Origin of the sequence: uncultured Comamonas sp., assembly GCF_964277875.1 — a bacterium.
Classification (GTDB): Bacteria; Pseudomonadota; Gammaproteobacteria; order Burkholderiales; family Burkholderiaceae_C; genus Comamonas; species Comamonas sediminis.
Genome location: NZ_CAXYJV010000038.1, coordinates 1 through 57,671 on the forward strand (window position 1 = coordinate 1; position 57,671 = coordinate 57,671).

The window sequence follows — 57,671 nt, forward strand, 5'->3', positions numbered from 1 at the left end:
ACGCAGCGGATCGCCCGAGACCGCGTTCAGACCACGGCAGGGAGTTTTGCAGAGGGTCCCTTCCGCTTTGCGATAGCAGCTTTTTTATTTAGAAGTTTCCCATGCAAGCCCTTTGGATGGTGGCCGCGGCGTTCATGTTTGCACTCATGGGCGTGTGCATCAAGTTCGCCTCTGTGTATTTCAACGCGGCCGAGATCGTGTTCTACCGGGGGCTCATCAGCATGGCGCTGATCTGGTGGCTCACCCGGCGCCAGAATATCTCCCTGACCACCCGCTACCCCCGGATGCATGCCTGGCGCAGCTGCATCGGCGTCACGTCGATGGGCATGTGGTTCTATGCGATCGGCAAGCTGCCGCTGGCCACCGCGATGACCCTGAACTATATGAGCAGCCTCTGGGTAGCGGCCTTTGTTGTGGGCAGCGCCCTGCTCACCTGGCGCCCCAAGGGCGAGGGCGACCAGCCCGCGCTGAATATTCCACTGGTGCTGACGGTGATCAGTGGCTTTTGCGGCGTCATCCTGATGCTGCGCCCCAATATCGAGGCCGACCAGATGTTCGCTGGCCTGGTGGGGCTGATGTCCGGGCTGATCTCGGCCTTTGCCTACATGCAGGTGGTGGCCTTGTCGCGCATGGGCGAGCCCGAGCAGCGCGTGGTGTTCTACTTTGCCGTGGGTTCGGCCATCGCTGGCGGCCTGGCCACCTTGTTTGTCGGTACCTCCAGCTTCCCCGGCTGGCCCGCGCTGTGGCTGATCCCCGTCGGCATTCTGGCCGCCGGTGCGCAACTGGCGATGACGCGCGCCTACGGATCGGCCACGACGCGCCGCGCCACCCTGGTCGTCGCCAACCTGCAGTATTCAGGCATCGTGTTTGCGGGCCTGTTCAGCATCGTCGTCTTTGGCGACCAGATTCCGGCCATCGGCTGGATGGGCATGGCCTTGATCGTCGGCAGCGGCATCGTCGCGACGGTACTGCGCAAGCGCTGATCCAGGCAGACGGCCTGTGGCATGGTGATGCCACCCGGGTTGGCTGCAGCGGGCGCGGCACTGCCACATAATGTTTGCAAGATTCTTCCTGGAGCTCTGCCATGGCCACCACCCCCCTTACCGCTGCCTACACCACCCTGATCACGGTCACCCAGTTGCAGGCGCTGCAGCAGTCCAGCCCGCAGCAGGTGATGGTGTTTGACTGCAGCTTTGACCTGACCAAGCCAACCGCTGGCGCCGAGCAGTTTGCCCAGGCCCATATCGCGGGCGCCGTCTACGCCAATCTCGACAAGGACCTGAGCGCCCCGCATGGCGCCCTGAGCCACGGCCAAAGCATTGCGGCCACCGACCTGGGCCCGCCAGCCTCCGGCGGCCGCCATCCGCTACCCAGCCGGGAGCGTTTTGCGGTGTGGCTGTCGCAGGTCGGCTTTCGCAACGACATGCAGGCGGTCGTCTACGACCGCAATGGCGTGAACTATGCTGGCCGCCTGTGGTGGATGCTCAAATGGGCCGGCCACGATGCCGTGGCCGTGCTCGACGGCGGCCTGCAGGCCTGGCAGGCGGCGGGTGGTGCGGTGGAGGCGGGCGAGCCTGCCAGCCATTTTCAAAGCAATTTTGAACTGCGCCCGGCGCTGCGCACGCTCAAGACTGCCAGCGAGGTGCAGCAGGCGCTGGGCGCACAGCAGACCGTGATCGATGCGCGTGCGCCGGCGCGTTACCGCGGGGAAGTCGAACCGCTGGACCCGGTGGCCGGCCACATTCCTGGCGCGCTCAACCGCCCGTTCACAACGAATATCGGACCTGACGGCCGCTTCAAACCTGCTGCCGAACTGCGCGCCGAGTTCGAGGCACTGCTGGCCGGGCACGATCCGCAGACGGTGGTGCACCAATGCGGCAGCGGCGTGAGCGCCCTGCCCAATTTGATCGCGATGGAGATTGCCGGCTACGCACCGACGGCGCTGTTCGCCGGCAGCTGGAGCGAATGGTGCAGCGACCCATCGCGCCCCGTCGAGCGAGGCTGATGAATCGCTGCTGATTCCCAGGCCTGACCACCCTCCAGCCGGCGGTCAGGCGCGGTCGGTGCAGCCGCCTTACTGGCTGCCCCAGACGTAGTAGGCCACGCCCTCGAACCTGAACTGAGGATAGGTCCGCTCCACAAAATCACGCTCTGCGCTATTGGTGGTGTAGAAGTGCGCACCGGTGAGGGTATTGTTGAAACGGTACATGGGCACCGAGCCCTCTCCCGCTGCCTGGCGCGCATACCAGGCCTCTCCTTCTGCATTGAACTGCGGATAGTTCGCGATCACAAACGCCCGCTCGTCGGCGTTGATGGTATAGAAGTGCGAGCCCGAGAGGGTGTTGTAGAAGCGGTAGACCGCCTGTGGCGCTGCAGCCGTCTGCGTGGACGCATAGAAGCCGATATTTTCATACTGGAAGCTCGGGGCACCTTGGATCAAGGCGTCACGCTCCTGCGCGTTGGCAGTGAAGAAGTGCGTGCCATTTTGCGTGTTGTAGAAGCGGTAAACCGGAATGCGGCCCGATGCGGGAGGGGTGGTCGCGCCACCACCGGCATCCACCAGCCACTTGCGCAAGGCGGGCATCACGCTGTTCAGACTGGGGTAGAAGCTGTAGGCACCGGCACCATTGGCGCGGCAGCTCGCCTCCGATGCGCCGGTCAACACACCGGTCACGGCGCCGTTGTTGAACAGCGGCGAGCCGCTGCTGCCCTGCTGGGTCAGGCCCATGGACCAGGGCACATAGTAGTAGTTGCCGGAATTGGGCGCAGAGGTGCAGAACACACTCTTGCCATCGAGGTGGCAGTCATAGCGCGAGGACATGACCCCCATGCTGATTTTCTGCAAGCCGCCATCGGGGTGGTGCACACCGACCACAGGCGTGTTGTTCGGCACGATGCTGCTGTCCCAGCCCAGGAACACGGCGCCAGCCGGCGGCGTGTCATGGAGTTTGAGCAAGGTGACATCCGGGCTGGCGCTGCTGTAGAGCAGCTGGGCCCCATTGCGCAGGTTCACGCTGCTCGGGGAGAGGCTGTTGCTGGAGCAGCGGGTGGAGGTATAGAACCAGTCAGTCTCCAGCGCCGATGCCAGCGTCTGGGTCGACATGCAGTGCGCCGCCGTCAGGAAATACGGCGTCCTCGAGCCCTGGGCGTCATTGAGCAGGCTGCCGGTGCACAGCCCATAGTAGTAGCTGCCATCGGCCATGCGTTCGGTCACATAGGCCATGCGGGCCACGCCTTTGCGCTCCAGCTGCAGCTGGGGATAGCAGTTGACATCCAGATGGCAATCCACCGGATTGCCCAGCGGCAGGGACTTGGCGTCCTCCTGCGCAGCATCCACCTCATCCGTGCCTAGCGGCAGCGACAGGTTCTCGTAGATGTGCATGACCTGGGGCAGCGACACCTTGAGCTGCGCTGGCGAGGTGCCTGGAGGCAACTCGATCTCCAGGGTGACCTGCTCGCCGGAGCTGCTGGGTGTCCACCAGGTGCGGCCCGCTTCGCTGTGGTCACCCGCATCCAGGTTGGCCTGCAGGATTTGCATGACGCGCTGGCCCGCGATCTCGAAAACCGCCGAAGGCTGGTGGTCGGTATAGAGGCGCAGCATCGTGCTGCCAGGCAACTGCTCCACCACCAGGCCCAGGCGCATGCCCTGGGCACCGCCGGAGCGCACGCTCAAGGCCGCCACGGCGCCGCCGTTGGCCGATGTGCGCCATTGCAGCAGCTGCGCCGTCTGCGTGGCCGACTGGGCTTGCGGCACGGTGCGCGAGGCACCCATGATCCGCACAGGTAACTCAGGGGTGGATTTCAGGCCTGCCCACTCACCCAGGTCAATCGCGACGGGCTGGATGGCCAGACCGGCCTCCATGCTCTTGGTACGCACGAACTCCTGCGGCACACCCGCTGGCTGCTCCAGCGCCGGCACCTTGAAGACCTGATCGGTCTGGCCCGGCGAACCCGCCGCAGCAGCCAATCCCGCCATCGCGCCGCAGCTGACCAGACTGGCCACGCTTATTTTTGCCATCCACCCCATGCCGGTACCCCTTCAGTGCTATCGATACAAAACCAAGCATTCTAAGATTTATTTTAGAAATCGCTAATGAAGTTTGCGAGTCAATAGCTGCGGCCAGCGTATCCATGGACACCAAGCATCAATGCCCTGCCGACTTCGAGAACAGGTTGATCACCAGCACCCCGGCAATGATCAAGCCCATGCCCGCCATCGCTCCGGCATCGAGCTTTTGCCCATGCAAGGCCCAGGCGATCAGCGAGATCGCCACAATCCCCACGCCCGACCAGATCGCATAGGCAATGCCGGTGGGCACCGTCTTCAAGGTCTGCGCCAGCAGGTAGAACGACAGCACATAGCCAATGCCGCAGATCAGGCTGGGCACCAGGCGGGTAAAGCCCTCGGAGGACTTCATCGCGGTGGTGGCCATCACTTCCAGCGCAATGGCCCCACCCAGGTAGACATAGGCATTCATCACGATTCCTTTTTCGTTTCTCTTTCTGGTGGGCAGCTGCGCTGCAAAGGCAGACAAGCCAGCCGCCCCGTCAAAATAACAAAGGCCCCGGCGTGGCGCCAGGGCCTCGTCAAGCTGGGGCAGAAGACGCTTGCCAATGGCAAGGTGCCCCGCCCGGATCACCTCAACCGGTATTGCGCAGCGCAGCCGCGATTCCATTGATGGAGATATGGATACCGGTCTTCACCCGCTCATTGTCCTCGCCATTGCGCCAGCGGCGGATCAGCTCGACCTGCAGGTGGTGCAGAGGATCGATGTAGGGAAAGCGGTGGCGGATCGAGCGCTCGAGCGCCGGGTTGTTGGCCAGGCGGTTGGCCTCCCCGGTGATCAGCGCCAGCGCTTCGGCGGTGCTCTTCCATTCGGCCTCGATGGCCTGGAACACGCGCTTGCGCAAACGCGTATCTGCCACCAGTTCGCTGTAGCGCAGCGCTAGCGCCATATCGCTCTTGGCCAGCACCATGTCCATGTTGGACAGCAGGGTGCGGAAGAAGGGCCACTGCCGGTACATCTTCTGCAGCAAGGCCCATTGCAGCTTGGCGGTCTTGCCCTCCTGGCTGACAAAGGCCTGCACGGCCGAGCCAAAGCCATACCAGCCCGGCAAGGTCAGGCGGCACTGGCCCCAGCTGAAGCCCCAGGGAATGGCGCGCAAATCCTCGATGCGCTGGCTGGCCTTGCGCGATGCAGGGCGCGAGCCGATATTGAGCTCGGCAATCTCGCGGATCGGCGTGGAGCTGAAGAAATAGCTCTCGAAGCCCTTGGTGCCGTACACCAGATCGCGGTAGGCAGCCATGCTGGCGGCCGACAGATCAGCGGCCGCATCCAGAAATGCCTGGCTGGCAGGCTTGGTGGGCTGCAGCAACGTGGCCTCCAACGTGGCGGCCACGAGCGTCTCCAGATTGCGCCGGCCGATCTCGGGGTTGGCGTACTTGGAGGCAATCACCTCGCCCTGCTCGGTCAGGCGGATCTGGCCGCGCACGGTGCCTGGCGGCTGGGCCAAGATCGCCTGGTAGCTGGGGCCGCCGCCACGCCCGACGGTACCGCCCCGGCCATGGAACAGGCGCAGCTGCACCGGGTTGGGCTGGCTCAGCTCGTCAAACAGCGCCACCAGCGCCAGCTCGGCCTGGTACAGCTCCCAGTTGCTGGTGAAGATGCCGCCGTCCTTGTTGCTGTCGCTGTAGCCCAGCATGATGTCCTGCTCGGCACCACTGCGCTGGATCAGCGCGGCGATATGGGGCAGCGCATAGTACTCGCGCATGATGGTAGCCGCATGGCGCAGGTCGTCGATGGTCTCGAACAGCGGACTCACGATCAAGGTCGCGCGCGACTGGCCATCGTTGATGCGGCCACTCAGCAAGCCCACCTCCTTTTGCAGCAGCAGCACCTCAAGCAGGTCGCTGACCGACTCGGTGTGGCTGATGATGTAGTGCCGGATGGCGTCCTGGCCATAGAGCTGCACCGACAGGCGTGCACGCTCGAAGATCGCCATTTCGCTGAGGCAGCGCTCGCTGTAGCTGGCACCCACCACGCGCAGCGGGCGGGCATCGCTGAGCAACTGCAGCAGCAGCTCGCGCTTGGCTGTCTCGTTCAGCTGGCTGTAATCGGCCTGCAGCCCGGCCGTAGCCAGCAGCTCGCTGATCACGGCCTCGTGCTGGTCCGAGCTTTGGCGCAGATCGACCGTCGCCAGGTGGAAGCCGAACACCTGCACCGCACGGATCAGCGGTGACAGCCGCTGCTCGGCCAGTGCGCGGCCATGGTTGTCGCGCAGCGAGTCTTCGATGACGCGCAGATCGGCCAGGAACTCCTCGCTCGCCAGATAGGGGTTTTGCGGCGCCACCGCATGGCGTGCGGCCTCTCCGCCGCTGAGGTTCTTCAAGGTCGCGGCCAGGCGCGCATAGACGCCGATCAGCGCGCGGCGGTAGGGCTCGTCCTCGCGGTGCTGGCTGGTATCGGGGGAGCGTGACGCCAGCGCCTGCAACGCGGCGGTGGTGCCAGCCAGGCGCTGGGACATCGACAGCTCACCGCCCAGGTAGTGCACCTCGGTCAGGTAGTGGCGCAGCACCAGGTCGGACTGGCGGCGCAGCGCCTCCTGCAGGCTCTTGGCGGTGACATTGGGGTTGCCATCGCGGTCGCCACCAATCCACTGGCCCATGCGCAAGAAAGTGGCCAGGTCGCGCTCGCCCAGCTCGCGCTCCAGCGCGGCGTAGAGCTTGGGGATCTCAGTGAGGAACGTGGCCTGGTAGTAGCTCAGCGCGTTGTCGATCTCGTCCTCGACCGTCAGCTTGGAGTAGCGCAGCAGCCGCGTCTGCCACAGCTGGGTGACCTGCGCGCTCAGTTGCAGCTCGTTGTCGGCCAGCTGGCGCGGCGTCAACGTATCCTTGCTGCTGTTGAAGAGCTGGGCGCGCTGGGCAATATCGTCGCGCTCCACCAGCAACGCGGCAATCGCACGCTCGGCATCCAGAATGCTCTTGCGCTGCACCTCGGTCGGGTGGGCGGTGAGTACGGGCGAGATCAGGCTGTGCGCCAGTGTCTGTGATACCGCCTTGACGGGAATGCCCGCCCAGCGCAGGCGCGCCAGCGCCACCTCGATGCTGCCTTCTTGCGTGTTACCGGCGCGCTCATGGATCTCGCGCCGGCGGATGTGGTGGCGGTCTTCGGCCAGGTTGGCCAAGTGCGAAAAATAGGTGAACGCGCGGATCACGCTGACCGTCTGGTCGCCTGACAGGCCTTTGAGCAGCGATTTGAGCGATTTCTCCGCATCCTGGTCGTCATTGCGGCGGTAGGCCACCGACAGCTGGCGCACCTGCTCGATCAGATCGAAGGCGGCCTGGCCCTCCTGCTCACGGATGACATCACCCAGAATCCGGCCCAAAAGCCGGATGTCGTCCATCAAGGGCTGGTCCTTGTCGGCGCGGCGGGTGACGGCCTGGGTGGCGGCAGTGCTGCCCGCCTTGGTTTTGCGCGCCGGGGGCTTGGCGACTGCAGGGGTGTCTTTTTTGCTGGCAGTGGTCATGGGCGAAGAAGCAAAGGGCTGAAAGATCCACGCCGCCCCAAAGTCGCACTGCGCCAAAGAGCGGCGCTGCACATGCTAGCATCAGCCGCCTGTTGTGAACCGCTTGTTGACCACGTATCGTGCCCGCCGCCTGTAAAGCGCAGACCGGCCAGGCGTGGCGCCCCATCCCATGAGCTCCTTGTCCCTGACCATCGCCACCCGCGAAAGCCAGCTTGCCCTGTGGCAGGCTGAACATGTGCAACATATCCTGCAACGCCTGGGCCACCAGGTCGGCCTGCTGGGGATGACCACCCTGGGCGACCAGATTCTGGACCGCACCCTGTCCAAGGTCGGCGGCAAGGGCCTGTTCGTCAAGGAGCTGGAGACGGCGCTGGAGACCGGCCGCGCCGATCTGGCCGTGCACTCGCTCAAGGATGTGCCGATGGAGCTGCCCCCGGGTTTTGCGCTGGCCGCCGTGCTCAAACGCGAAGACCCGCGTGATGCCTGGGTCTCCAACCACTACGCCAGCCTGCAGGATCTGCCCCAGGGTGCGGTCGTCGGCACCTCCAGCCTGCGCCGCCAGGTGCTGCTGCGCGCGCTGCGGCCTGACCTCGATGTCCAGCCGCTGCGCGGCAACGTCAACACCCGCTTGCGCAAGCTCGACGAAGGCCAGTACGACGGTATCGTGTTGGCGGCGGCCGGCCTCAAGCGCCTGGCGCTGGATGGACGCATCCGCCATGCTTTTGGCACCGACACCATGCTGCCGGCCGCCGGCCAGGGCGCGCTGGGCATTGAGGTGCGCAGCGACCGGCACGATCTGCTGGACCTGTTTGCCGGTCTGGCCGACCAGGCCACCTGGCAGACGGTGACGGCCGAGCGCGCCGTCAGCCGCTGCATGGGCGGCAGCTGCTCCATGCCGTTGGCGGCACACGGCGAATGGCAAGGCGAACAGCTGTGGCTGCGCGCCGCCTGGGGGGATGAAATCAACCCGAATGCGCCGCTGGTGTCTGCCCAGGCCAGCGCCGCCGTGACCGACCTGGCCAGCGCCGATGCACTGGGCCAGCATGTGGCGTCCCTGCTGCAGCAAGCAGGTGCGCAGGTGCGCCGCTGAGCGCCGGTCCCGATTGCCATGGGTCAGCCGCAGCGCCGCATCATCATCACCCGCCCGCAGCCTGAAGCGGACGATTGGGTGGCCCAGCTGCGCCAGCGCGGATGGGCGGCCGAGGCGCTGCCGCTGATCGACATTGCTGCGGCCGACAGTCCGGCCCACCAGGCAGCCCGCATGGATGCGCGTCAGCACTGGGCACGCTATGGCGCGCTGATGCTGGTCAGCACCAATGCAGCCCGTTTTTTTCTGGATCCGGCGCTGGTGCAGGCGCTGGCCGGGCAGCCGCGCAGCGCCTCCGCTACCCGGCTGTGGTGCCCCGGGCCCGGTACGGCACGCGCAGCCCAGGCACTGGGCATTCCCGGCGCGCTGATCGACCAGCCAGCGACCGATGCGCCGCAGTTCGACTCTGAATCGCTATGGGCCGAGGTGGGGCCCCAAGCCACCGCGATGGCGGCATCGGGCCGGCGCGTGCTGGTGGTGCGGGGTGCCAGTGCGGGCACTGCCATCGACCAACTGGTCACCGGCTCGGGCCGCGAATGGCTGGCCCGCCAATTGCAGGAGGCAGGTATCGGCGTGGATTTTGTTGGCGTGTACCAGCGCCAGGCGCCCGCGTGGACAGCGGCACAGCTGGCACTGGCCACCCAGGCGTTGGCCGATGGCAGCATCTGGCTGTTCAGCAGTTCCGAGGCAGTGATGCATTTACGCAACAGATTCGGCGCTGCCGCTCTGGCACCTGCCCAGGCGCTCGCCACCCATGCACGCATCGCCCAAGCCACCCGCGCGGCAGGATTTGTCCACATTCAGCAGTGCAGGCCTTCGCTGGAAGACGTGGTGGCGTCGTTAGAATCTGCGCTATGACGCTGCCCGAGCACGCACTGAACCCCACGCCTTCCCCAACGACCCCCGCCCCCAGCCCGGTCAGCCCTGCTGGCACCCGCCTGCCGCAAGCCTGGGTCTGGACGTCCGTGGCCCTGGGCGTTGCTGCAGCGATAGCGATCATCAGTGCGGCCATGCTCTGGCAACGGCTCAACAATATCCAGCAGCAGCTGGCACTGCAAAGCGCCGACTCCCGCGCCCAGGCGGTGGAAGCCCGCACCCTGGCCCGCCAGGCTGATGACGTCTCACGCGATACCGCCTCACGCATGTCGGTGATGGAAGCGCGTGTCGGCGAAGTGGCGCTGCAGCGCGGCCAGCTGGAAGAGCTGGTGCAAAGCCTCTCGCGCAACCGCGATGACACGATGGTCGGCGACATCGAAAGTGCCGTGCGCTTTGCGATGCAGCAAAGCCAGTTGAGCGGCAGCCCCGACCCGCTCGTCAGCGCGCTGAAGATCGCCCAGCAACGCGTGAGCGTCTCCGCACAACCAAGGCTGGCCCCGCTGCAGCGCGCCATTGCCCGTGACCTGGACCGCATCGCCACCAGCAAATCGCTCGACACCGCCGGTCTGCTGGCCCGCATGGATGATGTGCTGCGCCAGATCGATGATTTGCCGCTGCAAAACGATGTGCTGGATAAGAACGCGCGCCGTTCCGCACCTGCCCGGGGCCGGACGGGCCAGCCAGCGCCCGCCGCAGCCGCGCCGGCCTCTGCCAGCGCCAATGCGACCGCGGACGATCCCGCCGCGCCTAGCTGGTGGCTTTCTGCGCTGTCCACCGCATGGGGCGTGGTGCATGAGGAAGCCCGCAGCCTGGTGCGCGTGCGCCGCATCGACTACCCCGATGCGGTGCTGCTCTCGCCTACCCAGGCATTCTTTGTCCGCGAAAACCTCAAACTTCGCATCATGAATGCCCGCATGGCCTTGCTGGGCCGCCAGATGAATGCGTCGCGCAATGACCTGGCCGCTGCCGCCGATGCAGTGCACAAGTATTTCGATGTCTCGTCGCGACGTGGCCAGCAGGCGGCCCAGCAGATCAACCAGCTCCAGCAGGCGATGCAGGATGTGGAAGTGCCCCGCGCCAATGACACCCTGGCGGCGCTGGCCACCGCTGCCGCAGGACGTTAAGCGATGAGAGCCGCAATTTGGTTGATCGGTTTGTTTGCCGTTGCAGTGGCGGCGGCGCTGTTTGCCGGCAGCAACCAGGGCAGCGTCACCCTGCACTGGCCGCCCTACCGCATAGACTTCTCGCTGAACCTGGTCGTTGTGCTGCTGCTGCTGGCCTTTGTACTGGTCTATGGCGCGCTGCGCGGCGTCAGCGCGATGTTCGAGCTGCCGCGCCAGGCCAAGCGCTGGCGCATCCAGCAAAAGGAGCGGGCGATGCATGGCGCCGCGCTCGATGCCGTCACCCAGTTGCAGGCGGGCCGCTTTGTGCGGGCCCGCAAGGCCGCGCTGTCGGCGCTGGCCCAGGAGCAAGCCTTGCAGGACAGCGGCGCCGCGATCCCCCATGGCCTGCAGCTGCGTGTGCTGGGCCATGTGCTGGCTGCCGAAAGCTCACACGCGTTGCAAGACCAGGCCCAGCGCGACCAGCACTGGGAGATGGCGATGCAGGAAGCCACCGCCCCCCGCGCCAGCCACCTGCCTGAGCTGGCCGAAGGCACCCAGCTGCGCGCCGCCCAGTGGGCGCTGGATGACCACAACGCCCACAGCGCGATCGAACAACTGGCGCGCCTGCCGCAGGGTGCAGCGCGCCGCACCCTGGCGTTGCGCCTCAAGCTCAAGGCGGCACGCCAGCTGCGCCAAGCCTTGACCGCGCTGGACACCGCCCGGCTGCTGGCCAAGCACCGCGCATTTTCTGCGGCTGCAGCGCAAAGCATCATCAAGGGCCTGGCTACCGAGCTGATCAACGACGCCCATGACCCCGAGCAGCTGATGCAGGCCTGGCGCAGCCTGGACACCGCCGAGCGCAATCTGCCTGAAGTTGGCATCCATGCGGCGCGGCGCCTGCAGCAACTGGGTGGCGACCCGCAGCAGATGCGCGAATGGCTGCTGCCCGCCTGGGAGCGTTACACCAACAGCAACAACGGCCTGCCCAGCCTGCAGGCCGAGCGTCTGGTGCGGGTGCTCGAAGACAGCATGGGTGCGCTCGATGCCAGTTGGCTGGCCCGCATCGAAGCGGCCCAGCAGCGCCGCCCGCACGATGCGTATCTGCAGTACCTGGCCGGATGCGCCTGCCTGCAGCGCCAGCTCTGGGGCAAGGCGCAGCAATGGCTGCAGCAGGCAGCGCCTTCGCTGCAGGAGGAGTCGCTGCGCCGCCGCGCCTGGCAGCATCTGGCCCGGCAGGCCGAATACCGCGGCGATGCGGCGGCCGCCGCCCAGGCCTGGAAGCAGGCGGCACTGGCGGGCGAGCAAAGCTGAGGCACTGACCCTGCCGGGGCCGGTTTGCGCCGGCCGATGTACAAGGCGATACAAACTACCCGGTCTTAACTGTTGTAAGGACCGCGTTGAGAACTGCCTGTTTTAGCCTGCTCAGCATATGCTTATGAGGATTGGTTCTGGAACCATCCAGGGCAAGGTCGATCAATTCAATTAATTTGAACTTCGCCATCAATCGGGCTGAACTTCTGCCGGTTGATCCGCTCCTACACTCGCTTCAAACAATTCCGCTGCATCCTTCGCTGCAGCGTTTTTTATGGCTACCACGACCAATAACACCCGCTATACCGGCACCGCGATTGCACTGCACTGGATTTTGGCCCTGGCCCTGATTGGCATCTTCGCCTTTGGCCTGTACATGACCAGCCTGCCCTTCTCCCCCACGCGCCTCAAATACTTCAATTGGCACAAATGGGCCGGCATGACGATCCTGATCCTGTCGGCTGTGCGCATTCTGTGGCGCTTTACCCACCGCCCACCGGCACTGCCCGAAGCGACCGCCCGCGCGATGCCCGCCTGGCAACATGTCGCCCACCACGGCGTTCATCACCTGATGTATGCGCTGTTCTTTGCCGTACCGCTGGTCGGCTGGATCTACAGTTCTGCAGCCGGCTTTCCGATCGTGCTGTTTGGGGTGATGCCGCTGCCGGACCTGGTGAGCAAGAGCCCGGAACTCGCCGAGGCACTCAAGCCCTGGCATGCTTACCTGGCCTACACATTGGCGGCGCTGGTGGTCATGCATGTGGCTGCGCTGCTCAAGCACCAGCTGATTGACCGAGACGGCCTGCTCTCCCGCATGCTGCCCGGCCGCGCTTCTTGATTCGTACCGTTTTTTTACTGGAGTCTGATCCGATGTCCAAGCTCTCCCCAACCGCCCTGTTCGCTGCCGCGCTGACTGCGGCTGCCTTTGCCGCCCCGGTGATGGCCCAGCAAGCGCTGGTGCCTGCGCAAAGCGCCGTGAATTTCGAAGCCAAGCAAATGGGTGTGCCGATCAAAGGCCACTTCCAGAAGTTTGATGCCAAGATCGCGTTCGACACCGCCAAGCCCGAAGCCAGCAAGATCCATTTCTCGGTCGATACCGGCAGCGCCACGATGGGCGTCAAGGAAACCGATGCCGAGCTGCCCAAGGCAGAATGGTTCAATGTCGCGAAATTCCCGCAAGCGACCTTTGACTCCACTGCCGTCAAGGCACTGGGCGGCGGCAAGTACCAGGTCGATGGCAACCTGACGATCAAGGGCAACGTCCAGAAGGTCAGCCTGCCCGTGACGCTGACCCAGTCGGGCACGACCACGACGGCCGCCGGCACCTTGCCGCTGAAGCGCCTGACCTATGCCATCGGTGATGGCGACTGGAAGGACACCTCGATGGTGGCCGATGAAGTGCAGGTGCAGTTCAAGCTTGCGCTGACCGGTGTTGGCAAGCTCTAAGCTTTTTTGTGTTTCCCTGTTCCTTTACCCCTTTAGGAGAAATCTGATGCGCACATCCCTGTTGGCCCTGGCCGCTGCTTCCCTGTTTGCCGGTGCTGTGCACGCGGCTCCAGCCACCTACGCGATCGACCCTACGCACACTTTTGCGACCTTCGAAATCGACCACAACGGCGCCACCACCAACCGTGCACGCTTCGACAAAAAAGAAGGCACCCTGACCCTGGACCGCGAAGGCAAGACCGGCTCCGTCGATATCAGCATCGACATCGCCTCGGTCAACTCCGGCACGCCCGGCTTTGACAAGCACCTGCAAAGCAAGGACATCTTCAACGTGGCCGAGCATCCCAAGGCGCGTTTCCAGTCCACCAAGTTCGTGTTTGACGGCGACAAGCTGGCATCGGTGGAAGGCAACCTGACCCTGCTGGGCAAGACCCAGCCCATCACCTTCAAGGCGAGCAAGTTCAACTGCTACCCCAACAAGATGCTGCAAGACCGCGAAGTCTGCGGTGGCGATTTCGACACCACGTTTGACCGCACCGCCTTCGGTCTGGACTACGGTGTGAACTGGGGCGCTGCGAAGAATGTGCGCCTGGTGGTACAGATCGAAGCGGTGAAGCAGTAAGCACGACGCGCGCGCACCCCTGTGCGCCACCGCATAGACTGCCAGCAGCCGATGGACGGCGGCTGGCAGTTTTTTTATGGGCGCGCCAGAGGCGCGGGCGGCGGAGATCGGTGCGACAAGCCCTCGCAGGCCAGTCATCGCTGCAGCCGGGCTAAAATCAGCTTATTCATTCCAAGCTATTCAACGGCATCCCGATCTGTGGTGCCGTTTTCCATTGATCACACCATGAGCGACACCAACAGCCAACCGATTTCCCAACCAGGTCTCGATAGCCTGTCCAAGTCTTTTGAGCCTTCGGCCATCGAGGCCCAGTGGGGCCCGGAATGGGAAAAGCGCGGCTACGGCAACGCCGGCTATCGCGGCACCGGTGCGCCCAATGCAGAATCGGTGGCCGCACACCGGAACTTCTCGATCCAGCTGCCGCCCCCCAATGTGACCGGCACCTTGCACATGGGCCACGCGTTCAACCAGACGATCATGGATTCGCTGACCCGCTACCACCGCATGAAGGGCTACAACACGGCCTGGATTCCGGGCACCGACCACGCCGGTATCGCCACGCAGATCGTGGTGGAGCGCCAGCTGCAGGCCGCCGGCCAAAGCCGCTATGACCTGGGCCGCGAGAACTTTGTCGCCAAGGTCTGGGAGTGGAAGGAACAGTCGGGCAACACCATCACCACGCAGATGCGCCGCATGGGCGATACCGTGGACTGGAGCCGCGAGTACTTCACGATGGACGACAAGCTCTCCAAGGTGGTGACCGATACCTTCGTCAAGCTCTACCAGCAAGGCCTGATCTACCGAGGCAAACGCCTGGTGAACTGGGACCCGGTGCTGCAATCTGCGGTGTCCGACCTCGAAGTGGAAAACCAGGAAAAAGACGGTTCGCTGTGGCACATCGCCTACCCGCTGACCAGCGGTGAAGGCCAGCTGGTGGTGGCCACCACCCGCCCCGAGACCATGCTGGGCGACGTGGCCGTGATGGTGCACCCCGAAGACACGCGCTACCAGCACCTGATCGGCCAGACGGTGACCCTGCCGCTGGTGGGCCGCCAGATCCCGATCATTGCCGACGACTATGTGGACCGCGAGTTCGGCACCGGCGTGGTCAAGGTCACACCTGCGCATGACCAGAATGACTACCAGGTAGGCCAGCGCCACAAGCTGCCGATGATCGTGGTGCTGACCCTGGAGGCGAAGATCAACGACGAGGCGCCAGAAAAATACCGTGGCATGGACCGCTTTGTTGCGCGCAAGGCCATCGTAGCCGACCTCGAAGCCCAAGGCCTGCTGGTCGAGACCAAGAAGCACAAGCTGATGGTGCCCATCTGCGACCGTACCGGCCAGGTGATTGAACCTATGCTGACCGACCAGTGGTTCATCGCGATGAGCAAGGTCAGCGACCAGGATCCCACAGGCAAGAGCATTGCACAAAAGGCCATCGATGCCGTGGCGTCAGGCCAGGTGCAGTTTGTGCCCGAGAACTGGGTCAACACCTACAACCAGTGGATGAACAACATCCAGGACTGGTGCATCTCGCGCCAGCTGTGGTGGGGACACCAGATTCCCGCCTGGTACGACGAGGAAGGCAACATCTATGTCGCCAAGAGCGAAGCCGAAGCCCAGGCCCAGGCGCCGGGCAAGACGCTGCGCCGCGATGCGGACGTGCTCGACACCTGGTACTCCTCGGCCATGGTGCCGTTCAGCACGATGGGCTGGCCCGACCAGACGGACGCCGCCGATGACAACTACAACCTGTACCTGCCCTCGTCGGTGCTCGTGACCGGCTACGACATCATCTTCTTCTGGGTCGCCCGGATGATCATGATGACCACGCACTTCACCGGCCGCGTGCCGTTCACACATGTCTACATGCATGGCCTGGTGCGCGATGCGCAGGGCAAGAAGATGTCCAAGTCCGAAGGCAATGTGCTGGACCCTGTCGATCTGATTGACGGTATTGCACTGGAGCCACTGCTGGACAAGCGCACCGTGGGCCTGCGCAAGCCGGAGACCGCGCCGCAGGTGCGCAAGAACACGCAAAAGGAATTCCCCGAAGGCATTCCTGCCTATGGCGCCGATGCGCTGCGCTTTACCTTTGCCGCGCTGGCATCGCTGGGCCGCTCGATCAACTTTGACAGCAAGCGCTGCGAAGGCTACCGCAATTTCTGCAACAAGCTGTGGAACGCCTCGCGCTTTGTGCTGATGAACTGCGAAGGCCATGACTGCGGCCTGCTCGAGCACAGCAAGGACCAGTGCGCCGCTGGCGACTACCTGCAGTTCAGCCAGCCGGACCGCTGGATCGTCTCGCAGCTGCAAAAGGCCGAGGCCGACGTGGCCAAGGGCTTTGCCGAGTTCCGCCTGGACAACGTGGCCAACACGATCTATGACTTCGTCTGGAACGAGTTCTGCGACTGGTACCTGGAAATCGCCAAGGTACAGATCCAGACTGGCAACGAAGCCCAGCAACGCGGCACCCGCCGCACCCTGATCCGCACCCTGGAAACCATTCTGCGCCTGGCCCACCCGATCATCCCGTTCGTGACCGAGGCACTGTGGCAAAAGGTCGCCCCGGTGGCCGGCCGCGAAGGCGCATCGATTGCGATTGCCGCCTATCCGCAAGCCCAGCCCGAAAAGATCGACAACGAGGCCATCGCCTATGTCGAACGCATCAAGCAGATGGTGGACGCCTGCCGTGCGCTGCGCGGTGAAATGGCTGTCTCGCCTGCCCAGCGTCTGCCTTTGCTGACGGTGGCCGGCACTGCCGATGGCGCTGCCTTCCTGCGCGCCAACGCCGACGTGCTCAAGAACCTGGCCAAGCTGAGCGAAGTCAAGGTGTTTGACGACGAGGCCACCTGGGCGGCAGAAGCCCAGCATGCACCGGTATCGGTGGTGGGCGATGCACGCCTGGCACTGTTTGTCGAAGTGGATGTGGAAGCCGAGAAGCTGCGCCTGGGCAAGGAGATCAAGCGCCTGGAAGGCGAGATCACCAAGGCCAACGCCAAGCTGTCCAACGAGGCTTTCTGCGCCAAGGCACCGGCTGCCGTACTGGACCAGGAGAAAAAGCGGGTGGCAGACTTTGGCGCTTCGCTGGGCAAACTGCAAGAGCAGCTCCAGCGCCTGGGCTGAAACGGCCGGGGCCGTGCAAAAATCAGCACATAATGCCCCTTGGCCCTGCACACAAAGGCGCAGCTTGCTGCGCCTTTGTCACATCCAAGTCCTGGAACCCAAGTATTTATGACTACACCGACCCGTGTCCGCAAAGCAGTTTTCCCAGTCGCTGGCCTGGGCACCCGTTTTTTGCCAGCCACCAAGGCATCTCCCAAGGAGATGCTGCCCGTGGTGGACAAGCCACTGATCCAGTACGCGGTGGAAGAGGCCTACGAGGCCGGTATACGGGACATGATCTTTGTCACCGGGCGTAGCAAGCGCGCGATCGAAGACCACTTCGACACCGCCTACGAGCTGGAAAACGAGTTGGAAAACGCCGGCAAGCAGGCCATGCTGGACCTGGTGCGCAGCGTCAGCCCCGATGACATGAACTGCCTGTTTGTGCGCCAGCCGCGTTCCCTGGGCCTGGGCCATGCGGTGCTGTGCGCCGAGCCGCTGGTAGGCAACGAGCCTTTTGCCGTGCTGCTGGCCGATGACCTGATGACCGGCGCGCCAGGCGGCCCGGGTGTGATGGCCCAGATGACGGCGGCGTTCTCCAAACAAGGCCGCTCGCTGCTGGCCGTGCAAGAGGTGCCGCTGGAACACACCAAGCGATACGGCATCGTCAAGGGCGAGCCTGCCGGCGGCCCGCTGATGCGCATTGACGAGATCGTCGAAAAGCCCGCTCCGGAAAAAGCCCCGTCGCGCATGGGCGTGGCCGGGCGCTATGTGCTGACCCCCGGCATCTTCGACGAGATCCGCAACCAGCCCAAGGGAGTGGGTGGCGAGATCCAGTTGACCGACGCCATCGAGCGCCTGATGCACAGCGAGACGGTGTACGCCTACCGCTACAGCGGCAAACGCTATGACTGCGGCAGCAAGGAAGGCTTCCTGCAGGCGACCGTGGAGCTGGCGCTGCAGCACCCTGATGTGGGCGATGATTTCCGAGCCTTTCTGAAAGAGCTGCAGATCTGAGTCTGCGCGGAACCTCACGCACTAAAAAAGGCCTGCTGATGCAGGCCTTTGTTTGGCAATAGGCGAGCGCCAGGCTAGCGGCGGCGCAGAATATGGATGAACTCCTCACCCACGGTCTGCTGCTCCACCAGCTCATTGCCGGTCTGCTTGGCAAAGGCCTGGAAATCCCGGATCGAGCCGGTATCGGTCGCCACCACCTTGAGCAGTTGCCCGCTCTGCATCGTGGCCAAGGCTTTCTTGGCCTTCAAAATCGGCAGCGGGCAGTTCAGCCCGCGCGTGTCCACTTCCTGGTCAATATCCATCGTGCTCATTCGTTGTTGATCGCCAGACTCAGTCCAGGCGGGGTGCCACCACAAAGCGGGCATCCTCTTCCCAGTAGTTCACCGGCCATTTGGCGGGATCGGGATCGGGGTTGGGGTTGTTGGGGCGGAAAGCGCCAAAACGCACCGGCTCGCCCTTGCTCTTGACCCACTCAGCCATTGCATAGCCGGTGCCAGACGGCCAGCACAGCACGTCCTGCGCGGTCTTCCACTGGTACTCCACGAGTTCGGGCGACAGGCGCACGTCCTCTGGCCGACCTGCCACGCGCACATGGTAGGCAATCAGCACCTGGTTCATGCGCAAAAACTCCCAGCAGCCAATCAGGCGCAGGGCCTTGGTCCGCAAACCGGTTTCCTCGAGCACCTCCCGCGCAATGCCGGCCTCGGGCGATTCACCCGCCTCCATAAAGCCGGTGATCAGGCCAAACATGCCCGGCTGCCACATGGCGTTGCGCGCCAGCAGCACCTGGCCCTGGTCATTCTCGACGACGGCAGCCAGTACCGGCGTGGGGTTGCCCCAGTGGGTCCAGCCGCAGGCGGGGCAGCGCAGCCGGCTGACCTCTCCGCTGTCCTCGGTCATCACTTTCCATTGCAGCGCCGTGGCGCAGTTCACGCAAAATTTCGTTTCGTATTGCATAAGGCTTTCGTGCCGGCACTCGCCGACCGGCGTGCGCGTTAGGCGGGAAATACGCCAGTGGACAGATAACGGTCCCCCCGGTCGCAGACGACGAACACAATGGTAGCGTTGCGTTCACGGCGCGCAATTTCCTGAGCGACATGGCAGGCGCCTGCGGCGGAAATGCCGGCAAAGATGCCTTCTTCGCAGGCGAGGCTGCGGGCCATGTCCTCGGCATCGTTTTGGGTCACGTACACCATCTCATCGACCGCGCTGGGGTCATAGATCTTGGGGAGGTACTCTTCAGGCCACTTGCGGATACCCGGGATGCGTGAGCCCTCGGTCGGCTGGGCACCGATGATGCGCACCGACGGGTTCTTTTCCTTCAGGTAGCGGGACACACCGGTGATCGTGCCAGTCGTGCCCATCGCACTGACGAAATGGGTGATCTGGCCACCCGTCTGCTCCCAGATCTCGGGGCCGGTGGTCTCATAATGGGCGCGCGGGTTGTCCGGGTTGGCGAACTGGTCCAGCACAATGCCCTTGCCTTCGGCCACCATCTTGTCGGCCAGATCGCGCGCATATTCCATGCCACCACTCTTGGGCGTCAGGATCAACTGCGCGCCATAGGCCTTCATCGTCTGTGCACGCTCGATGGACAGGTCCTCGGGCATGATCAGCACCATGCGGTAGCCCTTGATGGCGGCAGCCATCGCCAATGCAATACCGGTGTTGCCCGAGGTGGCCTCGATCAAGGTATCACCAGGCTTGATCTCGCCACGCTCCTGGGCGCGCTGGATCATCGACACCGCCGGCCGGTCCTTGACCGAACCGGCCGGGTTGTTGCCCTCGAGCTTGCCCAGCACCACATTGCCATTGGCCTCGTTGTAGTCAGCACCAATGCGCTGCAGGGCCACCAGGGGGGTCTTGCCGATCGCATCTTCAATCGTTGGGTATTTCTTGGAGCTCATTATTTGTGCCATAATTGCGAGCTGCGATACAGACACAGCCCGGGTGGTGAAATTGGTAGACGCAGGGGACTCAAAATCCCCCGCCGCAAGGCGTGCCGGTTCGATTCCGGCCCCGGGCACCACACTCAAAGCCGTTAAGTTTAAACAACTTAGCGGCTTTTTCTTTGTCTGGTGTGGAGTGCTGCATGGCTAGGCGTTCGCGGTTGAAACAGGTTGCGCTTGTATAAAAACTATAGCAGCCGACATTCTAACCAGAGGGCAAGCCCCTTGTTACGTTGGTGTTGGGGGGGGCGGGCAGCCGCAGCCTTGACACGGCACCAACGGAACCCACTCTTCCCCCTCCGAATCAGTGGGGTCATTGATCTTTGCGCCCCTTCAACGCAAAAAAGAGCCTCCCCGGCAGCCGAATGGCGCCAGAGAGGCTCTTTGCCTGAGGGATCAAGGGGCAGCGCAGGCTTTGTCGGTATCGTCGCCTCCCAGCCGGCGCTCCGTATTGACCTGGCTGCACAGTGCAGCTACTTCTGCATCACGTCGCCTAAGATGGCCTCCGAGTTCTGCGACCACGCCGAGGCCTTGTGCAAGCTGTCGGTCGAGGGCTGCCGCTTTATCTGCAAGATCGCTGCGGGCAGCGGCGTCGGCCTGGGCTTGCGCACGATAAGTGGCGGCTCGGCTGTCGGTGTCGCGGTGCAGGCGCTCAGCGCGGGCAAGCTCAGCGCGCACATCCACATCAATGCCAGTCTTGAAGGCTGCCAGCTGGTCGGCGTTGTAAATCGTATCTTGGGCATATTTGCGCTCCAGTTGGGCGGTATGGGCTTCGTCTTTGCGTGCAGCCTCGGCCCGCGCCGCCAGCGCTCGCATATGGTCTGCACGCAGCTCGGCAACGCGGGCGCTTGTCTGCCAGCCTTTGGCGATCCAGCCCGCCGAAAAGGCCAGCGCGGCCATGATGGCCGCCAGCACCAGCTTGATCTGCAAGGTCATAAGCCCTCCTCGCAAATCTCGCCGTTGGCATTGCCGCGGCTTTGCAAGCCAGGCAGCACTACCGACACGCCATGGACCGTGCCGCGGTTCCAGCGCAGGTTTTCTCGGCAGGCACCGGCCACATCACCGGCATTGGCCTTGCGCAGCAAGGTTGATCCCGCCAACGCGGCCTCGCCCTTGTTGTGGATGAAGTCGATAAACACCGCTTGCTGCAGCACCGTGTACCGGTCCCAAAAACGAAAAAGCCGCTTTGCAGCGGCTTCTGATGCCAGGTAGCGGTTTTTTTCCAGTCCATAGCAGTCCACCGGTGAGTAATAGCGCCCGGCCACCACATCGGGCCCGGTGAGGCCATTGCAGACCGTCAGCGGCGCCCCCTTGCCCAGCCGGTCCACATAGGGCTTGCCGATATGGCGGTAACTGCTTTCGTAAAAGCTGCCCATGACCAGAGCAATCTTGATGGCATCCGAGGTGCCCGTGTCGGCCGCCACGGCCTGGATATAGGGGTTTTGCGCAGCCATCGTGTGGGCGGCTACTTGGTCGCGCTCAGCCACCATATAGCCGCCACCACCGGCCAGCAGCACAGCCAAGGCCATCAAGCCGGTGCGCAGCGCATGGGGCACCCGGCTCATGGCTCCATCCTTGGTGTGTCACTCAGGTGCTGGAAGTCGTCGAGGGTCATGGTCACCAAGGGCTTGCGCGGCGCCAGCCACCCCCAGCGCTCGAAAGCCGGGCGCCAGAGCTTTTTCCAAAACCACTCGCAGATCAACAGCGAGGTGTAGAGCGCCGCCACGATTGAGGCGATCGCGCCCCAGGGTATTGCATTGACCCAGTGCCAGGTCTGGGAACTGGTGTTGACAGTGGCGGCCTGAACCAGCTTGTCCGCCATGTCCGTTTGTGCTGCGGTGGCCAACGTGACCGCACTGGTCGCCTTGGCCATCGGCATGCTGATGTCTGTGCTTTGCATCAGGCCTCCTAGAAATAAAAAGACCCGCCGAAGCGGGTCATGGGTTGCGCAGCCAGGTCAGACGCGCTTTGCCGCGCGGTCAATGGCTGCGATCAAGCGGGCCGTCAGTCGGTCCGTCGCGTTCTGGCTGCGATGGATATGGTCGTCCTGCAGGTCCCCTTCGCCTTGGTACTCCTCGTCCCAATCAGCATGGATGACACCCTGCGATTCCGCGACATCGCGCATCACTTGCTGAAAGGCCAGAAGATTGGCATCTTGCCACGGGTCGTAGTAGCCACTGGGGATGGGCACAAGGCCGGTGAACACCGGAACGGCACCCGCACTGCGAATGACCGCCAGCGCATCCAGCAGTTGCTGCCGGTAGGCCTCCGGCGACAGATAGCCGTAGGAGTCGTTCAGGCCCAGACCAAGCACTATCACCTGAGCCTGGTGCAGGGCATCTTTGAATGCGGGCTGCGGACCTGCGGGATACATGTCGGGTGGCGCACCAGGAAATGGCTCCTGGTAGCCCTGCATGAAGTCCGCCATCCGCAGACCACAGGCATTGCGGTCCGTCAGCGTCCATCGAGGGCGCTGCGCGCGCATCTGCATTGCTGGCGTGCTGTCGCAGCCCCAGCCAAACAAAATACTGTCCCCGTTCAGTTCTACCGACAAGGGACAGCAACGAACGCAAAATTTGCGCAGTATTTTGCGGAGAAGTTCTTGGATTGTCATATTCTTTTCGTATTGGGCTTTTAGGAGGTCAGATGGCGTGAGAGATGGGTACGGCAGCCCAGCCAAGCGATGCGGCAAACCGGTGCGCCTTGGCATGAGGTCGGGTTCAGCACCCAATGCCATCAACGCCTTGGACAGTCGTCATCGAGCTAATTGACGATTACAGGTATGTTCACTTCACATCAACCTCAAAAAAGAACGCTTCTGGCGGGCCGTATCGGCTGTAACACCAGCCACTACAGTTCCCGTGCGGCGCGGAAAGCATGCTCCACCTTGGCAGGCGTATCCCAACCAATGCAAGCACCAAAGGCAAGTACATACCGGTTGTCGCTATCCCAGGTTGCAGAGCGAAAGTACAAGGTAGCCTCGTATCTGGTGTCTTCGTCTGCCAACGACTCCATCTGAATTTCGATATCCGCCTCAGTCACCCCCAACATGCGATAGATATAGATCAAACCTTGGGTGCGCGAAATCGTTATCCGATTTGAATCTAATGCGGTCTGCTCAGCAGCCAGGCGCTCGGCCTGAAGATGTGCAAGCTCCTTTTCATTCAGCGGCACGACGTGCCACTGCTGCAGATAGCCGCGCTCACTCCACAAAGGCTGCTGCTCCACTGCCTTGTGAGTCGCTGCGTCAAAAAAAGGCTGGGGTTGATCCGCCACCTGCGCATATTGCTCAAGAGGGGAAAATGGATCGGGGAAAACTGTTAAAGGGTGACGCTGCATGATTGCAGCTGGGGTCAGGCCCCATTCATTGGTAGTTGTGTCGATATACATGTCGATCCTCAGTTTGCTGCGTTACCTAGACGGGTGCCCTCTACGATCCAGGTGACGAAGCTCGCTCCGTCAACGTAAAGGCCTGCGGGTTGTCCCTGGCTGGGCTGGTAGACCTGAATCAAGGTGTAGTTCCCGCTCGCACTGCCATCAGAGCCAATGGACCCTGCCTGACCGATGGAGCCGCCATATCCACCTCTGCCGCCGTAAGAAACACCAAGCGAGCCTGTTGATGGCCCGCCTAACTGTTGTGAGCTGCCACTGAACCCCGATTGCGCGTTGCTCATGGTCACCACACCCGAAGAACTGAACCCGGCGCCGTTGCCACCCGAGCCGCCATTGCCCGATGCCCGATAGCTCGAAGAATTGGGGTTCTGAATAAGGTATGACCCGCCGCCACCGCCAAGCCCACCTCCCCCAAATACCGTTCCGCTGGTGTTGTCGATGCGAATGCGAGTGCGTGTGTAAAGGGCGGTGCCGCCGTTGAGGACGCCACCAACGCGGCCCCGGTTGATGATCGTTAGGCAATCGTGGGGAATCCCCGAAATGCTGAGGGTGGCAATATCGACCCCTGAATTGATCGTGCAAATGATCGGGCTATAGCCATTCCACCCTCGCGCGCGGGCCAGGGCAGCAATGTCAGGGCTTCGCACAGTAGCTGCAAATGTGATCGAGGTGCTGCCGCCGCTCATTAGGAGGTTGCGCATCATCATGATTCATGCACCCCTGCAATGAACATGTCCCACACACCGATGTCATACCGTGGGATGAAGGTCAGCATCAATCTCTGCCAGGCAGCAACTGTCGGCAATGCTCCCCCCACAGGCAACCGCACCGGCACTCCCGCAAAACTCGCGGTAAACGCCCCGGTTGGCAAAACTTCAATAGTCAGCTGATCCCCGATATCTCTGGGCACTGGCATGACGATGCTGGTGTTTTGATACAGAACCACAGTCTGAATCGATCCGTTTTTCTGATCGATGGGGGTGGTTGCGGATCTCGCATCAACAATGACCCGCTTCTCGATGACGGACCTGTCACCTATCACGCGCTGCCAAGGCCCCCAGGTAATGTCGCGCTGACGCTCGTAAACCCAGCCCTGATATGCAGTAGCCAATGTCTGCGATGCGCGCTGCGTTACTTGGCCCAATTCCTCGCTGCCGAACGTAAAAACATTCCACCAATTGGTGTTTGGATGGGCAGGCGGCCAATCGGCCCCTACGCCAGTGTGGTCGTAGAACGCTGCCCACTGCCCTATCGGAGCATTAGCCATCAGCTGCGACTTGTTGTGCGTTGCGCCGATGCCAGCCTCGACCAATCCCGTGACGACACCAGTACGACCCATCACTGAGGCTACAGGACCGACTTGTATGGCATCCATCGCGTTACGAACGTCTTGAACAGCTATATCTGCAGCTTGACGACTCGCGTCAGCTGCGGCAGCCGACTGGCCCGCAGCAGTGGCAGCATTCTGAGCGTCCAGCGATTTGGCCTGCGCCCATTCAGAATTAGTGTAGACCTGGCTGATTGCGGTATTAAACGCCACCCGCTGCGGCTCATAAGAAGCCGCCAGCGCAAAGGCCTTGGTGCTGAAGCTGACACGGTCATCCGTGGGCTGCGGCGCAGGGGGATAGGCGGGAATGGGGGTTGGAACGACTAAAGGCATCACACCTCCTCAAGTTGAATTGCAAACATCGAGTAGTCGTGGTACTCGATCGCGACGGACCAATCCTTGGCAATCCCAAACACGTTCAGGGCCTCAATGTCTTGAGAGCCGAGAAACAGGATGGGCTTGGCCCGGTTTTTGGTCATATAGTTTTTGATGGCCATGATTTCCGTGCGCCGGATGGGCACGGACATATCTGCCCATCCGATGTAGGTGCGCTCAACCAGCACGCGGTTGCCGAACTCATCGAGCTCCTTGCGGGAAAAGTCCTGGATGCCCACCGAGGCACCGATCTCGACACCCAGGCCCCACTCCTTGGCATTGCCCAGAATGAGGTTGCCGACCTCCATGCCAGTCGTACCGACGAAGTCCACCAGCACATCCGCTTGCGGGAATGCCGGCAGCCCGGTAAAAAGCCCCAGCACACCTGTTGGCGTCCACTCGCCAAAGTGCCATTCCCACCAATCGGCGGTCTCTGGCGCAAGGCCGACCGTGAGCACCTTGTCATAGACAGTGCCGTAAGACGGGTCCAACACACGCACCCGCACGGAATGCACATCGGCCATGCCTATCGCACACACCGCATCCACTGCGCGTCCAAATCGGAACCGGTAGGATGCCGTCGCATTGAACTTGGAGCTCTGCGACGTGCGCCCATTAAAAAGGGCCCACGTATTGGTGGGCCCGACCTTGATCCAGAGCGTTGGGTTGTCCCGCGGCGGAATGCTGTCGTTGACATCGGCACCCGCCTGGTAGACGAGGTGCTGGTAGCGCACCCTGGCCCCTCTGGGCCAGGCCCCCGCCACCCAGACAGCCGCCGTGTCCTCCACAGGCGGCTGCGCAACGATCACGCCATCGCTGATCTCCAGCGGGCTGACGGTTCTCAATCCTGTCATGCGTTTTCCTCCTGTTTTCGCGTTGCAGGCATTCCATCGGCGTCCCACATGCGCAGCGTCTTGTTGAGTTGCTGCACCGCAGGCACGACCACTGTCGCCTCGGCCTTGCGGTTGGCGTCATGGTTGTCCAGCGACAAGCGCAGGGCCCGCACTTCCGCCACCAGTACCGGGTTGTCACTCGACGCCTGCAGCGCGCTCAGCAAAGCAGTGTTGCCACTCGCCTGAACCACACGCCCGGCAGTGGCAGCACCCACCTCTGCGGTTTTCACATCGCCGATATCGACGCCGTATTTATGGGCGAGGAAGTTTCTCGTGTCCGCCAGCGATGCCAGCCAGGCTGACTGCTTGAGCAAGACATCGGCCTGGGACGTTGCACTGGCTTTTGCAAGCGCTTCCAGTGCCTGGATGATCGAGGGCAGCTCAGCGGCCGCATCCTGGTCTCCCGACCTGGCCTGAGCGGTCTTGATCGCGAACATGGACTCGTAGTACGCAGCACCCTTGTCTTGCGTCGCACCTAGCAACTCTCCACGCAGACGCTTCATCTCATTGCTCATGGTGTCAATCAACTTGGACCACTCATCCCTCAGCTTCTCAGCAGCCTTCGCCGCAGCCTCTGCTGCGGAAGTAGACGACTCGTAGGCGTTGGTGACCTGTTGGACCGCAGGGCGATATGTGGACATCTTTGGAATGACGCCTCCTACGTCATTGCCGATGTCACGAATGAGCGCGATCGTGTCGTCCATCATGGACTTGAACGCTTCATCGCTCAAAAGCGCTTTCAACGCTGCTGCAGCAGCCCGGGCGTTAGCCATCATCGAATCAATCGCTGCACCACTCACCAAGCCCGACACAGCGGAGCCCGTCATTGCCGCAGTCACCACTGGTGTGATGACGCCATCGATGATGGAAGACATGATGGTATTGATCGCCTGCCCATAAATGGCTTGCTCAAAGCCGACAGCAATCGTGTCCGCCAACCACTCTCCGGCTTGTGCACCCCGTCCCTCGTTGATCTCATTGATGAATCCATCAACCAGGCCGTCCATGGACAGCCCCAACGTCGACAGCGTCTCCTCACGGATCTGCTGAATCTCTTGCAGCTTCGCGGCAAGCGCGTTAGTTCCGTCTTCCAAGCTGGCAGTGACAGCATCAACCCCATTGGCAAAGTCATCCGCAAACTGCAACAGCCAGGCGAGCAGCTCCTCGTCCCTGTCAGCGATGGCTTTGTCTACCAGGGCGCGGTATTTCTTCTTCGCATCGACATCGCCGACACGCAGATCCAGCCCGCGCTCTTCCATACCATCATTGGCCACCTTGCTCGCACGGCTACGCTTCTCGTCATCGCTGTAGTAGAGGTTGTAATAGGCGCCTGCGGCGGCGTTGAAGTTCTCCAAACCCCCCATTAACTCCAGCAGACCACTTGCCCAGTCTGCGCTGGCAAGCGACGCGTCAAGCATCGTGATTCCCAGCGTCTCAAACACTGCATTGACCGATGTGATACTGAGCGCTAACCGGGCCAAGGCCTCTAACTGGGTCTCACCAGATCGGTTGTATTCTTGGCTTGTTAATACCAAACTCCCCATCTGATCAGCAATCTTCTGGAACTCATCCTGCAGCTTCTTAGTTGCTTCCTCTTCGCTGAGACCTTTGAGGTTGACCTTGATTTTGGCGCTAAAGCCATCCAATGCAGTTGAGCCTATGCCTACAGCATTCGCCATCTCTCGAATGGACGAATCGACCGCCAGGAACTGCTTGCCCAAGCTGGACCGCATTTCCTCAGGCATCTCTTCATAGGTTGTCTTGTTGGATCTGAACCAACCTCCCTTGTAGTATTTGAACAGTCGGCCCTCAAAGCCGGATTCCCCACCGAACTCACCTTCTACGCCAGACTCCTTGAGCTTGCGGCCAAAGATGCCATTGAGAGCACTTCCAAAAACGCTACCCAACAGCGCACCCAACGCGGTGCCAACTACGGGGAATACAGATCCTATGTAAGCACCCGCAGCTGTCCCAATACCTCCACCAATATTTCCCCGCCCAAGTTGAATCAAGGCGCCAATATACGGAGCTGCTGCACCCAAGGCCTGCATGCCGCCGGCGAGGTACTCCCCGTTCTGCATCATGGCAAGACCGCCTTCGAATCCTGTCCAACCTCCTGCTAAACCGGCATTGAAAGAGCCGAACATGCCACCAAGACTACTAGCCCCTGGCGTAAAGCTGATCAAACCACTGGAGCTGCTGGCAGCTTGCATGGCTGCACTGCCAGCCCCCGAACTCGCGATCCCCATGAACGATCCCACCAGTTGGACCACAAAAGGCTTGGCAAACGCTGCATACAATTCCTTAACAACTAAGGTGAAAAAAGAAGTTTTGATGGTGTTGCAGAACGTCTTCCACGCTTCTTTGCCACCATTCATCATGCTGACAAATCCGTTAACGAAAGCATCCTCGACCTGCTGGACCGTTTGCGTAAACTGCCCGTGAAGCTTTTGTAGATTGACGTCTGCTTTCTCAGCAGACTCCTTCATGCCAAGCAGCTCATTACGCCGCTCCAACTGGTCAATTTCCTCGTGAAGAGCGATGGCTACTCGGCTTTGTGTTCCAGATTGCGCATCCTGGCGCTCTTGTTCTGCAAGCGCGGCCTTTTTGATCAGGATGATCTCTTGATTGCGTGCCTGAGCAATCTGGGTGCGCTCGGATGCATTTTTCCCAATCAGTTCAATTTCTTGCTCCAAGGACTTATTGCCGTCCAAATATGCCTGAGCGCTCTTCTCCAACTCTGTAGTAAGCGAGGCACGTAGGACCCGTTCCTGCTCCAAGGCCGCTAAACCTCTGCTTCTCTCGGTCATATCGGCTTGGGTTTGCTGCAAATTGTCAAACTGAGCCTGGAGCTTTTCCTTTTGCGGCTCCGGCAGATTTTTATGCTCTTTGTTCAGCTTCTCCATAAAAGCCGCACGCTCTTTTTGTGCGGCTGTCAGACCAATTTCACCTTCTAGCTCTCGCTTATTGGCATCAATCTTCGACTGAATAGAGTCCCGAAGGCGCTCATACTCCGCTTGCGCGTTCTTTGCAGCATCTGTTGATGCACTGGCCCCTTGGGTAACAGCTTGACTGCTCGCCTGAGCAGTAGCCCCAAGTTGCGCAGCATTTTTGGTGATGGCCTCGGTCTGCGCTTGCACCGCCTTAGTCCCGGCTTCAACGGTAGGAACGTCGATCGTAGGGACGGCAACAACGCCGGCTTGCTTGGCCATGCTGGCAGTGATTTTTTGCATCTCCAGACTCGCGCGGACCATGGTGTCCCGCAAGCGCTTTGCCTCGTCCTGAAGCTCGGTATTATTTTTGTCAGGGTCCAAACGCAGTCGCGGCTGCAATCGATCCAGCTCGGTCTTGGCAAAATCAAATTGCCGCTCAAGGGTTGCATGCTGAGCACCCTTGAAGTCCATAGAGATGGCATTAGCAAATTGGCCAACGACACTGATTGCAGTGGCAGCGATTTTGGCGATACCCGCTATCCCGCTAATCACTGTCTGAAACCCCGCTCGCGTGGTTTCAGAGGACAAGGTTTCGTTCAACAACTCAATGCTCTCGCGCATCCCTTGCAGGCTGCCGCTATCACCCGTCATTGCCAGGGCAAAGTTTTTTTTCAGGTCAGTGAGAGCACCACCCAACGTATCCCTTGCAGCAACCGCCGCACCACCATACGAGGTCTGCAGCGCATCCAGGATAACGGCCTGTGCCGCACCAACTTGGCCGGTGGCTTCCAACTGCGCGACCATCTCTTTTTGCTGGTCGGTGAATTGCACCCCCTTGTCCGCCAGCGCTTTGAGCCCTTCGGACGGGGAGTTCAACGCCTGCCCAATGGTCTCCGCAGAGCTGGTCACTGATGTGCCCATGCGCGAAGACATATCCACCACGGCCTGCATGGCCTGCGGAAACTGTTGCCCCACCACATTGGAGTAAGTCAGCAGCTGCGTTTGCGCCTGGGTGATCTCCCCCGACGAGAACACGCTCGACTTCGACAGCGATGCGGCCATGCCGTTGAGCCGCTCCTGCGACCATCCCGCAGCCTCGCCGGTGGACTTCAACACGGCGGAGAGCTGGGCCTGCTGCTTCTCTGCATTGATGGTCTCGGTGATGAATTTGTCAAAGAACGCGGGCGCGCCTTGTGCCAGCAGGCCGAAAACCACCTTGGTGGACTCGGTCCAGCGCTTGGCAGAGGCATTTGCGTTCTCTTGCTCTTTCTGCACCGTCGCCAGGTCTCTGGAGTAGCTACTCAGCGCAACCTGGCTCGTTTGCTGCACCTGAACAAAGGTTTCGGAGAAGCGCTCGGTATCCCGGATCCCCACCTGGATCACCGATGACTGGCTCTGAAACGCCGAGGTCATCATCTCGAACGATTGTGCGGAATTTCTGGAGCCGGCCTCGACCGAACTCCAGAAGCCCTGAATGCTGTTGATGGCCTCATGGACACCCAACTGGAGGTCCGAGAGGTCAACACCAATCTTGATATTTTTTTCTAGATCAGCCATAGCAGCACCAATAGAAATGGCCCGCCGAGGCGAGCATAGAAAAAGGAAAGCCCACCGAAGTGGGCTATTTCTGGCGGGATCGATCCTGTGCTTCCCTGCGCGCCTGCAATGCTTCGAGCGCGCCGCGCTCGAGCAGGCCCACTTCGCGCAGCACCTGGTTGCGTTTGCGCTTGTTGATGCCCTCGGCATCCAGCCAGCGGTAGATCACGTTGTAGTCCAGGGCATAGATACCGCCCATGCCTGCTCGCCACTGGCTGGCGTTGTCGATGAAGCAGCGGTAGGCCAGCTCGTGGTCGGGGTAGCACACCAGGGGCTCGCGTTCCTTGATCATCTCGGCAGGAAAGCCCATGGCCACCAGTTGTTGGGGACTGGACCGTTCGCCAAACAGCGCCCGGCCCAGCTCCATCAGTTTTTTGTCTTGGCGCCCGAGTGAGCCTGGAAGAAGCCAGTCACGATCGCACCGAAGGCGAACGCATGGGTCACAAAGAACTGCGTGATGTTCTCGACGCTGAACTCATCGGTGAATTCCCAGGCAGCCACGATTTTCATCACCAGCTTGGCCTGGTCGGTACGCATGTCCTTTTCTTGCTCATCGCTGAGAGGGGCCTCGGCCGTCGCCTTGTACTTGTCCTGCAAGGCGGTGAACTCGGCGGACAGCGCCTTCATCGCTTCCGTGTCATGGAAGCGGAAGGTCAGGCCCAGAGGCTGCGGGCCCTTGCCGGCGACGGGCACGTCGGCAGTGCCTTTGAAAGTGGGAGTGGGTGCAAACGATGCGAGAGACTTCGCCATGGTGGATATCCTTCTTCTGAAACAAAAAAGCCCGTGCAGGTGCTACCTGCCGGGCATGGAAAACCCGCCTTGGGTCAACCAAGGCGGGCGTGGCGACCTTTACTTGTAGGTCTTGATGGGGCGCAGCATGGACAGGGTCAGCTTGCCGGTGGTCACGGCGTTGGAGGCGACCACAGGGGTCTCCTGCACGCTGATGTAGCCGTAGGCATAGCTGATCGAGCCACCGTTGGGCAGGGCCATGCGAATCGCCACCAGCCGGTTGGCACGCGATGCCTGGACAGCGGCCTTGTAGCCTGGCAGGGTGGGATCCCAGCCAAAGGTCAGCTCCCAGCTCATCGCCGAGCGGGTCGTCGGGATCTTGATGCCGTACTTTTGCGACAGGGGCGCGAATTCCGCGTACTGCTGCTCGCCGCCGGTAGGGCTGATTTCGCTGACCTGCTGCAGTTCGGTCCAGCCAGTGATGGGGCGGACCGTGCCTGCGCTCGAACCGCTGGGGAACTGGATCAGGTCGGTGGTGTCCTCGTCTTCCAACGTGATGGCACCCGTGGTCGCCGAGCCAACCCGCAGGATGGAGTCGTTCATGTCTTCCCAGCCGGTATTGAGCAGGAAGGGGTCTTTGGCGCTCAGGCCATGTGCTGCCGCTGCGATCACGGGAGGTGCCGCATTGGAGATCGTGGTCACGGAGACGGGAGCGCCAAAACCGGTCGAGATTGCAAAACGGGTGCCGGTCGATACTTCATAAGCCATGGTTGGGCCTTTCAAAAAAAGAAAATCCGCCTGCGTTGAGCCAAGGCGGATCGGTTTCGCCCTCGTCGGGCACAAAAAAACCGCCTCTCGGCGGAATGCAATGGTTGAAAAAGTCACAGCTGCTGGCGGCGTAGTGCACACCGGCAGTCTGTGCTCTCTCCTCAAGGGCTGCAGGGCCGGAGCTCCAGCGGCATGGGTACGCATGCGCGCCGAATCTGCCCTGCAGTCACTGACCAGGACAGCGCAAACACTGGCCTTCAGATCCATGCCCCATCAGACAACCCAAGCGGGCTGGGGCGGCTGTTCGCTTCTGCAAGCACTGGGAAGCTCTCAGCAGGAGATACCGCACCGTCAAACCACTCGGGTGCGGACTGCGCTTGCTGCAGCTGATATGCCAAAGCCCGCATGCAGCGGGCATCGACGTTGGAAAAAAGCCTGCACTGGCATGCGCCATCAGGCAAGCGCAACTGCAGTTATGGCTACCGTGACGCCACCACCTGATGGCAGCGCGCACAGCACGGATGCCAACCGGCCCGGACATACCCCCGGCATGTTGACCCACGCCAGAAACGCAAAAGCCCCGCACGGGGCGAGGCTTGAAAAGGCTGGTGGCATAGCTCTGCCATCAAAGGCCTTGCGCTGCCACAACAGCAGCGCAAGTGATTCATGGTTAAGGACATGGGCGGGCTTGCTTTCGCACCCTTCTCATCAATGTCTCAACGATTACGAGAATACCACACTTTTAGTCGGTTCGCAACAACTTATTCAAGTTATTGCTGTGCGTTCTTTTGCAGTCCATCACATAGTCGATCAGGAGCTGCACGTCCTTTCGGCTGGGCTCCTGGGCCAGCATCGCACCCTTGCATTTGAGGCATTTGTAGGTCTTGCCCTCCTTGGCCGTCAGGCCTGTTCCTTGGCACGGCTTGCATTTCTGGTCCAGCAACCAGGCCATGGCCTCCAACGCAGCATCCTGGGGGTCTGCCAGGTGTCCGGCCACGCCGTACTGGACCAAGGCGTTGTACATGCGCTCCATATCCACCCTGCTGGGCTTGGTGATGATCCGCAGGTAGTGCAAGGCCACATTGGCTTTGCTCATCCCGCTGGCCTTGATCAGGTCCACCTGTCCCACGCGGTGCGACTCATCGGACAGATCGCGGGCGCTCAACGCGACCGTGTATCGCTCTGCTGTCATGCTCATGCTTGCTCCTTCAATGCCTTTGTGCTGGCAGGATTCCGTTGTCTGTGTCTGTCCGCGTGCCACCGCATGCCGTCACGCCTAACCGGTCCGTCCTGGGTGGCATGCAACCGGCCTTGGCTTTTGCCCCCATGTTGACGGCGAGCTGGTGCATCCCCAAAGGACCGGCATCAAGCAGAACGCCGCGCCCCTTGCGTCTGGGCAGCAGCATGCTCATACCGCCTCCCATACGCGGTAGCCGTCGCGCAGCAGATCCGCACCCTCAAACTGCACCACCTGCGCGAGGCCGGTGCGCGCCAACTCGGGCAGGCGGCGGCAGATTTGCTCGACCGTCATGCCCGTGCATTCGGCCATCTCGCCCGCCGTCAGCGATTTCTCATCGTGCAGGGCCGCGAGAATGCGGGATGCATGTCCGCCTGCAAGCCGGGCCGAATGCTCCGGGGCACCGTAGCTGCTCAGAGGGTCACAGGTGCGGGCAAAGTTCATCGCAGTGTTCCTTTCAAAATACGTTGGGTTTTGTCGTGGGAAGCCTGGGCCTGGGTCCCGCTTTCGATGACGTAGCCGAGATACCGGGGATGGCGCTCCGTGCTCCGGGATATCCGCTGCGGGCCGAACTGAGACGCAATGGATTGCACCGGACGGCTAAATGCATTGGGTGGCTGCCCGTTCCGCTGAGGCGCAGCGAACGCGAACCGATGGCTGGGGGCCCCGCCAACGCGCTCCGCCCTGCCTTCGTGGCTGCCCATGTTCGAACCCGCCGCCGGGCTTGCCGCATCTGGCAGTGCCGCAGCGTCGAGGGCGCTCAGACCGGCGCTGGGTTGTGACTTTCGTATGAACATGCAATAATTAAACCATAGTTCAGACATCAAAGCAACTATAGTTATCAAAATTTCCGCGAGAATTTAAACCATGGTTGAATACAAAGACCGCCTGGTTCAGGCGATGACGGCAGCAGAGATGAAAACCGCGGACCTGGCCGACCGGCTGGGGCTGTCCTACCAAGCCATCAAGAAGGTGGTGGACGGAAATACCAAGGCATTGACGGCAGAGAACAGCGCCCGCGCGGCGCAGTTGCTCAATGTGTCTTCGGACTGGCTGGCCCTGGGGGAAGGAACCATGGCGCGCTCCAGTACCGTGATGCCCTACAGCGACCTGTCCCCTGCGCCCATTCCCGGGCGCCCCTCGATCGCAGTACCCGTGTTGTCCAACAGCGCATCGATGGGATCAGGGGCCGAGTTGCTGGAGCACGACGTGCTGACCGGCGATCTGAAGCTGTCGCAGGAATGGGTCACACAGCGGGTCAAACCCTCCAACGTCCAGGCGCTGCGCTTCATCCATGCCTATGGCGATTCGATGAAGGGCACTTTCAATGATGGCGATATCTTGCTGGTCGACACCGGCATCCGCCTGGTCGACATCGACGGCGTCTATGTGCTGTGCGCACATGACCGGCTTTTTGTAAAGCGCGTGCGCCAGCGCTGGGATGGGCAGTTCGAGATCAGCAGCGACAACCCGAGCATCAAGACCTCTGACCTGCTCGATGGACGAGAGCAACTGGATGTGCGAGGCCGCGTCCTCTGGGCCTGGAACGGCCAGAAGCTCTGACGCCCTTCCGGGGCATCTGCAGTGAGGGCACGCGGGCCGGCGCAGGCATCTATCACTACGTTAACGACAGCATCATCCTGGAAGCAACAGGACGCGACGCCCTGCGCGAACCGGGATGCTTCAAGGTTGCGGATATGAAGATAAGTTCAGCCTTCAACCTAAACCATAGTTATATACCCATCTTAACTATGATTTAAGTGGATGCAGTGGACAGGTTGCAAGACTGAACAGCGCGGCCACTTCACCGCCGACTGTGCTACAGGGGGCAGCAATCACAGACTCAGCTGCCAGTCCGTAGCCCAAGCGGGCCCGCTGGACTTTTGCCCATGGATCATTGAGCGGACCTGATGACACAGCGAAGATATCGCAAATGATCTTTTAATCATTTTTGATATCTACAGTACTCATCTAACACTAAACCCCAAGCGTCGATAGGTTTACACCCGCTAGAACCCGGGCTTTTTGCGGGCAATCCGCAGCCGTGCATTCCGTTCAGCAACGGGCTATGCAGAGGGAGACCTTCCATCCACCCCAAGCGGTAAAGGCGTAGCGATGCATACCCCAGCGCCGCCTAGGAAACATACCGTTACATCAACGAACGCAATATGTTAGGAGAGGTTTCTTTTTACGTGTGCACTGCTGTGCATCGCTCCACGCATACCTGCCCATTTCCAACTGGGCTTTCGTGGAGCCTGGCAAGTAACAGCACAGGCGGTGCCTATGCTGCTCCGCTAGGCCCTTGAGAGCGCATGCGTGTGCGCCCGCCCCCCCGATAACAATACCCCCACACCACCCTCGGAGTTGCCTGCCCCGCGCATACAGGTCTGCGCGTGCTCCGCATGCGCATCTCAATTCAGTACCGGTGTTTGCCAGGTAAGCCAGCCAAGCCATATCAAAACAGGCGCTGCATTATCTCTGTGCAGGCTGCGAGCCATCAGCTCCGGCCCGAATTACTCATTATCGGCAGGTTTGGAGCGTCCACCCATTTGCTCCTCATAGAACTGCCCCAGACCCAGGCTACCTACATCACGTCGCAATTGAATATCGTAGATGAATATCTTGTTGAATACCCGGTCCAGACGCACATACTGGTAGGTCGCCACCGTCGCTTCATTGACAACCAGCTTGATGGGATCGGTTCGGTACACACCAAAATGGCTGGTTGGCCTCAGTTTGATCTTGGAAAAAGGCTCCGACGACAAATACACATAGAAGGGGGTGTACATGGGAATAACTAATGTCCTTGCAAAGTATCGGCGGCCAACCCATTCACCCGAGCATTATTCGCATCGGCCATCAAACCCACTGTGATACAGCGGCCTATTCGATGCAATCCCGTTATTCAATCGCACTCGTACAATGCATGCCGCGCCAAAACTTAGCCATAATTGATAGCTATATCATATTCGATTAAATCTATTTGACCTTGTCAATAATTATTGGTTTGCAGTTGTTTGCTATCTACGTCGCCGCAAGCTGTTTTTCCTAACGGGGCACGTCGTCCCGCGTCGCAGATGCGGATCAGCCACTTGCTAAGCACCGCGACCTGGACGCAGGCATCCGCTGCGCAACTTGTGCCATATTTTTATACAGTACCTGCGATCCTGGCCGCTTGGCGGGATACGTACGGAATTCATCTACACTGCTTGGTGAATAGCTAAAAAATTCATAGCATCCAGCAAACCAAAGGTAGCAATTTACGCCACAATAGGACGGTTATTATGCGTGCTGGCTGACGCCGGCACACCCCGGTTGTCAAAGTTCATGGCCTGCCCTCCTTCCCGTTCTGCCAAGCGCTCAGCCCAAAAGAAAAAAGCATCCAAATCAGCCCCCGGCCTGCTGCGTGGCTTGTTGCGCAAGTTGGTAGGCCGGGGCGCACTCGCAGGCTACAGCGCAGTGGCGGCGCTGGGCTCGGCCGCCTACGTGCCCCAGCTCGACCACGTTCGCCAATGGGCCATCCACAGCACCGCGCAGTGGCTGCAGCAACAAGGCCCCGTCCAGACCGCGCAGCAGTGGTGGGGCGAGCTGCAATCCACTGCCGCAGACTGGCAAGCCCGCTTTGAAGACATTGCCCGGCAAAGCCGAGGCGGTAGCGCAGCGTCAGGCACTGGTCACGCGCCCTCTTCTGCACCGCCCTCGCCTCCAGTTGCAGGCCCGTCCAGCCCAGCCGCTTCGGACAAAGCCAGCCAGGGGTTTGCCGACTGCGCCGAGCAATTGCCGCCGGACGCCCCGCTCAGTGCGGCCAGCGTGGGCCGCAGCTGGATGCCCGTGACCTTGTGTTCCACAGGGTTCGCGGTGCTGTATTCGGGGCTGTCCAAAACGCCCATTGTCACGGTGGAACGCCTCAGCCGCCAGCGGCTGCAAAGTGCTGCCGGACTGCCCCGCACCGACCATTTTTATGCCGATGCGCGCCTGCGCGCTGCCTACAAGGCGGAGCTGTCCGATTACCAGGCCAGCGGCTATGACCGCGGGCACATGGCGCCGGCAGCGGACCAGAGCACCGCCACGGGCATGGCCCAGTCGTTTGCGCTGTCGAACATGGTGCCGCAGGACCCCACCCACAACCGCCAGGTCTGGTCCAAGCTCGAAGCCGATGTGCGCAAATACGCCAAACGCGCGCGCGGTAATGTGTTTGTCTACACCGGCCCGCTGTTCGAAGGCCAGACGCCGACGATTGGCCGCAACCAGGTCTGGGTACCCAGCCATCTGTACAAACTGGTGTTTGACGAACAGCAGCAGCGGGCCTGGGCCTGGGTGCTGCCCAACCAGGCCGACGTGCAACTGGGCGCGCCGATGAGCTATGCGCAGTTTGTGCAGCGGACGGGGCGCAATTTTCTGCCGCATCTGCACTGACGACGCGGGGAGACGTCCTCAGCCCGAAGCCAGAGCCAGGGCCAGGGCCAGCCTTCAGGCGCCGGGGTTCATCCAATCGGCATGCCAGCCGCCACCCAATTCCTGGATGAGCTGGGCCGCCGCCAGTTGCTGGTTCAGCTGCAACTGGATCAGCGAGCGGCGTGCTGACAGCGCCGTAGCCTGGGCGGTCACCACATCGGTATAGGGCACCTGTCCTTCCTTGTAGCGGTTGAGCATTTGCTGCTCCACCTTTTCGGCCGAATCCAGGCTTTGCTGCAGCAGCGGCTTTTGGGCATTGAGCGCGGCCACATTGCTCAACACATCTTCGACCGCCTGAAAAGCCGCCAGCACCGACTGGCGGTAACTCGCGGTTCGGGTCGCATGGGCGGCGCGCGCAGAATCGACCTGAGCCGTGGTGGCACCGGCGTTGAAAATGCTCTGGCTCAGCGATGCGCCCAGCGACCACAGCAAACCGGAGGCACTGAACAGGTTGCCCAGGTTCGAGCCGGATCGGCTGAGCGAGCCGCTCAGGCTCAGGCTGGGGTAATAAGCGGCCTGGGCCACACCGATCTGGGCATTGGCCGCAGCCACCGCCCGCTCGGCCGCTGCAATATCGGGCCTGCGCTCGAGCAAGGTCGACGGCACTACCACCGGGACCTCGGGCACCGTCACATTCCAGGCTGCAGGCGGCAGGTCAAACTGGGCCGGTGCCTGCCCGGTCAGCACCGCAATCGCATGCTCATAGGTCTGGCGCGACTGGCGCAGGGATTCGACACTGGCTTGCGTATTCGTCAACGTCGTCTGCGCCTGCAGCACCGCCGTGCGCGCCTCCACACCGACGTCGTAGCGGTTCTGGGCAATCTGCAGGCTGCGCTGGTAGCCCTCGATCGACTGCTGCAGGATCTGCATCTCGGCATCGGCCTCGCGCAGCCTGAAGTAGTTCTGCACCAGGCTGCCTACGGCCGACAGGCGTGCGGCGGCCAGATCGGCCTCGCTGGCCTGGGCGCTGCTTTGCGCAGCACTGACCGATTCTCGCAGGCGCCCCCACAGGTCTGCATCCCAGGCGGCATTGATGCCCAGCGAGGCACTGCCATTGCCACTGGATTGGCCGCCACCCTGGCGCGTCTGGCCCAGCGTGCCATTGATGGTCGGCAGCAGGCCGGCCTGCTCCACGCGCAGCGCCGCCTGGGCTTGTTGCACGGCCGCTGCGGCCGCTGCGATGTTCTGGTTGTCCACCTGCACCCGGGCAGCGAGCTGGTTGAGCTGCTCGTCAGCAAACAGTGTCCACCAGTCGCCCCGGTCCACGGCATCGTTGGGTTGGGCGCTTTGCCACAGCGCGCCGGCTTCCTTGAAGCTGGCCGGCGCGGGGTTGCTAGGTACCTGGTAGACGGGGGCCACCGAGCAGGCACTCAACAGCCCGGCGCAGCACAGCGCCAGTGCCAGGCTGCGCAGCACAGGCGCCGTCCGGGTCGGACGAAGGGAATGGGAAAAGGCGAGGGTTGGCATCATGGCGTATCAGTGTTCCAGAGTGGGCATGCCGTCGTTGGAGGCACGGCCCAGATCGCGTTCGTTGGGCGCGCGGCGGCGCAGCTTGTCCAGCAGCACATAGACCACCGGCGTGGTGACCAGGGTCAGCACTTGGCTGGCCAGCAGGCCACCAATGATGGCAATGCCCAGCGGCTGGCGCAGCTCCGAGCCCTGGCCAAAGCCTATGGCCAGCGGCAAGGCGCCCAGCGCGGCGGCCAATGTCGTCATCAGGATGGGGCGGAAGCGCAGCAGGCAGGCCTCGCGCACCGCGTCGATCGCCGACAGGCCCCGTGATCGCTCGGCCTCCAGCGCAAAATCGATGATCAGGATGGCATTCTTCTTCACAATGCCAATGAGCAAAAACACCCCGATGAGCGCAATCACCGTGAACTGCATGTTGAACAGCATCAGCGCAATCACCGCACCCACACCGGCCGATGGCAGGGTGGACAGCACGGTGATCGGGTGCACCAGGCTCTCATAGAGCATGCCCAGCACGATGTAGATCACCACGATTGCGGCGAGGATCAGGTAGAGCTGCTGGTTCTGCGATTTCTGAAAGCTCAGCGCCGTACCCTGGAAGCTGCCGCGCACATTGATGGGCATGGCGATATCGGCCTCGGCCTGGGCAATCACCTGCTGGGCTTCGCTCAGCGCCACGCCATCGTCCAGGTTGAACGAGATCGTCGTTGACAGCTCCCCGTCCTGGTGGTTCACGCTGGTGGGCGCGGGGCGCTCCACCACCTTGGCAAAGCTTGACAGCGGCACCATGGTAGCGACGCTGGTACTGATCACGTTGCCGGTCGATGCGCTGCGCTGCGCCGGGTTGGCGGCCGTGCCCTCGGTGCCCGTCAGGTTGGAGGGCACATAGATATCCTGCAACGCCGGTGGGCCGCGCGTGTACTCCGGCGCCCATTCCATGATCACCGAGTACTGGTTCAGGTCGCTGTAGATGGTGGCCACCGAGCGCTGGCCAAAGGCGTTGTAGAGCGCGTTGTTGATGGACTTGGAGTTCACCCCCAGCCGCGCTGCGGCCTGCTTGTCCACCTCGACATACACCTCCACGCCGCTCTCCGACTGGTCGGTGTCCACGTCCTGCAGCAAAGGCTCCTCTTTGAGGCGCTCGGCCAGGCGCGTGGCCCATTTCTTCATGTCGGCGGTGTTGTCGCTCTTGAGGGTGTACTGGTAGGTCGAATTGGACGAGCGCCCGCCCATGCGCAAGTCCTGCACCGGGTTCAGGAACACGCGCAGACCGGTGATCTGCGACAGCTGGGGGCGCAGGCGCGCGACCACCTGCAGGCTGGTCACATCGCGCTCGCTGACCGGCTTGAGGTTGATGAACACAAAGCCCCCGCCCGAGCGGCTGCCGCCGGCAAAGCCCACCACCGTGTCGATGGCCGGGTCCTGCTGGATGATCGACAAGGCCTCCTTGAGCTTGCCCGCCATCGCGGTCGACGAGATGCTCTGGTCCGCGCGCAGGCCGCCCGCCAGCTGGCCGTTGTCCTGCTGCGGGAAGAAGCCCTTTTGCACGTGCATGAACAGATAGCCATTCATGCCGATGACGATCACCAGGATCAGCATCACGACAAGCTTGGCATGCAGCGCCCAATCGAGGCAGCGCTCGTAGACCCTCAGCATCGCGTTGTAGCCGTTCTCCAGCACGCGGGCAAAGCGGCCGCGCGGTGCCGTCTCGATGGCATCCTCGTTGCGCAGAAACCAGGCGCACATCATCGGCGTGGTCGTCAACGAGATGACCAGCGAGATCATCACTGCCACCGACAAGGTCACGGCGAACTCCTTGAACAGGCGGCCAATCTGGCCTTCCATGAAGAGCAGCGGTATGAACACCGCCACCAGGGACAGGCTGATCGACAGCACGGTAAAGCCCACTTCGCGCGCGCCCTGCAGCGCGGCGGCCATCTTGTCCATGCCCTGCTCGATATGGCGGCTGGTGTTTTCCAGCACCACAATCGCGTCATCGACCACAAAGCCGGTGGCCACCGTCAGCGCCATCAGGCTCAGGTTGTTCAGGCTGAAGCCCAGCAGGTACATCACGCCAAAGGTGCCCAGCAAGGACACCACGGTGGCCACGGCCGGAATCACCGTAGCGCGCGCCTTGCGGATAAACGCCCCCACCACCAGCACCACCAGGATCACCGAGACCAGCAAGGTGGTCTCGATCTCGTGCAGCGACGAGCGGATGGAGTTGGTGCTGTCGCTGGCCACCTGGATCTTCACATCCTTGGGCAGCTGGGCCTGCAGCTCGGGCAGCAGCTTGCGGACGTTGTCCACGGTGTTGATGATGTTGGCGCCCGGCTGGCGCGTGATCAGCACCAGGATGGCGGGTTGGCCATTGAACAAGCCCATCGTGTAGACATTGGCCGGCCCGTCGATGACGCGTGCCACATCGCCCAGTTTGACAGCGGCGCCATCGCGCCAGCCCACCACCAGGCCCTGGTACCAGCTGGCCTTGCGCTCGGGCGCCGGGGTGTAGATCTGCAGACGGTTGCCACCACTCTCGATAGCCCCTTTGGGCCGGTTGGCATTGGCGGCCTGGATGGCGGCGCGCACATCCTCGGTCGCAATGCCGTAGTGGCTCAGTGCCTGGGGCAACAGCTCGACCCGCACCGCCGGCAGCGAGCCGCCGCCGATTTCGACATCGCCCACGCCATCAACCTGGGAGATGCGCTGGCTCACCACGTTGGAGACCTCGTCATACAGTTCGCCGGGCGTGCGCGTGGGCGAGGTCATCGCCAAGATGATGATCGGCGAATCCGATGGGTTCATCTTGCGGTAGGTAGGGTTGCTGCGCAGGTCTGACGGCAGGTCACTGCGCGCAGCATTGATGGCCGCCTGCACCTCGCGCGCAGCGCCATTGATGTCGCGGTTCAGGTCGAACTGCAAGGTCACATTGGCCGAGCCGGTCGAGCTGCGCGAGGTCATCTCATTGACCCCGGCGATCACGCCCAGATGGCGCTCCAGCGGCGTGGCTACGCTGGAGGCCATGTTCTCCGGGCTCGCACCCGAAAGGCTGGCCGTGACCGAGATGACCGGGTAATCCACCTGCGGCAAGGGCGCCACCGGCAGCGCAAAGAACGCGGCAATGCCCGCCAGTGCCATGCCGATGGTCAGCAGGACCGTCGCGACCGGGCGTTTGACGAAGGGCTCGGACAGGTTCATGCCTGCACCTCGGCATGGCTGCCATCGGCATTGCCGGCTTGGCGGCGGCCAAAGCGGGCACCCAGGCGGTCAAACACCAGGTAGATCACCGGCGTGGTGAACAAGGTCAGCAATTGGCTCAGCATCAGCCCGCCAAAAATGGCCAGACCCAGCGGGCGGCGCAGCTCGGCGCCCTCGCCCCAGCCAAACATCAGCGGCAGTGCAGCAAACAACGCGGCCAGGGTCGTCATCAGGATGGGTCTGAAGCGCAGCAAGGCCGCCTGGTGGATGGCCTCTTGCGGCCCCATGCCCTGGTTGCGCTCGGCATCGATCGCAAAGTCGATCATCATGATCGCGTTCTTCTTGACGATGCCGATCAGCAAGATGATGCCGATGATGCCGATCACACCCAGATCGTTGCCGCTGACCATCAGCGCCAGCAAGGCACCCACCCCCGCCGATGGCAAGGTGGAGAGAATGGTGAGCGGATGCACATAGCTCTCGTACAGCACGCCCAGCACGATGTAGACGCAGACCAGCGCCGCCAGGATCAGGACCAACTGGCTGGTGAGCGAGTTCTGGTAGGCGGCTGCCGCGCCGAGGAACTCCATGGTCAGCGACGCGGGCATGCCGATATCCTTGGCCGCCTGCTTGATGGCATCGACTGCATGGCCGAGCGATACGCCGGGAGCGGTGTCAAAGCCCAGGGTCGCGGCGGGGTACTGCGACACGCGGGTCACCTGCAGCGGTGCCATCTGCTCCTCGATATTCGCTATGGCTGACAGCGGCGTGGCCCCGGTGCTGCTGGCACTGATGGCCAGGTTGCCCAAGGTCTGCACGCTGTTGAGCTGGTCTTGCTGCGCCTCCAGAATCACGCGGTACTGGTTGGTCTCGGTAAAGATCGTCGAGACAATGCGCTGGCCAAAGGCGCTGTAGAGGCTGTCATCAATGCTGCTGGCGCTGATGCCCAGGCGCGATGCGGTATCGCGGTCCACATTGACATAGGCCGACAGGCCCTTGCGCCCGGCATCGCTGGTGGCATTGCGCACCTCGGCCACGTTCTGCAGCTGGCTGACGAGCTTCTGCGTCCAGTCATTGACCTGGTCGGTGTTCACGCCGCCGATCGACAGGCGGTATTCGGTGGGGCCGGTTTGCGAGTCGATGGTCAGGTCCTGCGAGGGTTGCAGAAAAATGCGCACCCCCGCCACCTGGCTCACCCGCTCGCGCAGGCGCTGCATCACCGCATCCTGCGCATCATGCGGCCGGGTCAGGTTGATCGACAGGCTGCCGGTGTTGAGCATGGTGTTGTTGGCGGCATCCACCCCGACCACCGAGCTGACCGAGGCCACATCCTTGTCCTGCAGAATCGCGCTGACGGCCTGCTGCTGCAGATCGCTCATGCGGGCAAAGGAGACCTCTTGCGCGGCCTCGATCTGCGCCTGCAGCTGGCCGGTGTCCTGCGTCGGGAACAAGCCCTTGGGAATGGCGAGATAGAGCAGACCCGTCAACACCACGGTAGCCACCGCCACGACCAGGGTCAGCGCCTGGTGGCGAAACACCCAGTGCAGGCCACGGTCGTAATGGTGGATCACCTTGTCAAAACCGCGCTGCACCGATGCCGCCCAGCCGCGCGTGTGCGCACTGGTGTCCTCTTGCTTGAGCCAGCGCGCCGACATCATCGGCACCAGGGTGAGCGACACCACGGCCGAGATCAGAATGGTGATGGCCAGGGTCACCGCAAATTCGCGGAACAAACGGCCCACGATATCGCCCATGAACAGCAGCGGAATCAGCACCGCAATCAGCGACACGGTCAGCGAAATGATGGTGAAGCCGATCTGCGCTGCACCCTTCAAGGCGGCAGCCATCGGCGTCTCGCCCTCTTCGATGTAGCGCGCAATGTTCTCGATCATCACGATCGCATCGTCGACGACAAAGCCGGTCGCAATCGTCAGCGCCATCAGGCTCAGGTTGTTCAGGCTGTAGCCCAGCAGGTACATGGCCCCGCAGCTGCCGATCAGCGAGATGGGTACGGCCAGGCTGGCGATCACCGTGGCACGCAGGCTGTGCAGGAAGAAGAAGATCACCAGCACCACCATCACCACAGCCAGCGCCAGCTCCATCTGCACATGCTCGACCGAGGCGCGGATGCCGGTGGTGCGGTCGGTCAGCACCTTGACCTCGACCGACGCAGGCAAGGACGCAGTCAGCTCAGGCAGGCGCTGCTTGATCGCATCGACAGTCGCAATCACATTGGCACCGGGCTGGCGCTGCACATTCAGGATGATCGCGGGCGTCTCATCGACCCAGGCGGCGAGCCGGTCGTTCTCGGCGCTGGCCACCACGCGTGCCACGTCCTTCATCAGCACCGGGGCATTGCCCTTCCAGGCCACGACCAGGTTCATGTAGTCATCGGTGGTCAGCAGCTGGTCATTGCTGTTGATCGAGTAGGAGCGCTTGGGTCCATCGAAACTGCCCTTGGCGCTGTTGGAATTGGCATTGCTGATGGCGGTGCGCAGGCTGCTCAAGGTAATGCCATTGGCCGCCAGCGCCTGGGTGTTGGCCTGGATGCGCATTGCAGGCTTTTGCCCGCCTTCGAGGCTGACCAGACCGACGCCCGAAACCTGGCTGATCTTCTGCGCCAGGCGGGTGTTGACGATGTTCTGCACCTCGGTGAGCGGCAGCTCTTTGGAGGTGATGGCCAGGCTCATCACCGGCGTGTCGGCCGGGTTCACCTTGGCATAGATCGGGGGGGCGGGCAGGTCGGCTGGCAGCAGCGCACTGCTGGCGTTGATTGCGGCCTGCACCTCCTGCTCGGCCACATCCAGCGACAGCCCCAGCTGGAACTGCAGGGTCACGATGGACACACCGGCAGCGCTGGTCGAAGACATGCGATCCAGTCCGGACATCTGGCCGAGCTGGCGCTCCAGCGGTGCGCTCACCGTGCGGCTCATCACCTCGGGGCTGGCGCCGGGGTACAGGGTCTGCACCTGGATCGTCGGGTAATCCACCTCGGGCAGCGCCGACAGCGGCAGCAGCCGAAAGCCCACCAGACCGGTCAGCACGATGGCCAGCATCAGCAAGGCCGTCGCCACCGGCCGCTGGATAAAGGGGCGGGAAGGACTCATCGCTCAGCCCGCCTTACTGGTTGGCGCGCTGGGCGGGTTGCACCGTCGCGGCTGCTGGTGCCATGCCCTTGGGTGCTTCCTCCGGCTTGATGGCGGGTGCGGTCTGGCCTGAGCCGGTGGAAGGGGTGGACCCGCTCGAGCCACCCGAGCCGCCAGAACCACTGTTGCCAGCGGCAGGCGGCTCCGGGTTCACCGCAGGGGCTGCGGCGCTGGGCTGGCCGGCATTGGGCTCGACCGCTACCCCGCCGCCGCCACCGGCGGGCGCGCCATTGCCAGCCGCAGTTCCGGGTGCCGCCGCACCGGGTGCCGCCGCACCGGGTGCCGTTGCACCATTGGCCCCCCGGCCTTCGCCGTTGCCACGGCGTCCACCACCCTCGCGCGGGCCGCCCTCGCGCGGGCCGCCCTCACGCGCACCGCGCCGGCCACTGCTGGCGCCATGCGCCTGGGTGGGGGTATCGCCTTGCAGCGCCACCACGGCGCCGTCCTTCAAGCGGTCAGCACCCTCGGTCACCACCAGCTCGCCCTCTTTCAGGCCGGAATTGATGGCCACCCATTCGACCGTACTCATGCCCCGGATGACGGTGCGCTGGGTCACCGTGCGGTCCGCATTGATCACATAGACAAAGTCGCCATTGCCGCCAGTGCGGATGGCGGTGACGGGCACCACCAGCGCGCTTTCGTCCTTCAAGGTCAGGCGGGTGTTCACAAACTGGTTGGGGAAGAGCGCGCCATCGGTATTCTCGAAACGCGCCTTGGCCTTGACGGTGCCGGTGGCCGTGTCCACCAGATTGTCCAAGGTCAGGAACACGCCTTGGGCCAGTGTCTTGCTGCCTGCGCGGTCCAGCGCTGCGACTGGCAGGTGGGGGTCGGCCTTCTGCGCACCCAGCACCGAGGGGATGTGGTCCTGCGGCACGGTGAAGCTCACATCGATCGGTGCGACCTTGGTGATGACGGCGATGCCGGTAGTGCCCCCCGCACTGATGTAGTTGCCCGGGTCCATCGTGCGCAAGCCAATGCGGCCATCGATGGGCGAGGTGATAGTGGCATAACCCAGATTGAGTTGCGCGGTCTGCACCTGGGCCTGGTCGGCAACCACCGTGCCTTCGAGCTGCTTGGCCAAGGCCGCCTGCGTGTCCAGGTCCTGGCGCGCAATCGAATCCTGGTCCCACAAGGTCTGGTAGCGCTTGAGCGTCACGCGCGCTGCATCAAGCTGCGCCTGGTCGCGCGCCAGCTGCCCCTTGGCCTGTTGCAGTGCCTGCTCAAACGGGCGCGGATCGATCTGGGCCAGCTTCTGGCCTTTCTTGACCATCTGCCCCTCGGTGAACATCACATCGCGCAATATGCCTGAGACCTGGGTGGTCAAGGTCACGGTGGTGGTGGGCACAACGGTGCCCATCGCCGTCAAGGTGACCGGCAAGGTCTGGCGCTTGGCAGCGGCACTGCCGACAGTGACGGCCATCGCGCGCATCCCCCCGGGACCCATGCCGGGAGGACCTCCCATGCCTGGCGCACCGCCCGCCATGCCTGCGGGGGTCTTCTTGCTTTGCACCAGGTACCAGGCGCCGCCCGCCAGGGCCGCCACCAACGCAATCGCGATGGTAGAACCCAGCCAACGGCTCCGCCGTTTGGGCGTTGTCGCGGCACGCGCATCAGGCAGCGGTGCGCTGGCAGGCTGGGGGGTGGGACGGGTTGAATTATTGGAGTTATGGTCCATGGCAGCAATCGGTCTGAGGTGTGTCACAGCGGCGGGCTTCAGCGATCGATCACCATCGGGCACCGGCCTGTAAAGAATGACCGCATCCTAGTGCAGCCATGTTGCACCAGGCCTGTACCGACTGCGAAGATAAGTAAAAGCGGCCGCCGCCTGCCCCAGAGTCTACTGAGATTCCGCTGCGTCAGAGGGTTTGCGGGGCAGTTGAGCGCGTAGGCTGTGACGCCAGCTTTTGTTGGCGTCGAAAGCCATCGGCCGCAGCATATTGCGTTGTTTTCTTCAGCGAGGTAGCGCCTGCATCTGGACCCGCACCGGGACAGGTACCTGGGCCGCTGCCTCCATCCGCCGGGCTGCGACTTCCGCTCGCCAACACGCCAAGAGCCTTGTCCCCATTGCACGGGCACAATACTGTGGAAAGCTGTGAAGAATCTTGTAGATAAGCAATTCAAATTACTGATTTATAAGAAAAATTAGGAACTTGCTGAAAATTGAGGCATCGCGGGTCCTGACACGGCATTTGGGCACCTAAATGCCTGCTCGGCAGCGGATGCGCTGCTGCCCAAGCGCAGACAAGCGCCTTCTTCGAGACCCTCGCACGGTTGTCCCCAGTCCATGGGCACAATCTTGTGGAAAGTTCTGTGCACAGCTGTAGATAAGCACTCCAAGCTATTGAAACCATGGCACAAAGTGATCCATGATGAAAAAAAAGGCAGCCTGCTTAGGCTGCCTGGGTGCTGTGGAGAACAGCGGACTGAGGATCAGGCATCGTTGCGCTTGATCTGTTGCAGGCCTTCTGCGGTGATGGCCATGTAGCCTTCACGCTCCACCACCATGCCACGCTCCAGCAGGCGCTTGGAGACATGCGCATGGGCAGCATCCTCCAGCGAAATCCTTTCTCCCAGTTCGAGCTTTTTCAGAACAGCCAACTCATCGACCGTAGGTTCAAACACGGGAGCGTGGTAAGCGGTGTGGGTGGTATTGGTAGACAACATGGCAACTCCTTGCATGGTTGCGATACGTGCGTGTAGGCCTCGGGCTTGCTCGGGGTCTGCGCTTGGCGCATCTGGTAAATGAATGCCACGAAGCGTAAGACCGTTTTTCGAAAGCGCCTGTAGGCGAATACCGCCAGCCTATCGCGCTGCTCAGGCACATTGCATAACTTTACGACCGCAATGCCCGGTGTTTACAAGCGTTGCAGTTCAGCGCGTCGGCCAGCTGCCCAGTTGGTAGGCACTGTCCCAGAACATCCATTCCAACTCGGCGCTGTAGCGGTAGGCCTCGGCCATCCGCGTGCGGGTAGCAGTGTCAGCGCCTTCAGCCAGCCGGTCGATGGTGGCAATGACAGCGCGCACCGCAGCATGAAACTCCTCGCTGGCATAGGTATCCACCCAGGCCTGGTAGGGATTGCCGGGCTGCGAGCGGGCATGGATATCGCGCCCCACTTCGGCATAGATCCAAAAACAGGGCAACAGGCCAGCCAGCGCCACCGGGTAGCTTTCCGCCCAGCTGTTGGCCAGCAGAAAGCTGGTGTAGTGGTGGCAAGCGGGCGTCAGTGGCGTGGCGGCGAAGTCCTGCGCGCTGATGCCAAAGTCGCGCATGAAGCCATCGTGCAGCTTGCGTTCCTCGACCACGGCCTCGTTCGCCGCATTGGCAAACTGCACCACGCCATCTGCATGGTCGGCCTTGGCTGCAGCCACCGCCAGCGCACGGCCATAGGCCACCAGGTAGTGCGCGTCCTGAATCATGAAATGGCGAAAACGCTCGACCGACAAACTGCCAGCCGCCAGTTCGCGGTTGAAGGGATGGTCCAAGGTGCGCTGGTACAGCGCCTGGTTGGCTTGCCACAAGCCCTGGCAAAACGACATGCAAACTCCTCAAGAGTGGGGGACAAGCGCTGATTGTCGGCCAGCAACGCAAGGCCCAGCGCCATCCGACCCCATGCCAGCCAGGGCATGCATGCAGCGCAGAACCGGCTACGATCCATCCACTGCATTCTGCGCAATCCCTAGCGAACCTGCCATGTCCATGCCAAGCCCCGCGCCCATGTTGACCAATGCCCAGCAGCAAGCGCTGCAGGCCGTACAGAGCCGAGGCGGGCCGGTGCGCGAGCTCGCGCCTGCACCCGCATCGATCCATGTGCACTTTCATCCCGACTGGACAGCGCAAGACCAGCCGCTGCTGGCGCTGCTGTGCCAGCAGGGCCGCTACCAATCGCAGTTTGAAAGCGGCAGCAGCAATGGCAGCTACAGCCCGCAGCCCCAGGGCGAACGCTGGCAGTGGGAGAACCAGTGGTTTGCGGGCGCTTACAACCAGGCCGCCCCTGCTGAGCGGCCCGTGTACGGCGCGGTGGATCTGGAGCCTTTGGGGTATCCGAGCCACCAAGGTTATGGCGCCGCACCCCGCTTTGGATCGGCGTATCTGCAGTTGCACAACTCTGCCACGGCACGCAGCAGCTTTTGCGACCCCGACAGCTACTGGCAGCCCCGCCATGTGGGCCTGTGGCAGCAGATGGATTGGCAGCAGCTGCAATGCCTGCAACTGGCCGACCCGCTGGACCACTATGTGGAAGCGCAAGTGCATGGCGGCCTGCTGCTGGCGCGCGACGTGGCTGCCCTCTGGCTGGACCCTTGCTACCGCGATACCCCGCTTGCGCAGGCCGCACAGAACTCCGGTTGGCCCTTGCGCTTTCACCCCGGTTACCGCTTGCAGGAGAACCAGTTGGCGCAGGCCAGCCAGTACCGGGGCGCCGAGGTGGCCGAGGTGCTGGCCCATATGCTGCAGCTGGCGCCCGGCGGGCTCACGCCAGCCGATCTGGGCCAGGCCCAGGCCTGCCACCGCTACCCGGCACCGCTGCTGAAAAAGGCCTGGCATTGCATCGCCCACCTGGGCCGGCACTGCGTCGGCGAGCCGCATCACCGATAATCGCTGCTTTTGCCGGCGCAGGCACGCCACGCGCTGCCCGCCCATCACCCGGATCCGCATGTCTTCTCCCGCTCCCATCCACCGGTTTGATACCGTCATCCTTGGCGCAGGCGCAGCCGGCCTGTTTTGTGCGGCGCAGGCCGGGCAGCGCGGGCTCAAGGTGCTGCTGATCGACCATGCAGCCAAGGTGGCAGAAAAGATCCGCATCTCAGGCGGCGGGCGCAGCAACTTCACCAACCGCGATCTCGATGTGCGCCAGCCGCACAAGCATTTTGTCGGGCAGAACCCGCAGTTCTGCCGCTCGGCGCTGTCGCGCTTTGGGCCGGCCGATTTTGTGGCGCTGGTCGACAGGCACGGCATCGCCTACCACGAAAAGCACAAGGGCCAGCTGTTTGCCGACCACTCTGCTGAAGACATCATCGCGATGCTGATGGCCGAGTGCCGCGCCGGCCAGGTCACCCACTGGCAACCCTGCGCCGTCAGCGCTGTCTCGGCGCTCGATACCGATGCCCATGGCCAGCGTTTCCAGGTCAGCACCGCCCAGGGCACGGTGCACTGCCGCCACCTGGTGATTGCTACCGGCGGCCTGTCCATCCCCAAGATTGGTGCCACCGACCTGGGCTACCGCCTGGCCCAGCAGTTTGGGCTGGCGCTGGTGCCGCGTGTGCCAGGCCTGGTGCCGATGACTTTTGATGGCAGCGCCTGGGCACCCTATGCGCAGCTGGCGGGCCTGGCCTTGCCGGTGGTGATCGGCACTGGCAGCAAGAAAACCCGCATGACTTTCAACGAAGACCTGCTGTTCACGCACCGGGGCCTATCCGGGCCGGCGATCCTGCAGATCTCCAGCTACTGGACACCAGGCACGTCCATCGACATCAACTTGGTGCCCGAGGTGGATGTGGCCGCGCACCTGCTGGCGGCCAAGCAGCGCTCACGCAAACTGATCGCCAATGAGCTGGCCAGCCTCGTGCCCTCTCGCCTGGCCGATGCCTGGGTGGCGCAGGATGCCGATTGGCAGCGCCCGATTGCCGAGGCCAGCGACAAGGCCTTGCTGCGCCTGGCCGAGCGCCTGACGCGCTGGGAGCTGACCCCCACCGGCACCGAAGGCTATAAAAAAGCCGAGGTCACCGTCGGCGGAGTGGACACCAAGGAGCTGTCTCAGCAGACGATGGAAGCCACGAAGGTGCCGGGTCTCTACTGCATTGGCGAGGTGGTGGACATCACCGGCTGGCTGGGTGGCTACAACTTTCAGTGGGCCTGGGCCAGTGCGGCGGCCTGCGCAGCGGGCATGGCAGACGGTCAGTAACGGACCGCGCATAAAGGCGCATTGAAACAACAGCTCAGGCGCTGGCACCCCGCTCACGGCCGGCAGCCCTATTGCCGTTTGATAAAAACCTGGTTATAATCCCACCTCTTTGCTGGCAAAGCCCTGTCTGCCAATACTAGTCAATATGACAGGGCAAAACCGCCATTCAAGGCTTTGGGGCCCGATCTTCCCCAAAACCCGCTGTTGGCACCAATGGAAACATTAGCTAATGACGACTATCCGTGTAAAAGAAAACGAACCCTTTGACGTTGCGCTGCGCCGCTTCAAGCGCACCATCGAAAAGCTGGGCCTGCTGACCGACCTGCGTGCTCGCGAATTCTACGAAAAGCCTACCGCTGAGCGTAAGCGCAAGAAGGCCGCTGCCGTGAAGCGCCACTACAAGCGCGTTCGCAGCATGCAACTGCCCAAGAAGCTGTACTGATCGCAGCTCTCACAGGCCTGACGCACATTGCCCAGGCTGTGACACCACCCGCGCTCGGGACGCCAGGCGCGGGTTTTTTGTTTTCTGGCCATCGCCAGATTTTTTCAGGCAGACCGCTGCTTGCTTGGACGGCCTGCCAACAGGAGCATGTTATGAGCTTGAAAGCGCAAATCACCGAAGACATGAAGAACGCGATGCGCGCCAAGGACACCGAACGCCTGGGCACCATCCGCTTGCTGCAAGCTGCGATGAAGCAGAAGGAAGTCGATGAGCGCGTCGAGCTCGACGACGCGATGGTGATCGCCATCGTCGACAAGATGATCAAGCAGCGCAAGGACAGCATCGCCGCCTTTGAAGGCGCAGGCCGCCAGGACCTGGCCGACAAGGAAAAGTCGGAAATCGAGGTCATCAAGGGCTACCTGCCAGAGCGCCTGTCCGCCGAAGAGGTGACGGCCGCCGTCAAGGCCATCGTGGCCGAACTCGGTGCCTCGGGCCCCGGCGATATGGGCAAGGTCATGGGTGCGGTCAAGACCCAGTTGGCAGGCAAGGCGGACATGGGCCTGGTGTCTGCCGCCGTGAAGGCCGCCTTGGCCCCCTGATCGGATCGATCGCACGGGTCCCCATTCCGGGCGCCCGCTGCGGGGGTCCGCGATAAAAAACCACTGCGGCATCGCGCTGCAGTGGTTTTTTTGTGGGTGCGCAGCGCTCAGCGGCGGCTGCGTTCGCGCCTTCTACGCAGTCCCAGTACCGCGGCGCCACCCAGCAGCAGCGACATCAGCCACTGCCCCGCCATCGTGAGCGTGGGCACCGCAACCGGCGCGGGCAACGGGCTGGGGTCAGGATCGGGCGTCGGCTCAGGCGTTGGATCCGGCGTCGGAGGATCCACATCGATGCCATGGCGGTAGACCAGGTCCTCATCCTCACTGCTGCAAGGCGCCGCGCGGCTGCACTGCGCCGCCTCGGTCACGCGGGCCAGGTTGCGAACGCGTGCAGGCGCGGCGGCTGTCACTTGGGCCAACACCGCATAGTGGATGGACTCGCCGCCCGCCAGCGTAACCCCGGTACAGCCCGCAACGCTGCAGACGCCGGCCACGCTGCCCGCTCCCACGTCGATTGCACGGATGTCCGTCACCTCCACGCCGCTGGGCACATCGTCCCACTGCAGCTGCACCGGCATGCCGCCCTGGTTGCTGAGCGTCACGACATAGCGCGTGGTGCCGCCTTCAGGCAGCTGGTCCACGCCATTGCTTTTGAGCACGGTGATGTGCGCGGGAGCCAGCACCTCGGTACGCGCCTGGGCACAACCATCCGTAGGCAGACAGGCCGCACCCGGCACCGGCGGCTCGCGCCTGCCCTGCGGATCCATCGCCGCATGGTTGGTGATCGCACCTGCCACGGCTGGCGCCATCGTATGCAGCGTAAAGGCGGCGCCAGCACCCTGCTCCAGCGCTGCATCCAGCACCACCTCGCACAGCAAGGGCTCCCCATTGCAGACCACCGATGCCACGCCAGCACCCGGTGTGGCGCCCGTCAAGCGCATGCCCTCGGGCAGAGCCTCGGCCACCGTCAGCGTTTGCCCGGCTGCAACCGCCGTCTGGCCACTGTTGGCAATGCGGAACTGGTAGTCCAGCGCGTGGCCCACTTCCACCGTTGCGTCAGCTGTCTTGCTCAAGGTCAGATGCACGGGCGTGCGCAGAGCGTCGGTATCGGTGGCTGTGCAAGGGGCTGCCGGGCTGCAGTTCGCGCCCGTCACCGTTGCCGTATTGCGGACCACCGCATCGGCACGCCCCTCTACCAACGCAGTGACACGCGCCAGCACCTGGTAGCTGATGCGGGCATTGGCAGCAACCGTGATGCCGCTGCAGCCGACGGGCGCTTGCAGGCTGCAGTTGCCGGTATCACTGGGAGCGGTAGCCGCCATCGGCGTGATCGCCTCGATCTCCATCCCCTCGGGGCTGTCCAGCCATGCCAGGCCGTTGGCAGGCATGCCGCCGCTGTTGCTGATGGTGACGGTGTAGGTGCTGCGCGCGCCTTCGCTCAGCGCATCCACGCCATTGCTCTTGGAGATGCTGACAGCAGCGGGCAGCACGATGGCATCACGGTCCTCGGCGCTGCAGCTGTTGCCGCCGCTGCAGGCAGCACCCGTGAGAGTCACCGTATTGCGCGCATTGTCGGCGCCGACCTCGCCCGTGACGGTCGCCTGCACCGCATACACAATGGATTCGCCAGCAGCGACTGCGATGTCCGAGCAACCACTGACGGTGCACAGGCCTGCCTCGCTGTTGGCCCCCACTGCCGTTGCGCTGATGCGGTCTATCCGCAAGCCCACCGGGCTCTCGGCCCAGCGCAGACCTGCAGCCGCACTGCCACCGGTATTGCGCAGCACCACCTGGTAGACCGTGCTCGCACCCTGCGCCAGCACATCCACCTCATTGCTTTTGCTGATGTGCAGGTTGGCCGCTGTCACCACTAGGTCGGTGTCAGTGCTGGCACAGCCGGTCACCAGTTCGCTGCTGCAGGTGCCGCCCTGCACGACAGCCTTGTTGCTGACCGATGCACCCGCGGCCACGCCAGCGTTGACCTTTGCGCTGACAAGGTAGACGATGGATTGACCGGCAGCCAGCGTGATGCCCACACAGCCCGACGTAGAGCAAGTGCCCGCGACACTGTTGGCACCCACACTGCCGACACGTATGCCAGTGATGCTCAGACCGCTGGGGGTATCGGTCCAGCGCAGACCCGAGAATGCACTGGCCGCGCTGTTGCTCAGCGTCACGCTGTAGGTGGTCTCTGCAGCCACCGCCAGGCGATCCACACCGTTGGTCTTGACAATGCTCACCGAGTCGGAGGCCACGATCAGATCCGCATCGGTGCTGGTGCAACTGCTGGGGCTGCCGCCGCCGCAGTTGGCGCCTTCCACCACGGCAGTGTTCGACGCCATGGTGCCTACGCCACCGGTGACCTCCGCCTCAACCTGGTAGCTGATCGACCCACCAGGCGCCAGGCGCAGACCTGTGCAGCCCGTGCTGCTGCAGACGCCGGCATCGCTGCCGGCAGTCACTGCAGCCACCGCAATACCCAGCACGCGCAGACCTTGTGGCCGGTCCAGCCAGGAGACATCGCTGGCCAGCGTACCGCCCGCGTTGCTGACCGTCACCGTGTAGAGCGTGCGTGTGCCTGCAGTCACGGTGGCCTGCGCATTGGTCTTTTGCACACTCAACGCAGCCGGTGTACTCACGGCCTCCTGGTTGTACGCCACGAAGGCAATGTCCGAGTCGCCGCTGAGCGATTGCACAAAACCCGCCACCCGCGCCATGTTCTCTGGCGTGATGCCAAAGTCCGAGAAGTGGTAGGCACGTATGCGCAGATCGCGGCTGCCATCGGCCACGCTGGCTTTGGTGTGGTTGGGGTTCCAGAACTGCCAGTTTTGCCGCGCGACGACCGAGACACTGTTGAGCGCGATGGTGACGGAGTTGCCCACCAGCGCGCCGGTGTCATCGATGAAATAAAACTGGTCCGTCCTGGTTGAAGGCTGCCCCACCTGGGTCACCAGCACATCGGGCACATCATCCGTGGTGGATTCGGGGTTGCCCACGCTGGCGCTGAAACGCAGCGACGTCGCAGGGATATTGAACAGCGCAGTACTCAGGTCCAGACCACGCACGCCATCCGAAAGATAGGACGCACGCGATTTGGAGATGTCATAGCTGCCGCTTTGGGCAATCGCATTGAGCCCGCCAGTGGCCGGCAGCGAGCTGGGGTTGGGCGTGAAGGCCTGGAACACCGCCGGCTGAAACCCCCCGACCAGCGCCGCATCGTTGACGCCTGTCGAGTAGCGAATACCGTTGGCCGTAAAAGCCAGCAAGTCGTTGTGCCCATTGGCCGCTGGCGCGCTGGCTGCATTGCCGGTGTTGGCCGTCCAGCTGTTGTTGTTGAAACTGCCCCAAACGGCGGTCACGTCATCGGCGGCATGGGCCGATGCCCACCCGGCCAGACCACCCAGAACCACCATGCCGCGCGCCCATCGAGCAGCGGACGCCCATCTGTTCACTGAACCCATCACACCTTTCCCGTTGTTGTTGGAACACCCAGGCCCACATGCCAACGCCCTGCCTGCTTGCGCAGCCACAGGGCGTGTGTTCCATCGGTTGAATTACAAAAAATATATTAACTTAATCAATTATCAAAATGACGCATTCGAATCCCTGTATTCACGTTGTTTAACAAAGAGCGAAGCCGGGATGCAGAAAAATCTTGACGCACATCAACAAATGTCAAGGCGTTAGATTTGTATCATAACATTTCATAAAATCCATTTCTCTGCACCGGTATATAGTTTCTATCAGGCGTGTAGTTCCACCCCTGCCTTGAGCAACTCCGACCATGCTGGTCCGACGCATGGCTCTCTTTTTTTGGCACTGATGAGACAGCAATGCTCATCCCGTCACCGGCGTATGAGGTGCGTACCACATACTTCCTCTGATCTGCACGGTGGGTAGCCTTACCCTCTTCCGCCGAGACCCCGGCTCCCTCGTTGCAATGGGACTTCCGGCCCCATGCCCTCTGCCTTCCTGAGCCATGCACCACACCGACGCCTCCACCGCACCGCCCCCCGCCACTCGCCGCCCACGAGCGCTGGATGAGGACCCATACCTGCTGGCCAGCGGTGGTCTCGCACCCGTGCGTCTGAGCGATGGCGAGCGCGCAGGGCAAACGGCGCCCACCACCCTGCTGCCGCTGCGCATGGCAGGCAAACGCCCGGGTGTGCACATGGACCCGCCCCAACCGGGACAGCACACGCAGGAGCTGCTGCGCAGCCTGGGTTACGGCGATGACAGCATTGCTGCTTTGCGGGACAGCCAGGCCATTGCAGGCTGGGCACTTGCAGCGCCAAATGTGAATATGGATGAACCAGGGCGAATGCGGCAGCCTGTCCTACAAGTCCATGCCCTTCCGCCACCTACGCTGTGGCTCTTTGTCGCAGCAGTTGGGGATAAGCTTGGCCATCCGATGCGGCTTGCCGGCGTTGCTGAAACTTGCAGCCCGCGGGGCACTCCAAGCCCGGTGACCTGGGCTCCCGCCATTTATTGGCAAGCCCTCCGCGACTGTTTTGAAGAAGGAGAATTTGATGAAAAAAATGCGCATGCTGGCGACCGCTGCCCTGATCGCCGCCACCCCTTTTGTAGCTTCCACCGCCATGGCCCAGAACCCCGCCCCCGCCGCTGCCAACATCGACAAGCGCCCCAGCCTGAACCTGGATGCCGAAGCGACCACCCGTGTGCCGGAAGACACGGCCTGGGCCCAGTTCAGCGTCGAGAAGGAATCCAAGGACCAGGCCCAGGCCCAGCAACTGGGCAAGACCGCGCTGGCCGATGTGCTGGCCACCGCCAAGAAGTCCTCGACCTTGCAGGTCACGACCGAGAACCTGTTCACCAGCCCCGTCTACAACAAGGATGGCAAGGTGACCAGCTGGCGCACCCAGTTCAATGTGCAGCTGGAGTCGACCGACACTGCCGCGCTCGGCCAAACGATGGCTGCGCTGATGGACAAGGCCCGGCTGACCGGTTCTGGCTTCCGCCTGTCGGATGCGGCGCGCAACAAGGCGCAGGACCAGCTGATCGCTGAAGCCGTCAAGAACTTCAACGCCAAGGCGAAGGTCACCGCCAATGCAATGGGATACGCACAGTACGAGTACGACACCATCCACCTGAACCAGAGCGGCACGAGCCAGCCCATGCCCCGCATGAACCGCGGCGTGGCCAT

The 57,671-nt window shown here is 62.5% G+C and carries 46 protein-coding genes and 1 tRNA gene (1 of these 47 running past the window's edge); 19 read left to right on the forward strand and 28 right to left on the reverse strand.

Annotated features, from left to right (window positions below; genetic code table 11):
• Positions 1-101: 101 nt before the first annotated feature.
• Positions 102-983, forward strand: a complete 882-nt coding sequence (locus ACHWUQ_RS13620; protein ID WP_239811361.1) for a DMT family transporter — start codon at positions 102-104, stop codon at positions 981-983.
• 101 nt (positions 984-1,084) lie between these two features.
• Positions 1,085-2,005, forward strand: a complete 921-nt coding sequence (locus ACHWUQ_RS13625; RefSeq protein WP_312525473.1) for a sulfurtransferase — start codon at positions 1,085-1,087, stop codon at positions 2,003-2,005.
• A gap of 69 nt (positions 2,006-2,074) precedes the next feature.
• Here ACHWUQ_RS13625 and ACHWUQ_RS13630 read toward each other — a convergent pair whose 3' ends face one another.
• From ACHWUQ_RS13630 to ppc, 3 genes are all read right to left on the reverse strand, one after another.
• On the reverse strand, positions 2,075-4,018 hold the full coding sequence (locus tag ACHWUQ_RS13630; protein ID WP_394681466.1) for a trypsin-like peptidase domain-containing protein: 1,944 nt from the start codon (positions 4,016-4,018) through the stop codon (positions 2,075-2,077).
• A 127-nt stretch (positions 4,019-4,145) separates the two neighbouring features.
• Positions 4,146-4,478, reverse strand: coding sequence for an SMR family transporter (locus tag ACHWUQ_RS13635; protein ID WP_133858066.1), 333 nt, complete (start codon positions 4,476-4,478; stop codon positions 4,146-4,148).
• Positions 4,479-4,641: 163 nt separating this feature from the next.
• Positions 4,642-7,527, reverse strand: coding sequence for a phosphoenolpyruvate carboxylase (gene ppc / locus ACHWUQ_RS13640; RefSeq protein WP_394681467.1), 2,886 nt, complete (start codon positions 7,525-7,527; stop codon positions 4,642-4,644).
• A gap of 169 nt (positions 7,528-7,696) precedes the next feature.
• Here ppc and hemC point away from each other — a divergent pair, with 169 nt between their 5' ends.
• From hemC to galU, 9 genes are all read left to right on the forward strand, one after another.
• The gene (hemC, locus tag ACHWUQ_RS13645; protein WP_394681468.1) at positions 7,697-8,617 is read left to right on the forward strand and encodes a hydroxymethylbilane synthase; all 921 of its coding nucleotides are present in this window, start codon (positions 7,697-7,699) and stop codon (positions 8,615-8,617) included.
• 18 nt (positions 8,618-8,635) lie between these two features.
• Positions 8,636-9,472 (forward strand): uroporphyrinogen-III synthase, encoded by an 837-nt coding sequence (locus ACHWUQ_RS13650; protein WP_394681469.1) that lies wholly within the window; start codon positions 8,636-8,638, stop codon positions 9,470-9,472.
• Positions 9,469-10,614: a uroporphyrinogen-III C-methyltransferase gene (locus ACHWUQ_RS13655; protein ID WP_394681470.1), complete on the forward strand. Its 1,146-nt coding sequence runs from the start codon at positions 9,469-9,471 to the stop codon at positions 10,612-10,614. Before ACHWUQ_RS13650 ends, ACHWUQ_RS13655 begins: the two co-directional genes overlap by 4 nt.
• A 3-nt stretch (positions 10,615-10,617) precedes the next feature.
• Positions 10,618-11,904, forward strand: a complete 1,287-nt coding sequence (locus tag ACHWUQ_RS13660) for a heme biosynthesis HemY N-terminal domain-containing protein (RefSeq protein WP_373448616.1) — start codon at positions 10,618-10,620, stop codon at positions 11,902-11,904.
• A 274-nt stretch (positions 11,905-12,178) separates the two neighbouring features.
• Positions 12,179-12,742 (forward strand): cytochrome b, encoded by a 564-nt coding sequence (locus tag ACHWUQ_RS13665; protein WP_312986945.1) that lies wholly within the window; start codon positions 12,179-12,181, stop codon positions 12,740-12,742.
• Positions 12,743-12,774: 32 nt separating this feature from the next.
• On the forward strand, positions 12,775-13,350 hold the full coding sequence (locus ACHWUQ_RS13670) for a YceI family protein (protein ID WP_239811353.1): 576 nt from the start codon (positions 12,775-12,777) through the stop codon (positions 13,348-13,350).
• 46 nt (positions 13,351-13,396) lie between these two features.
• On the forward strand, positions 13,397-13,972 hold the full coding sequence (locus ACHWUQ_RS13675) for a YceI family protein (RefSeq protein WP_239811352.1): 576 nt from the start codon (positions 13,397-13,399) through the stop codon (positions 13,970-13,972).
• Positions 13,973-14,197: 225 nt separating this feature from the next.
• Positions 14,198-17,101 (forward strand): valine--tRNA ligase, encoded by a 2,904-nt coding sequence (locus ACHWUQ_RS13680; protein WP_394681471.1) that lies wholly within the window; start codon positions 14,198-14,200, stop codon positions 17,099-17,101.
• Between the two features lie 108 nt (positions 17,102-17,209).
• Positions 17,210-18,097 (forward strand): UTP--glucose-1-phosphate uridylyltransferase GalU, encoded by an 888-nt coding sequence (galU, locus tag ACHWUQ_RS13685; RefSeq protein WP_230771474.1) that lies wholly within the window; start codon positions 17,210-17,212, stop codon positions 18,095-18,097.
• Positions 18,098-18,171: 74 nt separating this feature from the next.
• Here galU and ACHWUQ_RS13690 read toward each other — a convergent pair whose 3' ends face one another.
• Genes ACHWUQ_RS13690 through cysM form a run of 3 tightly spaced genes read right to left on the reverse strand, consistent with a single transcriptional unit; the run spans position 18,172 to position 20,004 of the window.
• Positions 18,172-18,399 (reverse strand): sulfurtransferase TusA family protein, encoded by a 228-nt coding sequence (locus ACHWUQ_RS13690; protein WP_027010629.1) that lies wholly within the window; start codon positions 18,397-18,399, stop codon positions 18,172-18,174.
• 28 nt (positions 18,400-18,427) lie between these two features.
• Positions 18,428-19,054: an NUDIX domain-containing protein gene (locus ACHWUQ_RS13695; protein ID WP_394681472.1), complete on the reverse strand. Its 627-nt coding sequence runs from the start codon at positions 19,052-19,054 to the stop codon at positions 18,428-18,430.
• Between the two features lie 38 nt (positions 19,055-19,092).
• The gene (gene cysM, locus ACHWUQ_RS13700; protein ID WP_394681473.1) at positions 19,093-20,004 is read right to left on the reverse strand and encodes a cysteine synthase CysM; all 912 of its coding nucleotides are present in this window, start codon (positions 20,002-20,004) and stop codon (positions 19,093-19,095) included.
• Positions 20,005-20,041: 37 nt separating this feature from the next.
• Here cysM and ACHWUQ_RS13705 point away from each other — a divergent pair.
• Positions 20,042-20,126 (forward strand) — tRNA-Leu (locus ACHWUQ_RS13705).
• 316 nt (positions 20,127-20,442) lie between these two features.
• Here ACHWUQ_RS13705 and ACHWUQ_RS13710 read toward each other — a convergent pair.
• The 14 genes from ACHWUQ_RS13710 to ACHWUQ_RS13775 all read right to left on the reverse strand — a co-directional run bounded on the left by ACHWUQ_RS13710 (position 20,443) and on the right by ACHWUQ_RS13775 (position 33,741).
• Complete coding sequence (locus ACHWUQ_RS13710) at positions 20,443-20,982, reverse strand: hypothetical protein (protein WP_394681474.1); 540 nt, start codon at positions 20,980-20,982, stop codon at positions 20,443-20,445.
• Positions 20,979-21,611: a glycoside hydrolase family protein gene (locus tag ACHWUQ_RS13715; RefSeq protein ID WP_394681475.1), complete on the reverse strand. Its 633-nt coding sequence runs from the start codon at positions 21,609-21,611 to the stop codon at positions 20,979-20,981. Before ACHWUQ_RS13715 ends, ACHWUQ_RS13710 begins: the two co-directional genes overlap by 4 nt.
• Positions 21,608-21,946, reverse strand: a complete 339-nt coding sequence (locus ACHWUQ_RS13720; protein WP_394681476.1) for a hypothetical protein — start codon at positions 21,944-21,946, stop codon at positions 21,608-21,610. The genes ACHWUQ_RS13715 and ACHWUQ_RS13720 overlap by 4 nt, the downstream gene beginning before the upstream one ends.
• A gap of 57 nt (positions 21,947-22,003) precedes the next feature.
• Positions 22,004-22,660, reverse strand: coding sequence for a GDSL-type esterase/lipase family protein (locus ACHWUQ_RS13725; protein WP_394681477.1), 657 nt, complete (start codon positions 22,658-22,660; stop codon positions 22,004-22,006).
• Between the two features lie 236 nt (positions 22,661-22,896).
• The gene (locus ACHWUQ_RS13730; RefSeq protein WP_394681478.1) at positions 22,897-23,436 is read right to left on the reverse strand and encodes a hypothetical protein; all 540 of its coding nucleotides are present in this window, start codon (positions 23,434-23,436) and stop codon (positions 22,897-22,899) included.
• Positions 23,437-23,444: 8 nt separating this feature from the next.
• A complete protein-coding gene (locus ACHWUQ_RS13735) occupies positions 23,445-24,143 on the reverse strand; it encodes a hypothetical protein (RefSeq protein ID WP_394681479.1) in 699 nt (232 codons plus the stop codon).
• Entirely contained in the window at positions 24,143-25,099 is a 957-nt protein-coding gene (locus ACHWUQ_RS13740; protein ID WP_394681480.1) for a hypothetical protein, read from the reverse strand. Before ACHWUQ_RS13740 ends, ACHWUQ_RS13735 begins: the two co-directional genes overlap by 1 nt.
• Complete coding sequence (locus ACHWUQ_RS13745) at positions 25,099-25,995, reverse strand: hypothetical protein (RefSeq protein ID WP_394681481.1); 897 nt, start codon at positions 25,993-25,995, stop codon at positions 25,099-25,101. The genes ACHWUQ_RS13740 and ACHWUQ_RS13745 overlap by 1 nt, the downstream gene beginning before the upstream one ends.
• Complete coding sequence (locus ACHWUQ_RS13750; protein WP_394681482.1) at positions 25,992-30,524, reverse strand: phage tail length tape measure family protein; 4,533 nt, start codon at positions 30,522-30,524, stop codon at positions 25,992-25,994. Before ACHWUQ_RS13750 ends, ACHWUQ_RS13745 begins: the two co-directional genes overlap by 4 nt.
• 64 nt (positions 30,525-30,588) lie before the next feature.
• The gene (locus ACHWUQ_RS13755; RefSeq protein WP_239811341.1) at positions 30,589-30,930 is read right to left on the reverse strand and encodes a DUF1799 domain-containing protein; all 342 of its coding nucleotides are present in this window, start codon (positions 30,928-30,930) and stop codon (positions 30,589-30,591) included.
• Positions 30,930-31,313: a phage tail assembly chaperone gene (locus ACHWUQ_RS13760; RefSeq protein WP_394681483.1), complete on the reverse strand. Its 384-nt coding sequence runs from the start codon at positions 31,311-31,313 to the stop codon at positions 30,930-30,932. The genes ACHWUQ_RS13755 and ACHWUQ_RS13760 overlap by 1 nt, the downstream gene beginning before the upstream one ends.
• A gap of 99 nt (positions 31,314-31,412) precedes the next feature.
• A complete protein-coding gene (locus tag ACHWUQ_RS13765) occupies positions 31,413-32,060 on the reverse strand; it encodes a phage tail protein (protein ID WP_239811339.1) in 648 nt (215 codons plus the stop codon).
• 742 nt (positions 32,061-32,802) lie between these two features.
• Positions 32,803-33,258: a hypothetical protein gene (locus ACHWUQ_RS13770; RefSeq protein ID WP_394681484.1), complete on the reverse strand. Its 456-nt coding sequence runs from the start codon at positions 33,256-33,258 to the stop codon at positions 32,803-32,805.
• A 210-nt stretch (positions 33,259-33,468) separates the two neighbouring features.
• Positions 33,469-33,741, reverse strand: coding sequence for a hypothetical protein (locus ACHWUQ_RS13775; protein ID WP_312461941.1), 273 nt, complete (start codon positions 33,739-33,741; stop codon positions 33,469-33,471).
• 423 nt (positions 33,742-34,164) lie between these two features.
• On the opposite strand from ACHWUQ_RS13775, the gene ACHWUQ_RS13780 reads away from it, so the two are divergent.
• Positions 34,165-34,860 (forward strand): S24 family peptidase, encoded by a 696-nt coding sequence (locus ACHWUQ_RS13780; protein WP_239811336.1) that lies wholly within the window; start codon positions 34,165-34,167, stop codon positions 34,858-34,860.
• Between the two features lie 950 nt (positions 34,861-35,810).
• Here the strand turns inward: ACHWUQ_RS13780 and ACHWUQ_RS13785 are convergent.
• Positions 35,811-36,086 (reverse strand): hypothetical protein, encoded by a 276-nt coding sequence (locus tag ACHWUQ_RS13785; protein WP_239811335.1) that lies wholly within the window; start codon positions 36,084-36,086, stop codon positions 35,811-35,813.
• A 622-nt stretch (positions 36,087-36,708) separates the two neighbouring features.
• Between ACHWUQ_RS13785 and ACHWUQ_RS13790 the strand changes: the two genes are divergently transcribed.
• On the forward strand, positions 36,709-37,713 hold the full coding sequence (locus ACHWUQ_RS13790; RefSeq protein WP_394681485.1) for a DNA/RNA non-specific endonuclease: 1,005 nt from the start codon (positions 36,709-36,711) through the stop codon (positions 37,711-37,713).
• 54 nt (positions 37,714-37,767) lie between these two features.
• Here the strand turns inward: ACHWUQ_RS13790 and ACHWUQ_RS13795 are convergent, their stop codons facing one another.
• The 6 genes from ACHWUQ_RS13795 to tenA form a co-directional block, all read right to left on the reverse strand.
• On the reverse strand, positions 37,768-39,222 hold the full coding sequence (locus tag ACHWUQ_RS13795; protein WP_394681486.1) for an efflux transporter outer membrane subunit: 1,455 nt from the start codon (positions 39,220-39,222) through the stop codon (positions 37,768-37,770).
• Between the two features lie 6 nt (positions 39,223-39,228).
• The gene (locus ACHWUQ_RS13800; RefSeq protein ID WP_394681487.1) at positions 39,229-42,420 is read right to left on the reverse strand and encodes an efflux RND transporter permease subunit; all 3,192 of its coding nucleotides are present in this window, start codon (positions 42,418-42,420) and stop codon (positions 39,229-39,231) included.
• A complete protein-coding gene (locus ACHWUQ_RS13805) occupies positions 42,417-45,527 on the reverse strand; it encodes an efflux RND transporter permease subunit (protein ID WP_394681488.1) in 3,111 nt (1,036 codons plus the stop codon). Before ACHWUQ_RS13805 ends, ACHWUQ_RS13800 begins: the two co-directional genes overlap by 4 nt.
• 13 nt (positions 45,528-45,540) lie before the next feature.
• A complete protein-coding gene (locus tag ACHWUQ_RS13810) occupies positions 45,541-47,241 on the reverse strand; it encodes an MdtA/MuxA family multidrug efflux RND transporter periplasmic adaptor subunit (protein ID WP_394681489.1) in 1,701 nt (566 codons plus the stop codon).
• Between the two features lie 755 nt (positions 47,242-47,996).
• Positions 47,997-48,230, reverse strand: coding sequence for a hypothetical protein (locus ACHWUQ_RS13815; protein WP_312525520.1), 234 nt, complete (start codon positions 48,228-48,230; stop codon positions 47,997-47,999).
• Between the two features lie 207 nt (positions 48,231-48,437).
• Positions 48,438-49,103: a thiaminase II gene (gene tenA, locus ACHWUQ_RS13820; protein WP_394681490.1), complete on the reverse strand. Its 666-nt coding sequence runs from the start codon at positions 49,101-49,103 to the stop codon at positions 48,438-48,440.
• A gap of 178 nt (positions 49,104-49,281) precedes the next feature.
• On the opposite strand from tenA, the gene ACHWUQ_RS13825 reads away from it, so the two are divergent.
• From ACHWUQ_RS13825 to ACHWUQ_RS13840, 4 genes are all read left to right on the forward strand, one after another.
• Entirely contained in the window at positions 49,282-50,160 is an 879-nt protein-coding gene (locus ACHWUQ_RS13825) for a DUF3626 domain-containing protein (protein WP_312807359.1), read from the forward strand.
• A gap of 58 nt (positions 50,161-50,218) precedes the next feature.
• Positions 50,219-51,466 (forward strand): NAD(P)/FAD-dependent oxidoreductase, encoded by a 1,248-nt coding sequence (locus tag ACHWUQ_RS13830; RefSeq protein WP_394681491.1) that lies wholly within the window; start codon positions 50,219-50,221, stop codon positions 51,464-51,466.
• A 229-nt stretch (positions 51,467-51,695) separates the two neighbouring features.
• Complete coding sequence (gene rpsU / locus ACHWUQ_RS13835; protein ID WP_007833691.1) at positions 51,696-51,908, forward strand: 30S ribosomal protein S21; 213 nt, start codon at positions 51,696-51,698, stop codon at positions 51,906-51,908.
• Between the two features lie 152 nt (positions 51,909-52,060).
• Positions 52,061-52,507 carry a GatB/YqeY domain-containing protein gene (locus ACHWUQ_RS13840; protein WP_239811326.1) on the forward strand — a complete coding sequence of 149 codons (447 nt, stop codon included), beginning with the start codon at positions 52,061-52,063 and terminating at the stop codon, positions 52,505-52,507.
• Between the two features lie 107 nt (positions 52,508-52,614).
• Here ACHWUQ_RS13840 and ACHWUQ_RS13845 read toward each other — a convergent pair whose 3' ends face one another.
• Positions 52,615-55,920: a hypothetical protein gene (locus tag ACHWUQ_RS13845; protein ID WP_394681492.1), complete on the reverse strand. Its 3,306-nt coding sequence runs from the start codon at positions 55,918-55,920 to the stop codon at positions 52,615-52,617.
• A 1,116-nt stretch (positions 55,921-57,036) separates the two neighbouring features.
• On the opposite strand from ACHWUQ_RS13845, the gene ACHWUQ_RS13850 reads away from it, so the two are divergent.
• A protein-coding gene (locus ACHWUQ_RS13850; RefSeq protein WP_312409784.1) for an SIMPL domain-containing protein crosses the window boundary here: on the forward strand, positions 57,037-57,671 show its 5' portion. The gene runs 100 nt beyond the window's last position; only the first 635 of its 735 coding nucleotides appear in the window; the start codon lies at positions 57,037-57,039; the stop codon falls past the right edge of the window.

Bases quoted from the DNA above. Each gene is read 5' to 3' on its own strand.
- ACHWUQ_RS13620 (WP_239811361.1), top strand. From the start codon at position 102: ATGCAAGCCCTTTGGATGGTGGCCGCGGCGTTCATGTTTGCACTCATG.
- ACHWUQ_RS13625 (WP_312525473.1), top strand. From the start codon at position 1,085: ATGGCCACCACCCCCCTTACCGCTGCCTACACCACCCTGATCACGGTC.
- ACHWUQ_RS13630 (WP_394681466.1), bottom strand. From the start codon at position 4,018: ATGGCAAAAATAAGCGTGGCCAGTCTGGTCAGCTGCGGCGCGATGGCG.
- ACHWUQ_RS13635 (WP_133858066.1), bottom strand. From the start codon at position 4,478: ATGAATGCCTATGTCTACCTGGGTGGGGCCATTGCGCTGGAAGTGATG.
- ppc (WP_394681467.1), bottom strand. From the start codon at position 7,527: ATGACCACTGCCAGCAAAAAAGACACCCCTGCAGTCGCCAAGCCCCCG.
- hemC (WP_394681468.1), top strand. From the start codon at position 7,697: ATGAGCTCCTTGTCCCTGACCATCGCCACCCGCGAAAGCCAGCTTGCC.
- ACHWUQ_RS13650 (WP_394681469.1), top strand. From the start codon at position 8,636: ATGGGTCAGCCGCAGCGCCGCATCATCATCACCCGCCCGCAGCCTGAA.
- ACHWUQ_RS13655 (WP_394681470.1), top strand. From the start codon at position 9,469: ATGACGCTGCCCGAGCACGCACTGAACCCCACGCCTTCCCCAACGACC.
- ACHWUQ_RS13660 (WP_373448616.1), top strand. From the start codon at position 10,618: ATGAGAGCCGCAATTTGGTTGATCGGTTTGTTTGCCGTTGCAGTGGCG.
- ACHWUQ_RS13665 (WP_312986945.1), top strand. From the start codon at position 12,179: ATGGCTACCACGACCAATAACACCCGCTATACCGGCACCGCGATTGCA.
- ACHWUQ_RS13670 (WP_239811353.1), top strand. From the start codon at position 12,775: ATGTCCAAGCTCTCCCCAACCGCCCTGTTCGCTGCCGCGCTGACTGCG.
- ACHWUQ_RS13675 (WP_239811352.1), top strand. From the start codon at position 13,397: ATGCGCACATCCCTGTTGGCCCTGGCCGCTGCTTCCCTGTTTGCCGGT.
- ACHWUQ_RS13680 (WP_394681471.1), top strand. From the start codon at position 14,198: ATGAGCGACACCAACAGCCAACCGATTTCCCAACCAGGTCTCGATAGC.
- galU (WP_230771474.1), top strand. From the start codon at position 17,210: ATGACTACACCGACCCGTGTCCGCAAAGCAGTTTTCCCAGTCGCTGGC.
- ACHWUQ_RS13690 (WP_027010629.1), bottom strand. From the start codon at position 18,399: ATGGATATTGACCAGGAAGTGGACACGCGCGGGCTGAACTGCCCGCTG.
- ACHWUQ_RS13695 (WP_394681472.1), bottom strand. From the start codon at position 19,054: ATGCAATACGAAACGAAATTTTGCGTGAACTGCGCCACGGCGCTGCAA.
- cysM (WP_394681473.1), bottom strand. From the start codon at position 20,004: ATGAGCTCCAAGAAATACCCAACGATTGAAGATGCGATCGGCAAGACC.
- ACHWUQ_RS13710 (WP_394681474.1), bottom strand. From the start codon at position 20,982: ATGACCTTGCAGATCAAGCTGGTGCTGGCGGCCATCATGGCCGCGCTG.
- ACHWUQ_RS13715 (WP_394681475.1), bottom strand. From the start codon at position 21,611: ATGAGCCGGGTGCCCCATGCGCTGCGCACCGGCTTGATGGCCTTGGCT.
- ACHWUQ_RS13720 (WP_394681476.1), bottom strand. From the start codon at position 21,946: ATGCAAAGCACAGACATCAGCATGCCGATGGCCAAGGCGACCAGTGCG.
- ACHWUQ_RS13725 (WP_394681477.1), bottom strand. From the start codon at position 22,660: ATGACAATCCAAGAACTTCTCCGCAAAATACTGCGCAAATTTTGCGTT.
- ACHWUQ_RS13730 (WP_394681478.1), bottom strand. From the start codon at position 23,436: ATGTATATCGACACAACTACCAATGAATGGGGCCTGACCCCAGCTGCA.
- ACHWUQ_RS13735 (WP_394681479.1), bottom strand. From the start codon at position 24,143: ATGATGCGCAACCTCCTAATGAGCGGCGGCAGCACCTCGATCACATTT.
- ACHWUQ_RS13740 (WP_394681480.1), bottom strand. From the start codon at position 25,099: ATGCCTTTAGTCGTTCCAACCCCCATTCCCGCCTATCCCCCTGCGCCG.
- ACHWUQ_RS13745 (WP_394681481.1), bottom strand. From the start codon at position 25,995: ATGACAGGATTGAGAACCGTCAGCCCGCTGGAGATCAGCGATGGCGTG.
- ACHWUQ_RS13750 (WP_394681482.1), bottom strand. From the start codon at position 30,524: ATGGCTGATCTAGAAAAAAATATCAAGATTGGTGTTGACCTCTCGGAC.
- ACHWUQ_RS13755 (WP_239811341.1), bottom strand. From the start codon at position 30,930: ATGGAGCTGGGCCGGGCGCTGTTTGGCGAACGGTCCAGTCCCCAACAA.
- ACHWUQ_RS13760 (WP_394681483.1), bottom strand. From the start codon at position 31,313: ATGGCGAAGTCTCTCGCATCGTTTGCACCCACTCCCACTTTCAAAGGC.
- ACHWUQ_RS13765 (WP_239811339.1), bottom strand. From the start codon at position 32,060: ATGGCTTATGAAGTATCGACCGGCACCCGTTTTGCAATCTCGACCGGT.
- ACHWUQ_RS13770 (WP_394681484.1), bottom strand. From the start codon at position 33,258: ATGAGCATGACAGCAGAGCGATACACGGTCGCGTTGAGCGCCCGCGAT.
- ACHWUQ_RS13775 (WP_312461941.1), bottom strand. From the start codon at position 33,741: ATGAACTTTGCCCGCACCTGTGACCCTCTGAGCAGCTACGGTGCCCCG.
- ACHWUQ_RS13780 (WP_239811336.1), top strand. From the start codon at position 34,165: ATGGTTGAATACAAAGACCGCCTGGTTCAGGCGATGACGGCAGCAGAG.
- ACHWUQ_RS13785 (WP_239811335.1), bottom strand. From the start codon at position 36,086: ATGTACACCCCCTTCTATGTGTATTTGTCGTCGGAGCCTTTTTCCAAG.
- ACHWUQ_RS13795 (WP_394681486.1), bottom strand. From the start codon at position 39,222: ATGATGCCAACCCTCGCCTTTTCCCATTCCCTTCGTCCGACCCGGACG.
- ACHWUQ_RS13800 (WP_394681487.1), bottom strand. From the start codon at position 42,420: ATGAACCTGTCCGAGCCCTTCGTCAAACGCCCGGTCGCGACGGTCCTG.
- ACHWUQ_RS13805 (WP_394681488.1), bottom strand. From the start codon at position 45,527: ATGAGTCCTTCCCGCCCCTTTATCCAGCGGCCGGTGGCGACGGCCTTG.
- ACHWUQ_RS13810 (WP_394681489.1), bottom strand. From the start codon at position 47,241: ATGGACCATAACTCCAATAATTCAACCCGTCCCACCCCCCAGCCTGCC.
- ACHWUQ_RS13815 (WP_312525520.1), bottom strand. From the start codon at position 48,230: ATGTTGTCTACCAATACCACCCACACCGCTTACCACGCTCCCGTGTTT.
- tenA (WP_394681490.1), bottom strand. From the start codon at position 49,103: ATGTCGTTTTGCCAGGGCTTGTGGCAAGCCAACCAGGCGCTGTACCAG.
- ACHWUQ_RS13825 (WP_312807359.1), top strand. From the start codon at position 49,282: ATGTTGACCAATGCCCAGCAGCAAGCGCTGCAGGCCGTACAGAGCCGA.
- ACHWUQ_RS13830 (WP_394681491.1), top strand. From the start codon at position 50,219: ATGTCTTCTCCCGCTCCCATCCACCGGTTTGATACCGTCATCCTTGGC.
- rpsU (WP_007833691.1), top strand. From the start codon at position 51,696: ATGACGACTATCCGTGTAAAAGAAAACGAACCCTTTGACGTTGCGCTG.
- ACHWUQ_RS13840 (WP_239811326.1), top strand. From the start codon at position 52,061: ATGAGCTTGAAAGCGCAAATCACCGAAGACATGAAGAACGCGATGCGC.
- ACHWUQ_RS13845 (WP_394681492.1), bottom strand. From the start codon at position 55,920: ATGGTGGTTCTGGGTGGTCTGGCCGGGTGGGCATCGGCCCATGCCGCC.